The 41,373-nt window shown below is 59.1% G+C and carries 43 protein-coding genes; 28 read left to right on the forward strand and 15 right to left on the reverse strand.

Annotation, left to right across the window (positions count from 1 at the left end; genetic code table 11):
* The 4 genes from napA to KBF66_RS08970 all read left to right on the forward strand — a co-directional run.
* On the forward strand, window positions 1–1,811 hold a 1,811-nt coding region (gene napA / locus KBF66_RS08955), incomplete at its 5' end, for a nitrate reductase catalytic subunit NapA (protein WP_296655291.1).
* Window positions 1,812–1,837: 26 nt separating this feature from the next.
* Complete coding sequence (gene napG, locus KBF66_RS08960; RefSeq protein ID WP_296655292.1) at window positions 1,838–2,665, forward strand: ferredoxin-type protein NapG; 828 nt, start codon at window positions 1,838–1,840, stop codon at window positions 2,663–2,665.
* Window positions 2,662–3,525: a quinol dehydrogenase ferredoxin subunit NapH gene (gene napH, locus KBF66_RS08965; protein WP_296655294.1), complete on the forward strand. Its 864-nt coding sequence runs from the start codon at window positions 2,662–2,664 to the stop codon at window positions 3,523–3,525. The genes napG and napH overlap by 4 nt, the downstream gene beginning before the upstream one ends.
* A 37-nt stretch (window positions 3,526–3,562) precedes the next feature.
* Window positions 3,563–4,021, forward strand: a complete 459-nt coding sequence (locus KBF66_RS08970; protein ID WP_296655297.1) for a nitrate reductase cytochrome c-type subunit — start codon at window positions 3,563–3,565, stop codon at window positions 4,019–4,021.
* Window positions 4,022–4,124: 103 nt separating this feature from the next.
* On the opposite strand, the gene KBF66_RS08975 is transcribed toward KBF66_RS08970, so the two are convergent.
* From KBF66_RS08975 to KBF66_RS09020, 10 genes are all read right to left on the reverse strand, one after another.
* A complete protein-coding gene (locus KBF66_RS08975) occupies window positions 4,125–4,718 on the reverse strand; it encodes a NapC/NirT family cytochrome c (RefSeq protein ID WP_296655299.1) in 594 nt (197 codons plus the stop codon).
* Between the two features lie 11 nt (window positions 4,719–4,729).
* Window positions 4,730–5,098 carry a c-type cytochrome gene (locus KBF66_RS08980; RefSeq protein ID WP_296655301.1) on the reverse strand — a complete coding sequence of 123 codons (369 nt, stop codon included), beginning with the start codon at window positions 5,096–5,098 and terminating at the stop codon, window positions 4,730–4,732.
* A gap of 151 nt (window positions 5,099–5,249) precedes the next feature.
* On the reverse strand, window positions 5,250–5,870 hold the full coding sequence (locus tag KBF66_RS08985) for a c-type cytochrome (protein WP_296655305.1): 621 nt from the start codon (window positions 5,868–5,870) through the stop codon (window positions 5,250–5,252).
* 83 nt (window positions 5,871–5,953) lie between these two features.
* Window positions 5,954–8,266, reverse strand: coding sequence for a TonB-dependent hemoglobin/transferrin/lactoferrin family receptor (locus KBF66_RS08990; protein ID WP_296655307.1), 2,313 nt, complete (start codon window positions 8,264–8,266; stop codon window positions 5,954–5,956).
* Window positions 8,267–8,284: 18 nt separating this feature from the next.
* Window positions 8,285–8,989: a Crp/Fnr family transcriptional regulator gene (locus KBF66_RS08995; protein WP_296655309.1), complete on the reverse strand. Its 705-nt coding sequence runs from the start codon at window positions 8,987–8,989 to the stop codon at window positions 8,285–8,287.
* A gap of 58 nt (window positions 8,990–9,047) precedes the next feature.
* Window positions 9,048–10,874 (reverse strand): VWA domain-containing protein, encoded by a 1,827-nt coding sequence (locus tag KBF66_RS09000; RefSeq protein WP_296655311.1) that lies wholly within the window; start codon window positions 10,872–10,874, stop codon window positions 9,048–9,050.
* Complete coding sequence (locus KBF66_RS09005) at window positions 10,874–11,872, reverse strand: 4Fe-4S binding protein (protein WP_296655313.1); 999 nt, start codon at window positions 11,870–11,872, stop codon at window positions 10,874–10,876. Before KBF66_RS09005 ends, KBF66_RS09000 begins: the two co-directional genes overlap by 1 nt.
* The gene (locus tag KBF66_RS09010; RefSeq protein ID WP_296655316.1) at window positions 11,862–12,650 is read right to left on the reverse strand and encodes a CbbQ/NirQ/NorQ/GpvN family protein; all 789 of its coding nucleotides are present in this window, start codon (window positions 12,648–12,650) and stop codon (window positions 11,862–11,864) included. Before KBF66_RS09010 ends, KBF66_RS09005 begins: the two co-directional genes overlap by 11 nt.
* A 17-nt stretch (window positions 12,651–12,667) precedes the next feature.
* Window positions 12,668–14,104 (reverse strand): cbb3-type cytochrome c oxidase subunit I, encoded by a 1,437-nt coding sequence (locus KBF66_RS09015; protein ID WP_296655318.1) that lies wholly within the window; start codon window positions 14,102–14,104, stop codon window positions 12,668–12,670.
* A gap of 31 nt (window positions 14,105–14,135) precedes the next feature.
* Window positions 14,136–14,573, reverse strand: a complete 438-nt coding sequence (locus tag KBF66_RS09020) for a cytochrome c (RefSeq protein ID WP_296655321.1) — start codon at window positions 14,571–14,573, stop codon at window positions 14,136–14,138.
* 369 nt (window positions 14,574–14,942) lie between these two features.
* Here KBF66_RS09020 and KBF66_RS09025 point away from each other — a divergent pair, with 369 nt between their 5' ends.
* From KBF66_RS09025 to KBF66_RS09035, 3 genes are read left to right on the forward strand one after another with little or no spacing between them, the layout of a single operon-like run.
* Window positions 14,943–16,148, forward strand: a complete 1,206-nt coding sequence (locus tag KBF66_RS09025; RefSeq protein ID WP_296655324.1) for an NnrS family protein — start codon at window positions 14,943–14,945, stop codon at window positions 16,146–16,148.
* A 4-nt stretch (window positions 16,149–16,152) separates the two neighbouring features.
* The gene (locus KBF66_RS09030) at window positions 16,153–16,746 is read left to right on the forward strand and encodes a cytochrome c oxidase subunit 3 family protein (protein ID WP_296655326.1); all 594 of its coding nucleotides are present in this window, start codon (window positions 16,153–16,155) and stop codon (window positions 16,744–16,746) included.
* Window positions 16,747–16,756: 10 nt separating this feature from the next.
* Window positions 16,757–17,026 carry a cytochrome C oxidase subunit IV family protein gene (locus tag KBF66_RS09035; RefSeq protein WP_296655328.1) on the forward strand — a complete coding sequence of 90 codons (270 nt, stop codon included), beginning with the start codon at window positions 16,757–16,759 and terminating at the stop codon, window positions 17,024–17,026.
* 113 nt (window positions 17,027–17,139) lie between these two features.
* Here the strand turns inward: KBF66_RS09035 and KBF66_RS09040 are convergent, their stop codons facing one another.
* The 3 genes from KBF66_RS09040 to fliE form a co-directional block, all read right to left on the reverse strand.
* Window positions 17,140–19,053 (reverse strand): EAL domain-containing protein, encoded by a 1,914-nt coding sequence (locus KBF66_RS09040; RefSeq protein ID WP_296655330.1) that lies wholly within the window; start codon window positions 19,051–19,053, stop codon window positions 17,140–17,142.
* Window positions 19,054–19,097: 44 nt separating this feature from the next.
* On the reverse strand, window positions 19,098–19,775 hold the full coding sequence (locus KBF66_RS09045) for a transglutaminase-like cysteine peptidase (RefSeq protein ID WP_365732535.1): 678 nt from the start codon (window positions 19,773–19,775) through the stop codon (window positions 19,098–19,100).
* A 236-nt stretch (window positions 19,776–20,011) separates the two neighbouring features.
* Entirely contained in the window at window positions 20,012–20,326 is a 315-nt protein-coding gene (gene fliE, locus KBF66_RS09050) for a flagellar hook-basal body complex protein FliE (protein WP_296655335.1), read from the reverse strand.
* A 168-nt stretch (window positions 20,327–20,494) separates the two neighbouring features.
* On the opposite strand from fliE, the gene fliF reads away from it, so the two are divergent.
* The 13 genes from fliF to fliR all read left to right on the forward strand — a co-directional run bounded on the left by fliF (window position 20,495) and on the right by fliR (window position 31,700).
* Complete coding sequence (gene fliF / locus KBF66_RS09055; RefSeq protein ID WP_296655338.1) at window positions 20,495–22,192, forward strand: flagellar basal-body MS-ring/collar protein FliF; 1,698 nt, start codon at window positions 20,495–20,497, stop codon at window positions 22,190–22,192.
* 47 nt (window positions 22,193–22,239) lie between these two features.
* Entirely contained in the window at window positions 22,240–23,238 is a 999-nt protein-coding gene (gene fliG, locus KBF66_RS09060; protein ID WP_296655341.1) for a flagellar motor switch protein FliG, read from the forward strand.
* A 2-nt stretch (window positions 23,239–23,240) separates the two neighbouring features.
* Complete coding sequence (locus KBF66_RS09065; protein WP_296655343.1) at window positions 23,241–23,936, forward strand: flagellar assembly protein FliH; 696 nt, start codon at window positions 23,241–23,243, stop codon at window positions 23,934–23,936.
* A complete protein-coding gene (fliI, locus tag KBF66_RS09070; RefSeq protein WP_296655346.1) occupies window positions 23,923–25,341 on the forward strand; it encodes a flagellar protein export ATPase FliI in 1,419 nt (472 codons plus the stop codon). The genes KBF66_RS09065 and fliI overlap by 14 nt, the downstream gene beginning before the upstream one ends.
* A 24-nt stretch (window positions 25,342–25,365) precedes the next feature.
* Window positions 25,366–25,830 carry a flagellar export protein FliJ gene (gene fliJ / locus KBF66_RS09075; protein ID WP_296655348.1) on the forward strand — a complete coding sequence of 155 codons (465 nt, stop codon included), beginning with the start codon at window positions 25,366–25,368 and terminating at the stop codon, window positions 25,828–25,830.
* Entirely contained in the window at window positions 25,827–27,431 is a 1,605-nt protein-coding gene (locus KBF66_RS09080) for a flagellar hook-length control protein FliK (RefSeq protein ID WP_296655350.1), read from the forward strand. Before fliJ ends, KBF66_RS09080 begins: the two co-directional genes overlap by 4 nt.
* A 111-nt stretch (window positions 27,432–27,542) precedes the next feature.
* Window positions 27,543–28,136, forward strand: a complete 594-nt coding sequence (locus KBF66_RS09085; RefSeq protein WP_296655353.1) for a flagellar basal body-associated FliL family protein — start codon at window positions 27,543–27,545, stop codon at window positions 28,134–28,136.
* 18 nt (window positions 28,137–28,154) lie between these two features.
* Window positions 28,155–29,159 (forward strand): flagellar motor switch protein FliM, encoded by a 1,005-nt coding sequence (fliM, locus tag KBF66_RS09090; protein ID WP_296655355.1) that lies wholly within the window; start codon window positions 28,155–28,157, stop codon window positions 29,157–29,159.
* A complete protein-coding gene (gene fliN, locus KBF66_RS09095) occupies window positions 29,149–29,583 on the forward strand; it encodes a flagellar motor switch protein FliN (RefSeq protein WP_296655357.1) in 435 nt (144 codons plus the stop codon). Before fliM ends, fliN begins: the two co-directional genes overlap by 11 nt.
* A 6-nt stretch (window positions 29,584–29,589) precedes the next feature.
* Window positions 29,590–29,895 carry a flagellar biosynthetic protein FliO gene (locus KBF66_RS09100; RefSeq protein ID WP_296655387.1) on the forward strand — a complete coding sequence of 102 codons (306 nt, stop codon included), beginning with the start codon at window positions 29,590–29,592 and terminating at the stop codon, window positions 29,893–29,895.
* Window positions 29,892–30,641, forward strand: coding sequence for a flagellar type III secretion system pore protein FliP (fliP, locus tag KBF66_RS09105; protein ID WP_296655362.1), 750 nt, complete (start codon window positions 29,892–29,894; stop codon window positions 30,639–30,641). Before KBF66_RS09100 ends, fliP begins: the two co-directional genes overlap by 4 nt.
* Before the next feature lie 9 nt (window positions 30,642–30,650).
* Entirely contained in the window at window positions 30,651–30,920 is a 270-nt protein-coding gene (fliQ, locus tag KBF66_RS09110; protein ID WP_296655365.1) for a flagellar biosynthesis protein FliQ, read from the forward strand.
* A gap of 12 nt (window positions 30,921–30,932) precedes the next feature.
* Window positions 30,933–31,700, forward strand: a complete 768-nt coding sequence (fliR, locus tag KBF66_RS09115; RefSeq protein ID WP_296655367.1) for a flagellar biosynthetic protein FliR — start codon at window positions 30,933–30,935, stop codon at window positions 31,698–31,700.
* 5 nt (window positions 31,701–31,705) lie between these two features.
* On the opposite strand, the gene KBF66_RS09120 is transcribed toward fliR, so the two are convergent.
* Both KBF66_RS09120 and KBF66_RS09125 read right to left on the reverse strand, forming a co-directional pair.
* Entirely contained in the window at window positions 31,706–32,335 is a 630-nt protein-coding gene (locus KBF66_RS09120; RefSeq protein ID WP_296655369.1) for a response regulator transcription factor, read from the reverse strand.
* A complete protein-coding gene (locus KBF66_RS09125; protein ID WP_296655371.1) occupies window positions 32,313–33,446 on the reverse strand; it encodes a histidine kinase in 1,134 nt (377 codons plus the stop codon). Before KBF66_RS09125 ends, KBF66_RS09120 begins: the two co-directional genes overlap by 23 nt.
* Before the next feature lie 73 nt (window positions 33,447–33,519).
* Between KBF66_RS09125 and KBF66_RS09130 the strand changes: the two genes are divergently transcribed.
* The 8 genes from KBF66_RS09130 to KBF66_RS09165 form a co-directional block, all read left to right on the forward strand.
* A complete protein-coding gene (locus KBF66_RS09130; protein ID WP_296655391.1) occupies window positions 33,520–33,960 on the forward strand; it encodes a hypothetical protein in 441 nt (146 codons plus the stop codon).
* 37 nt (window positions 33,961–33,997) lie between these two features.
* Window positions 33,998–34,360 (forward strand): response regulator, encoded by a 363-nt coding sequence (locus tag KBF66_RS09135; protein ID WP_296655373.1) that lies wholly within the window; start codon window positions 33,998–34,000, stop codon window positions 34,358–34,360.
* Between the two features lie 46 nt (window positions 34,361–34,406).
* Window positions 34,407–36,581 carry a chemotaxis protein CheW gene (locus KBF66_RS09140; protein WP_296655376.1) on the forward strand — a complete coding sequence of 725 codons (2,175 nt, stop codon included), beginning with the start codon at window positions 34,407–34,409 and terminating at the stop codon, window positions 36,579–36,581.
* 35 nt (window positions 36,582–36,616) lie between these two features.
* Window positions 36,617–37,096 carry a chemotaxis protein CheW gene (locus tag KBF66_RS09145; RefSeq protein WP_296655381.1) on the forward strand — a complete coding sequence of 160 codons (480 nt, stop codon included), beginning with the start codon at window positions 36,617–36,619 and terminating at the stop codon, window positions 37,094–37,096.
* A 17-nt stretch (window positions 37,097–37,113) separates the two neighbouring features.
* On the forward strand, window positions 37,114–37,977 hold the full coding sequence (locus KBF66_RS09150; RefSeq protein WP_296655383.1) for a CheR family methyltransferase: 864 nt from the start codon (window positions 37,114–37,116) through the stop codon (window positions 37,975–37,977).
* Window positions 37,978–38,037: 60 nt separating this feature from the next.
* Window positions 38,038–38,712 carry a chemoreceptor glutamine deamidase CheD gene (gene cheD, locus KBF66_RS09155; protein WP_296655394.1) on the forward strand — a complete coding sequence of 225 codons (675 nt, stop codon included), beginning with the start codon at window positions 38,038–38,040 and terminating at the stop codon, window positions 38,710–38,712.
* Between the two features lie 11 nt (window positions 38,713–38,723).
* A complete protein-coding gene (locus tag KBF66_RS09160) occupies window positions 38,724–39,791 on the forward strand; it encodes a chemotaxis response regulator protein-glutamate methylesterase (RefSeq protein WP_296655384.1) in 1,068 nt (355 codons plus the stop codon).
* A gap of 116 nt (window positions 39,792–39,907) precedes the next feature.
* Window positions 39,908–41,373: SulP family inorganic anion transporter (locus KBF66_RS09165; protein WP_296655398.1), on the forward strand; the 1,466-nt coding region annotated here is incomplete at its 3' end.

A 41,373-nucleotide genomic window follows, 5' to 3' on the forward strand; every position in this document is an offset into this window, starting at 1 on the left:
TCAAACTCAATGTGTTGTCGACGTTCAGTCATCGCTCCTGTGAGTTGGCCGACAGCGAGCTGATTTTTAAGCCACAAAGCGACCTGGCGATCCTCAATTACATCTGCAACTACATCATTCAGAGCGGTGCGGTCAATCAGGAGTTCGTGAAGAAGAACGTGGCATTTCGCAAAGGTGTCACCGATATTGGCTACGGTCTGCGACCCAAGCACCCGCTGGAGCTGGTGGCGGGTAACAACGGCTACCCTGGTGCTGACGGCAAGCCCAAGGGCGACCCAAATGCTTCGTCACCGATGACGTTTGATGAGTTTGCCAAGTTTGTTAGCGAATACACGCTGGACAAGGCGCATGAGATCTCCGGTGTGCCGAAAGACAAACTTGAAGCCCTGGCGAAAACCTACGCTGACCCCAAAACCAAGGTGGTGTCGTACTGGACCATGGGTTTTAACCAGCACACGCGCGGCACCTGGGTCAACAACATGATCTACAACGTGCATCTTTTGGTGGGCAAAATTTCAGAGCCCGGCAACGGCCCGTTCTCGTTGACCGGCCAGCCGTCGGCCTGCGGCACGGCACGGGAGGTTGGCACCTTCTCCCACCGGCTTCCCGCCGACATGGTGGTGGTCAACCCGGCGCACCGCGCCGCAGCAGAAAAGGTTTGGCAACTGCCTGCGGGTACCGTGCCGGACTGGGTTGGTTTGCACGCTGTGGCGCAAAGCCGTGCGCTCAAAGACGGGCTGTTGAATTTTTACTGGACCAGCACCACCAACAATATGCAGGCTGGCCCCAACATTAACGAAGAGACCTGGCCCGGTTTCCGTAACCCGGCCAATTTCATCGTGGTGTCGGACGCTTATCCGTCGGTCACGGCCATGGCAGCCGACCTGATTTTGCCGTCGGCGATGTGGGCCGAAAAAGAAGGCGCTTTTGGCAATGCCGAGCGGCGCACCCAGTTCTGGCGACAGCAGGTGCGCGCTCCGGGCAAAGCCAAGTCGGACGTTTGGCAGTACGTGGAGTTTGCCAAACGCTTCAAGATGGAAGAGGTCTGGCCCGCGGAACTGTTGGAAAAAGCGCCGCAATACAAGGGAAAAACCTTGTATGACGTGCTGTTTGCCAACGGCCGGGTGAATAAATTCCCACTTGCCGAAACTCAAAAAGGCTTTGACAACGATGAGGCAAAAGACTTTGGCTACTACCTGCAAAAAGGTTTGTTTGAGGAATATGCCGAGTTTGGCCGGGGCCATGCGCATGACCTGGCCTCGTTTGAGACCTACCACAATGCCCGCGGCCTGCGCTGGCCGGTGGTGGACAACAAGGAAACCCTGTGGCGTTTCCGCGAGGGCTATGACCCCTATGTAAAAAAAGGCGAAGGTGTGCGTTTTTATGGTCGCCCCGATGGCAAGGCCTGGATTTTTGCATTGCCCTGGCAACCCGCTGCCGAGCAGCCCGACGCCGACTACGACCTGTGGCTGTGTACCGGCCGCGTGATTGAGCACTGGCACACCGGCACCATGACACGCCGTGTACCCGAGTTGTACCGTGCCATGCCCGATGCCTGGCTCTACATGAACGCGGAGGACGCCAAGAAGCGTGGCCTGCAGCGCGGTGACAGCATCAAGGTCGCGACGCGCCGCGGTGAAGTCACAACCAAGGTGGAAACCCGTGGGCGCAACAAAATGCCACCGGGGCTGGTGTACATGGCCTTCTTTGATGAAAACCGCCTGGTCAACAAACTCACGCTCGACGCCACCTGCCCGATCTCCAAAGAGACGGATTTCAAGAAATGCGCGTGCAAGGTCGTCAAAGTCTGAGCAATTGACCTACAGCCCCAGCGCACATGAAAACGGCTGACCCCGCCGCCCGGCGCCAGTTCATCTTCGACACCGCCAAAATGGCGTGTGGCGTTGGTGCATTTGGCCTTGGTTTGGGGTATGTGGGCAAACAGGCGATGGCGTTACCTGCCGGTGCCATTCGTCCACCCGGTGCCGGACCCGAGGAGGACTTTCTGGGGGCGTGTATCCGTTGTGGACTGTGTGTGCGTGACTGTCCTTATGACATTCTGAAGCTCGCCATGCCACAGCAGCCAGTGGCCACCGGTACGCCGTTTTTTGTCGCGCGCACCAAACCGTGCGAGATGTGTGAAGACATTCCGTGCGTCAAGGCGTGCCCGACCGGTGCGCTGGATCATGGTCTGATCGACATTCAAAAGGCCAAAATGGGCTTGGCGGTGCTGGTTGACCACGAGACCTGCCTGAACTTTTTGGGGCTGCGTTGCGACGTGTGTTACCGGGTTTGCCCGGTGATTGATAAGGCCATCACGCTGGATTTGCAGCACAACGAGCGCACTGGCAAGCACACCATGTTTCTGCCCACCGTGCATTCGGATGCTTGCACCGGCTGTGGCAAATGTGAGGCGTCTTGCGTTCTGGAGGTGTCGGCCATCAAGGTCTATCCCGTCAAGCTGGCCAAAGGTGAACTTAGCGCGCATTACCGTCTTGGCTGGGAAGAAAAGCGCAAAGCCGGTGGCACCTCGCTGGTTGAAAACCGCAATCTGGTGGACTTGCCCGACCGCCTGCCTGAAGGTGTCAAGCTGCCAGGCCACTGGGACCCCGGCACCACCGCGCCCATGTCCAACACGCCCTTGCCCACCGAGGCACCGCGATGAGCCACGCCAATTTCAAGCTGGCGCAAGAAGCGATTGAGGCCAAAGGTTGGTGGCAGTCCCACCGCTATTTGGTGCTGCGGCGCATGTCGCAGCTCACGATTTTGCTCTTGTTTTTGGTGGGGCCCTGGTTTGGCTGGTGGCTTGTCAAGGGCAATCTGAACTACAGCCTGAGCTTGGACGTGTTGCCGCTGGCTGACCCGCTGGTGCTTTTGCAGTCACTCTTGGCGCGCCATGTGCCAGAGCGCAATGCCATCATTGGCGTGCTTATTGTGCTGGCCTTTTATGGGCTGGTCGGTGGGCGGGTGTATTGCTCGTGGGTGTGCCCGGTCAACCTGGTCACGGATGCGGCCAGTGCGCTGCGCAGGCGTTGGGACATCCGTGGCGGCGGCGATCTGCCACGCGAGGCGAGGTACTGGTTATTGGGGTTGATTTTGCTGCTCGCAGCGACAACCGGCACCATCGTCTGGGAGCTGGTCAACCCGGTGTCGATGTTGCCGCGCGGGCTGATGTTTGGCATGGGTGCCGGGTGGCTGCTGATTGGCGGAATTTTCCTGTTTGACTTGTTTGTGGTGAAACGTGGCTGGTGCAGCCATGTCTGCCCGGTGGGGGCTTTCTACAGCGTGATTGGGCGCATCAGCGTGCTGCGGGTGACTGCATCCAAACGGGAAGCCTGTCACGATTGCCTGGACTGCTTTACCGTGTGCCCCGAGCAGCATGTGATCAAGCTGCCACTGAAGGGCGCCAAAAAAGGCGCCAGCCCCATTATTTTGTCGAGCAACTGTACCAATTGCGGGCGTTGTATCGACGTGTGTTCCAAAGACGTGTTCTCCTGGACCACGCGCTTTGGCTCTCAACCCTGATTTCACCGTCCTTTTTTCTTTGCGGAGACCCGACACCATGAGCAAAACCTTCAAAGTGACCTTGGCCGCCATCGCTGCCATCACCCTGGTCGCCTGTGCCAGCACGGCGGTGCAGGTCAACAGCCTGCGCGGCAAAAGTGTCAGCAATGCCGATGACAACACGCTGCAGGTCAAAGAATATGTGGGCAAGCGCCCGGGTCAAACGCCGTTGATCGTGCGCAACTTTGAGGCCCAGCCACCGCTGATTCCTCACACCATAGAAAACTACGAGATCAGTGCGACGGAGAACGCCTGCTGGGACTGCCATAACAGCGATGACTTCAAGGGCAAGAAGATGCCGATGGTTGGCAAGAGCCACCTCATCGGCCCGGTGGTTGCGGATGTCACGCCCAAACTGAACATGCAGCGCTGGCAATGCGACTCCTGCCATGTTCCGCAAGTGGACGCCCAGCCGCTGGTCGACAACGTGTTTCAGGGAAACATCAGCCGGAAATAGGTTGAATACTATATAAAAGAGAGCTGCTAGCGCTTATAGATAAAGCGCTGCCAGCTCTTTTCGCGAAAAATTGTCTGATCAGTGGCGCGACGGCTTTGCGCCATCAGGGTTTGGTGGTTTTGGTGCCAAACAGTTCACGCGGACCGGGGCCTTCGGGCTCACGGTGCGCAATGCCGAAATGGCAGTCGATACAGGTTTCACCTTCAACCAGCGCCTTTTTATGCCGCGCCTGAGCCTTGGGTGTTTGCAGGCTAAGGCTCATCTTGTCTGACTTGTGGCAGTTGCGGCACTCATGCGAGTCGGTTTCTTTCATGCGTTGCCAGACATGGGTGGCCAGTTCATAACGCTTGGCAGCGAACTTCTCGGGCGTATTGATGCTGCCCGTAATGAAGTGGTGGTACAGCTCGCCCGTGGCCTGAAACTTTCGGATCAACAAGGCCACAGGTTCACGCGGCACATGGCAGTCGGTGCAAATGGCCCGCACGCCGGTGCGATTGGTGTCGTGGATGGTGCCTTTGTATTCGGCGTAAACGTTGTTCTTCATCTCGTGGCAACTGATGCAGAACTCCTCGGTGCTGGTATAAGCCAGCGCCGCAGCGCCACCCACAAACAGCGTGGCTGACGCCACAAAACCGGCCACCGACAAGCCCAACACCAGCTTCCAGCGCTGGCGCAATTTGCCCAACAGTCCAGACATAGCGACGGCGCTTAGCGTGTCAGGATGTATTGCGCCAGGTTCTTGATGGCGGCGTCGTCTTTGGCCTTGACTTTGGTGTGCTCTTCCTTGACACCATCGATTTCAATCATGGGTGCCGTGGTCAGATGGGTTACCAGTTTGGCTTCGCCATCGGCCTTGCCTTTGTATTTGGCAGCGGTCTTCTTGAAAGACGGGCCGTCTTTTTGTTTGTCGACCGAGTGGCACTTGTTGCACTTGTTGGCAAGCACCAGTGCCTCGGCAGCGGCCACGTCGACGGTTTGGGCTTGTACGCATAGGGCGGAGCCAGCCACGCCTAGGCTGAGCAGCACTTTTAAAAGACGGGGAGTTTGGCCGTGGCCAGTCAGATCGGTTCGCATCATGGATCGCTCAAAGGAAGTTAATAAACAGCTACGACGATGCTACTGCGGGGGCCTCGGATGGCGTTTTTGAATTCTTGAACTGGATTAACATTTTTTCAAAAATAGATGCGCGAGCCGGCCCGCTGCCCCGGCAGCGCTGGGGGAGGAAGCGCTATTGCAAGCTGCCCAGATAGACCGACACGGCACGGGTTTCGAGTTCGGTGAGCTTGGAGGCGACGCTGTGCATGATGGCGTTGTCGTTGGTTCGTGCCCGATTGCCAAACTCTTTGAGCTGTGTCTCCAGGTAGGCAGGGTGTTGCCCGGCGATGCGCGGCAACTGCTGGGTGCCGTAACCGCTCGCGCCGTGGCAGGTGGTGCACGCAGGAACCCCAGAAAACGTATTTCCAACGGTAAAAATATACTTGCCCACCGCCGCCAGGTCGGCATCGCCGGCCCGGCGTGAGGCGGGTTTGCGACTGGCAAACCAGGCCGCCAGGCCGACAAAGTCTTCATCCTGAAGGTCTTTGACCATGCCATTCATGGTGTCACTCTTGCGCCGGCCCTCGCGAAAGTCCTTGAGCTGCTTGGCCAGGTAATCCGGATGTTGTGCTGCCAGACGCGGATAAACAGCGCTGGCGCTTTCTCCCTCGCGACCGTGACAAAAGGCGCATCGGGTGTCGATCAGTTCCGTCACGCGTGCGCTGGGGATGGGGGCGGTCTGGGCCAGCGCAGCGCCCGCGAGTACCAAGGTTGGCATGCCCAGCAAATGTTTGAATGAGATTCGCAATGCCATCTTGTAAGCTCCTGGTTAGGCTTGATTGCTGCGTTTCATATAGCTTGTTGCACTTATGAATAAAGGGCTAGAGCCGCATTTGACTAAAAATCCATGACCCACGACAAGCTCAGATGCCGTCCAGGCTGGGTGTAGGCGTCAATTGCCGGCAGCTGTGGTGCGGCAGGGTTAGCGGCCAGGCCTTGTACGTCTGACCAGTTCCAGTATTTCTGGTCAGTCAGGTTGCTGATGCCAAAGCTGAGACGCATGTTTTTGCGAAAGCGCCATTGGCCATGCAGGTCCAGGGTTGTAGCAGAAGGCGTCAAAAACTGCCGCTGCGTCGTGGATTTGGGAATGAATGGGCTCTCAAGCTCGCCGGCCCCTTTGGCTGCCTGGTGGGTGAGGTCCAGTGCCAGCTGCCAGTCGGCGGCCTCGTATTTGAGGCCCAACGTCAGCTTGGCTGGGTCAATGCTGCTCAGGGGCCGTTCTGTAGTGTCGTTGCTGCCACGGGTTTTGCCGTAGCTGAAGGGCATGCTCAGCTTGCCACCGGCCACCACGCCCCACTGGTAGCTGCCTCGCACCTCAAAGCCGTAGATGGTGGCTTTATCGATGTTGACAGTTTGAAACAGTGTGGGGTTGGTGGCACTGGCTGCCAGTCCGTTAGCGGTGCCAAAGTTTTTCTTTTCCTGGATCAGGTTGGTGTACTTGCCAGAAAACACCGCGATGTCCAGGGTCAGGCGGCTCAGGCGCGTGCGCAAGCCCAGCTCGATGTTGCGGCTTTCCTCGGATTTCAGGTCAGGGTTGGGCAGCAGTTTGACGTTGAAGGCTTCCAGAGCGCTGTTGACCTGCTGGCCCTCGGGGGCCCGAAAGCCGCTGGCATAGTTGCCATACACCGACCACTGCGGTGTGACGCGGTACATCACACCGAGCTTGGGCGAAACCTGAGTGCCTGAAAGCGACTTGCCTGTTGTGGGTGACAGATTGGGGTAATAGCCGTCCTGGCTGAGCACGTCGATAGCGAATTGGTCCACCCGCACGCCAGGGGTGATGCTCCAGCGCTCATGCAGCAGTTCGGATTGCAGGTACACGGCTTGCGTCGTGTCGCGGGTTTCGGGGAAAAAGCGTTTGGTCTTGTATGCCGCCAGCGGGGCGGGGTCGCTGCCACTGGCCAGGCTGGTTACATCGGTTTGGGCGTAGTCAAACCCGTAGCGCAGCACCTGCGACCATTGGTCTGACAAATGCCAGGTCTTCTCAGCTTGCACCGTGGCTTGCCGGGTGCGCTCGTCATAGCTGACCTGGCGCGCCCGAACGCCCTGGTCGTAGCGCAGCGTTTGCCCGGTTTGCTGCTGGTTGGCGTCTTGCCAGCTCAGGCTGGTTTGCAGTTTGTCGGCCCAGGCGCTGGCCAGCGCGTAGCTGGCACTCCAGCTCAGCCGGTCGCGCTGGGCTTCGGTATTGGCGGACTCGTCCACGACCAACGCGGCCTGTTGGGCTGCGGTGCCGCTGTAGGGCGGCTTGGCGCGGCTGGACAGCAGGTTGACATCGGTGGCTTTTTCAATATGCGCCAGTGTCAGCACATGCTTCTGACCAGGGCTGGGGTGCATCACCAGCTTGCCGAGAAATGCGTGCGACTGGTCGGCTTGCGGGTTGGGCGTGGTGCGGTCCACATGGGCCGCGTCATTGCTGCCCATGTTGTCCAGACCTTCGGCATGGCGGGTGGTGGCGGTGATGGACCACTCGGCGGATTCGCCCGCGCGCCGCGCCAGTGTGGCGCCCGCGCTGATGCCGTGGTCATCTGTGTTGGCACCCAGCCAGACCCGGCCAGCGTTGTCTTTTACAGCGTTGCCGGTTTGCAGGTAGTCCAGCGGCTCCAGGGTGATGAAGTTGACCAACCCGGCCAGGCCATCCGAGCCGTACAGTGCCGAGGTGGGGCCACGAACAATTTCAATGCGTTTTAGCAGTCCCAGCTCGACGGCATCGCGGCCAAAGGCGTTGTTACCGGTGCTGTAGCTGCGTGGCAGGCGCACGCCATCCTCCAGCATCAGCACCCGGTTGCCGCCCAGACCCCGAATGGTGAAGCCGGCGTTGCCGTCCTGCCCGGCGGTGTTGGGTAGGCCGGACACCACAAAGCGGGCCGGGGCGCGTTTGACCGAGATATTGGGCAGGTTTTTGGCGACATCGCGGATGTCGGTCATCTGGCCGCTTTCCATGTCGCTTTGCTTGATCACGTCCATCGACACCGTCAGGTCATCAGCCAGTTGCTCGGCCCGGTTGGCGCTGATCACCACCTGCTGCAGCGTGACAAATGGCGCTGGCGAAGGGGGCGGGGTTTGTGCGATGGCTGCACTGGCGCTGGAGAAGGCCAGGCTGATCAGCAGCGACAAGCGGCAGGGTGGGCGCAAACGCGGTGAGGAATGCATTGGAAATTCTCGTAGGCCTCAATTCGAGCCGTAGTTGGTCAGGCGGACCACATCAAGGATGCGGATCTCGCGTTTGTCAATGGCAATCAGGCCATCGGCCTCCAGTTCGTGTAGCACCCGAGAAAAGTACTCAGGTGTCAGAGAAAGGCGAGAGGCGATCGTCGCCTTGCTAACCGGGAGGGAGACGGTGATTGCGGTACCTGAGGTGTGATCACCGTCTTCGACGTCACGAAGCAGGTAACCGATCAGACGTTGCGCGCCACTTTGTAGGGCATAACCCTCGACGTCTTGCACCAACCCATGCAAGCGGCGCGAGATGCCGGCCAGCATCCGCAAGGCAAATCGGGGGTCCTGCTCAATTTCGCTGAAAACCGCCTGTTTGCTGATGCACATGAGCATGGTGTCACCCAGTGCCTGCACATTCAGGATGTAGGGTTTTTCCAGGAACATCATGGCCTCGGCAAAACTGTGGCCCGGGCCAACAATTTCAATGACCTTCTCTTGCCCTGATGGCGAGCTAATGGACAACTTGACCTGGCCGACGATCACCACAAAGAACGATTCGCACGGGTCGCCCATGCGGGCCACCATGTCGCCACGAGAAAAACGGCAAAGGCGGCAACCCTTGGCCAGGCGCGCGCGCTCATCGTCGGAGAGCACGCTAAACAGCGGCACGACTTGCAGGTAGCGGCGCATCTCGGATTGGTCGAGTTCAGTTTTCATTTGAGTTAGCTTCCGTGTTGGGTTATTGGCGTTGACGGGCAGGAGAGCGCCGGGCAAGTCAACGTTTTGAGAGCTGCGTCCAGGCTTGTGTCAGCCGGCTCACCAGGTCTTGTGGGCGACGCACCATCGCGTAGCCTTGCTGCCCGAACAACATGGGCAGATAGTCGTGTGCAGTGTCGTCGATTGTGATGCAAAAGGGTGTGAGACCGGCGTCTCGCGCCTCGGTCACGGCATGGCGCGTATCTTCCAAACCGTAGCGGCCCTCGTAGATGTCCAGGTCATTGGGTTTGCCGTCGGTCAGCAGCATCAACAAGCGGCGGTGTTCCGGGCGTGCCGACAGTTGTCGCGTGGCGTACCGAATGGCCGTTCCCATGCGGGTGTAGTAGCCGGGTTTGATGGCACCGACCCGACTGCGGCAGGCATCATTCCACGGTTCGTCAAATGGCTTGAGGTGCTGCAGGCGCACATGGCTGCGCCGCACCGAGCTGAACCCCCAGACCGCAAACGGGTCATCCACCGCGTGCAGCGCTTCGCCAAAAACAAACAGCGCGTCGCGGATCACATCAATCACTTTGGCCTGTGGTGTGGCGTAGGCATCGGTGGAGAGTGATAAATCGGCCAGCAGCAGGGTCGCCAGGCTGCGCTCGGAGCTGCTTCGCCGGGTGTAAATCGGCGGGGTGTCGGTGCGCAGGCTACTGGTGCTGTGTTGGTCGGTGTTAAAACGGACCCAGGCATCCAGGTCGATGTCGTCGCCACTGTCTTGGCCATGCAGTGGGCGTGGTGCGTCGCGCAGGGTCTCGAGCTTGCGGCGCACCCGCTTGGCGGTGAGTCTCAAGGCGGGTGAGGGCACAAACGGTGCGGCATCGCGGGTTTGCATCACCTGCACGCGGCAGTGACCGGGCAGCAGGCGGGACTTGCGGTAATCCCATTCGGGCAGCGCCAGGCCCGGCCCCAGAGGCTGGTCGTCGGCGCTGCTGCTGGGCAGGTCGAGGTCAAACTTGACGCGGCTGGCCAGGGTTTGGCCGTCGGGGGCCACTGCCAGGCGGTCCATGTCGTTGGCCACGTTCAGGGCGTTGGCATCGGGCTCGTCGTCGGTGCTGCGGTTGGCGCTGACCATGTCGCTCCAGGTCATGATCGATTCACCACGCGAGGGCAGCACCATGGCAGTGCGGTCGTTTTTCTCAGGGGCTGTTTGGGTGCGGCGGCGCTGCCGGTCGGTGACGGCAATGGGCTGCGGTGCGGCATCTTGCTGCGCTGCTTGTGGCGGGGTGTGCCCGGGTTGGGTTGGGCCAGTTGCTAACCAAAGCCACACCGCAGCGGCGTCTTTTGGGTTCAGATCAGACGGTTGGGGCACCTGGTCGCCAAGCGCGGCGCGCACCGCCAGCTCGGCGTGGCGGGCGGGTCCTTTCAGGCTGGCCGGGTCGGGCCGCTGTGCCAGATGGGCTTGCAGCAAGCCTTGGTAGCGGGGCTGGAAGCCTGCAAAGGTACTCAGCGTCTGCTGCGTGGCTCGCTGGTTGTCGGCCAGCCAATCGCCAGTCGATTCAAAGTGCGCCGAAAGCAGCGCCAGCCACAGGTATAAATCGCGGTTGAGCTGCGTCTGGTCAAACACCGCCAGCGTGGCGGGTAGCGCCAGCACATCGGGCTCCAGCTGCGCAGTGTCAGCATGGGTGTGCAAGCCGCCCAGTTTGTGGAGCCAGTGGCCGCTGCTGCCCACACGCTGTGCACTGGCCGTTGCCAACCGCAGGGCGGCGGCTCCACCGGCAGCGCGAAACACAATGCCGATCGACTTTTCCACGTCTTTGAGCTGCATCGCCGCGTGCGCATGGGTGGTGCGTGCCATGCGGCTTAGCGCCTGATGCCACCACAGGCCAACGGTCTCTTCCATCAGCGTGCCTCGTCCTTCAGCTCCTGCGCACGCTGGCGCAAGGTTTCGCGCAGGGCTTGCTCACCGACTTGCCATTGCAGCGTGGGCGTGCGCTGCTGTGTGGTTTGCGATGTGTCGCAGGCGCTCAGGCATTGCCCGCACTGCACGCACGAGAACATCATGCGTTTGATGTTGCGCGGCTTCAGGCGCATCGGGCAGGCGCTGTCGCAAGCTGAGCCGCGCGGCACGTCACAGGTTTTGCAATCCCGCGCACGCTGGCGATCAAACGCCACCACCATGCCCCTGGGGTTAGCCATCCAGGCCAGGCTTTGAAACAGGCCGACAGCGCAGCCAAAGCGGCAAAACAGGTGGCGGGCAAAGGCAAATTCGGCCGCAAAAATCAGCCCGCCAATGCCAATGAAGCGGGCCTGGTTGGCGGTGAGCGTGCCGTGCAGCAAGCCACCCCAGATGGTGGCGGGTGGCAGCAGGTAGGTGAGCAGGGTGACAGACCACAAAAAACCCATCAACACGCAAGACAAGCCAAAAATGGGCCACCAGCGCGCGTTAGGCTGGGTATTGGCCCTTGCAACGGGGCTTTTGTCCCACAGGCTGAGCTTGCCGCAGGCGCGGTGCAGCAGGTTGTTGAGGCTTTCGACCACCGAGAAATGTGGACACAACCAACCGCAGTACAAACGGCCATAGCGGTAGGCCACGGTCAAAAAAATCACCACCAAGGCAATGCCGGGCAGAAACGCACGCAGCACGATTTGCAGCGCTGTGGTGGTGGCGTCAATCTCGCCCGTGATGAAGGCATCAATCCCCAAGCTCCAGCGCATGCCGAAAAACCATAGCTGGGTCTCAGTCAGATCAAACCGCAGCAGGTTGAGCGCTGGCGCCAGCAGGAACAGCGCAAAGAAGCCGCCCTGCGTCCAACGCCGCTGGGATTGCAGCTTGTTCTGGCTCGCGTCGCTGGGGGTGGGGCGGGCCAAAATTGCGCTTGGGCAAATTTCAGGCGGCATGGCCAAACAGGGCACTCGCCACTTCGCCCAGGGCGTTGGCGGTGTCAGGGTCGTCGGTGAGCGCGTCAATCACGGCCGCCTGACACGCAGTGTGCATCGTCAGGCCCGAGGCTATCAGCCGTCCGGCCGACACCAGCAGCCGGGTGCTGGCGGTTTCTTCCAGGTCGTGGTCGGTCAGGCGACGCAGCGCGGTGGCCAATTGCACCAGCTGGGCCGACTGATCGCCGGTCAGGCCGGTTTCGTTTTGCACAATGCTGCGTTCAACCTCAGGCGTCGGGTAACTCATGCCCAGCGACACAAAACGCTGGCGCGTGCTGGGTTTCAGGCCTTTGAGCAAGTTCTGGTAACCCGGGTTGTACGAGATCACCAACATGAACTCAGGGGGAGCGGCCAGCTCTTCGCCGGTGCGCTCGATGGGCAAAATGCGCCGGTCATCGGCCAGCGGGTGCAACACCACGGTGGTGTCCTTGCGCGCCTCCACAATTTCGTCAAGGTAACAAATGGCACCGCTACGCACCGCGCGGGCCAGCGGGCCATCTGACCAGACGGTGCTGCCATTGCCAATCAAAAAGCGCCCCACCAGATCAGCGGCGCTTAAGTCATCATGGCACGATACGGTGATCAAGGGGCGGCCAAGTCGGGCCGCCATGTGCTCTACAAAGCGGGTCTTGCCGCAGCCGGTTGGCCCCTTGATGAGCAAGGGCAACTGCTGGCGCCAGGCATGCTCAAACAAGGCACATTCGTGCGCTTGCTCGGCATAAAAGGGCAGTGTTGCCATAGTGCTCGCTTGCGGCATCAGGTGGCGCGCAGCGGCATCATGCCGGGTTTGACAGCCGCTTCGTCTTCAGCGCTGCCAGGTGCAGCAAAAAAACTGTACAGATAAGTCAACAAACCCAGCAGGAAGCCGACACCACCGACCACGCGCAGCCAGTAGAAGAAGCGCAGCTGGTCTTGTGCCTGCATGAAGGGCATGGCAGTGCCATCAGTGGGCATGCGTTGCAGCCAGACTTGCAAGATGCCAGCGCCCGTCAGGGCCAGCACCATCAGGCCCATGCTCACCGTCATGATCCAGAACGACCACATCTCGATGCTTTGGGCACGGCGGCTATTGGCCTCACGACCCCGCAAGGTTGGCATGGCGTAGCTGATCATGGCAATCACCACCATCACATAAGCACCGTAGAACGCCAGGTGACCGTGCGCTGCGGTAATTTGCGTGCCGTGGGTGTAGTAGTTGATGGGTGACAGCGTGTGCATGAAGCCCCACAAGCCAGCACCCAAAAAGCCCACCACAGAACAACCGACTGCCCACAGTAAGGCGGCCTGGTTGACGTGGTCGCGGCGGCGGCGCTGCACCATGTTGAAGGCAAACACCGTCATCATGAAGAACGGAATGGGTTCCATGGCCGAGAAAATGCTGCCAATCCACTGCCAGTAGCCCGGCATGCCGATAAAGAAGAAGTGGTGGCCGGTGCCCAAGATGCCGGTAATCAAGGCCATGGCAATGATCACGTACAGCCATTTGTCAATCACTTCGCGGTCAACACCGGTGGTTTTGACCAGCACAAACGCCAGCAGCGAGCCCAGAATCAGTTCCCATACGCCTTCTACCCACAGGTGCACCACAAACCACCAGTACATCTTGTCGCGCACCAGGTTGTGCGGGTTGACAAAGCTGAACAGGAACATCAGCGCCAGACCCCACAAGCCCATCAGCAGCACCAGCGAAATGCTGGTTTTGCGGCCTTTGAGCACGGTCATGCTGATGTTGAACAAAAAGCCCAGTGCCACCACCACAATGCCGAGTTTGGTGGGCAGTGGCTGCTCCAGAAACTCTCGGCCCATGGTTTGCAGCAGGTTATTGCCGGTCAGCTCTGCCAGCTTGGCATAGGGCACGGCCAGATAACCCACAATGGTCAGCGCACCAGCCGCCAGGAAGACCCAGAACAGGATCATCGCCAGTTTGGGGCTGTACAGCTCGGTCTCAGACTCCTCCGGGATAAGGTAATACGCCGAGCCCATGAAGCCAAACAGCAGCCAGACGATCAGCAGGTTGGTGTGAACCATGCGCGCCTGGTTGAACGGAATGTACGGAAAGGCCAGGTCGCCGATCACATATTGCAGCCCCAGCGTGATGCCGAAGATGATTTGCGCGGTAAACAGTGCCAGGGCGGCGATGAAGTAATACTTTGCCACCCCTTGTGACTGGTATTTGAGAGTTGTAGCTTGCATGAGAGGTTCCTAAATTGTTCGGGGTGGGCGATCAGCCTTCAATATTGGGGGGCCACTTTTCGGTGTTGACGTTGCCGGTCCAGCGCAAAAATTCCACCAGGTCATTGAGTTGCGTCTCTGTAAAGTTGAACTGCGGCATCTGGCGGCGACCCGGAATGTGCGTGGGCTGCGAGGCAATCCAGGCCTTGATGAAGTCCGGGCCACGGCGTTTGTAGACGTTGCCCAGCTCGGGCGCAAAGTAGGCACCTTCGCCCAGAAGTGTGTGGCAACCAATGCAGTTGCGGGTTTCCCACAGGTTTTTGCCGCTGATGACGGCCGGTGTGATGGCCTCTGCGTTGGAGCGGAACGGAATTTTGCGTTCGCTGTCAAAAATCAGGCCGATAAATATGAGGACAAAAAAGACCGACCCGCCATAAAACATATTGCGGGCCATTTGCTTGGTGAAGCCACTGGCTTTGGGCTGATTCATTGTGTTGAACTCCTGAAATGGGGTGCAGGGAGGTTAGAGGCGCTGGACAAAAATTTCCTTGAACCATTTCAAGAATTGGTGTGATCACAGCGAAATTTCATGGGCTCACCAAGCTTGGCATCAAGAAAATGAACAAAAATAGACTATGGCGCATATCCAAGTTGAGTTTGTTGCTACGAAATTGGAATAAATGTCCCATGTGTTTTGAACGAACCGCCGGTGGGCGTCGCCTGCTTGATCCAGTTCAAGGACAGCGGTCCGAGCCACTAGGACAATGGGACAGGTCCGACACGAGCCGGTGCACCAAGCCCGCACGGGCCCTGCAACCGGGGGTGTGTCTTTATCAAAAATGAATACCCGCTTGTTGTCATGAAACCAGTTGAACTGCCGATTTTTCAGGGGACCAAGGCGCCGCCCTCCCCGCCAACAGGCTGGCCCTTTTTGCGCCTGGGTTTCAGACCGTTTTATCTGGCGGGTGCCTTGACGGCTGCTGCGCTGGTGCCGCTATGGCTGTTGGTATTTCTTGGCGGCATACCATTTACGCCAGCGGTACCGGGTTTGTTGTGGCATGCGCACGAAATGCTGTTTGGTTTTGCTGCCGCCATCATCATCGGATTTCTGATGACCGCAGGCAAGAACTGGACCGGTTTGCAAACCCCGCGTGGCCCGGCATTGGGAGCGTTGGCCTTGCTTTGGCTGGCAGCTCGTGTGGCGGGTCTGGCGTCATCATCTTCTGTCTACGCCATGCTGGACGTGCTGCTGCTCCCCGTGGTCGCGTTGGTATTTGCCGTGCTGTTGCTGCGTGCAGAAAACTATCGCAACCTGCCGCTGGCGCTGATTTTGTTGCTGCTCGGTGCCAGCAACCTTTGTTTTCACCTGGCGCTGGGTGGCTGGATCAACCTCGACCCGATGCGCGCCCTGTATGCGGCCTTGGCGCTGATCACCCTGATCGAATGTGTGATCGCGGGGCGCGTAATTCCGGGTTTTACCATGGCCGGTTGCCCGGGTGTTCGATTGGTGAGTTCGCCCGGGCTGGAGCGGGTGGTGCTCGGGCTGACGTCGGTGGCCTTGTTGTTGTGGGTGATCTGGCCTGGCGCGGCTTGGACCGCACCGGTGCTGGCGGTGCTTAGCGCGGCGCACTTCCGGCGGATGTGGCAGTGGCGCACCCGGCGCATCTTTGGGCAGCCCACTGTGTGGGTGTTGCACGCTGCCTATTCGTGGCTTCCCTTGGCGTTTCTTTTGTTGGCAGGCGCTCAAATGGGCTGGGTAACAGCGTCGGCCGGCGTGCATGCCCTGGGTTTGGGGGCGACCGGTGGCCTGATCATCGGCATGATCACCCGTACCGCACGCGGGCACACCGGCCGCACCTTGGGTGCGAGTCGAACCGAGACGCTGGCGTACGCGCTCGTGTTGCTTGCGGCAATGGTGCGGGTGCTGGCAGCACTGCTGTCGCCGCAGTTCTATGCAGGGCTGCTGGTGCTGGCGGCCACCGCATGGAGTCTGGCGTTTGCACTGTACCTGTGGCAGTTCACCCCCTGGCTGTTTCAGACGCGGCGCGATGGCAAGGACGGTTAGTGCCATGTGGCCAACGATAACCCATGCTCAACTGCGGGAAGAGCCACCGCGGCTGGCCGGCGACCTGGCCGTCTGGTTGATCATCCTGGCTGAGATGCTGGCGTTTGCCATCTTCTTCTTGTCCTATGTATTCGCGCGTGCGGCTGACGTGGCGGGCTTCAACGCCTCGCAAGCGACACTGGATCTGAACTTTGGCGGCATCAACACTGCTTTGCTGATCACCGGTAGCTGGTGTGTGGTCCGGGCCACTGAGGCGGTCAAGCAGGATGCGGCGCGGCGCGGTGCGGTATGGTTGGCTGCTGTGTTGATGTGTGGCAGCGCCTTTGTGGTGATCAAGCTGCTGGAGTATGGGGCCAAAGCACAGGCGGGGGTGGACCTGTCCACCAACACCTTTTACATGTTCTACTTTTTACTCACCGGTTTTCACTTCTTTCATGTGCTGGCCGCGATGGTATTTCTGGCGCTCTTGCTGTCTGCAACGTGGCGTGGCCGCTACGGCAGCCATGACTACCATGCGCTGGAGACAGGGGCAGCGTTCTGGCACATGGTTGACTTGCTGTGGATTGTGCTGTTTCCACTCATTTACGTCATGCGTTAGCGGAGCTGGAATGCCGAGGCTATCGATCAATCAGCTATGGCTGTTACTGCTGCTGGCCACTGCCGTCACCTACTGGCTGGGCGAGTCCGGACGGGTCGGTGCTGCCAACACCTGGCCAGTGGCGAGCATCTTTGCCTTGTCGTTTATGAAGGGTTTCTGGGTGATCAACGATTTTATGGCCTTGCGTCATGCGCCGCCGCTGTGGCGCCGCCTGTTGATCGGGTGGTTGCTGCTGATGATTGGTGTCATCGTCGGTGTCTATGCGCTGGCAGCCAACTGAACCGGTGTCGCTCGATCATCCGGTTCTGAGGCTCAGACTCACCCCAAACGCGGTGCTGTGCATGGGCTGGCTCGCTCCCAGCTGCGAGCCACTCAAGCTCGAGCAGGCTGGCGTTACCCGATGCCTGGCCCGGTGGCACCATCGAAGCCGAGCGACGCCAGCAGTGGCAAATCTTGCCGGTCCTGCACGCCAAGCGCAATGACGGTGATCCCAATCGAGTGGGCCACCTTGCACAAGCCCTTGAGAAACTCCTGATTGCCCGGGTTGTCGGCCAGCCCGCGTACATAACTCGGGTGTACCTTGATGTAGTCCAACCCCAGGTCAGCGAGCTTCTCGGCGTCGGCGAAACGTTGTCCAAAGTACTCGATGCCGACCCGACAGCCCAGCAGCTTGAGGCTTCGCGCCAGATCACAGAAAGCCTCGAACTGCCTGAATACACCGTACTCTGGTACTTCAAACAGCAGGCGCTTGCAGACCTGTGGGTAGGCCTTGAGCAGCAAGGTCAGCTCATTTCTGAAGTGGAAGTTGGCAATGGTTTCTGCCGACAGGTTGACTGCGGTGTCGCCCTGGCAGCTTCGCAGATGCTCAATGGCCAGTTTCACCACACCCAGGTCAATGGGTGCCGTCAGGTTGAGCTGGGCTGCCATCGGCATGAAGTCGCCGGCGCAAATCAAGGTGCCCTCGGCATCGGTGCGCAGGCGGATCACACCCTCGCTGTGCAGTGCATGGGCACCGTCGCCAGAGACGATCGGAAAGAAGGTCAGAGCCAGCCGTCCGCCGCGAACAGCCTCGGTGAGCAAGGTGCGCCACTGATCGGCAGGTACGGCAACCTTGGTGGCTCCGTCTTCCACGGCATGCCATTCATTGGGGCCTTTGTTGCCCGCCAACGCCAGCGACTCATCTGCGCCGGCCAATACGGTGCCCATGTTCTGGTCGTGGTGATATTGCACAGCACCGACATGGAACAAATCGGGCACCTGGTCGCGCCACCTCGGGAGTACATTGTCAGTGAGCCTGCTGAAGATGTCTTTGGCCGCGTCAGTGGCCGACGCGAAGGAAGGGCAGACGACTGCAAACTCGGCGCCCTTCACGCGCCCGGCGCGCTGACCAATGTGCCCGCTGCCACTGTTGTAGAGTTCCGTGCCCACGTCTTTCAGCAACGCGTCGGCCCCCTGGCGGCCCAAGCGTGTGTTGAGCTCATTCAGATCAAGCAGGCGCACCAGCACCAGTGAGCCGTTGGAGCCGAACTGTTCACCGTGGATCGCCTCGCGCAAGTGCGACAGGAAGTACTCGCGGCTGGACAAGCCCGTGACCGCATCGCGGTTGACTTTCTTGCGCAAAGTGTCGAGCCGGATGGCTTCTTCGTTGAACATCGCCTTGAGACGGCCCACCATATCGTTCATGGCGATCACCACACTCTTGAGTTCCGGGGTACGCGGCACCTGGATGGTGATAAAGCGCCTCTCTGCAATGGCGTGAGCCTGCCTCACCACATCAGAGAGTGGCCGGGTGATGACACGGATCAGCTGGGTGCCCACCACACCAATGACGATGCTGCCCAGCACAAACCACAGCAGCAGATCAAGCGTGCCGTCCCACAGGCTCTTGTAGGCATAGCTGTCCTGGCTGGCCAGCGACAACGTGCCGTACTGGATCCAGCCATCCTGAATCAGGGCTTGTCCAGGCTCGGCATGGATCGGGATCATGTTGATGAACCAGCCAGGCGCTCCCTGCGATACCTGGGGGGCAATGCGCTCAATGCGCAATTTGCCGTCCGGTCCGTTGATGCGTATGAAGCGGTAGTGACCGGCGTCAAACTGCGCCGACACCAGCAGCTCAACGGTCACCTCGTCTTTGGGCAACTGGGTCAGTGACAAGGCCAACGCGGTCGCGTTGTCGATATTCTTGACCTGTAGTTGCTGCTCCAGATAGTGTCGGGCCGACAACACACTCACGACGATGCTGACCCCAAAAGCCAGGGTCATGACCAAAGTAATGGCAATCCAGAGTTGTTTGATGAGTGACATGGTGAATGGGGTTGAAGTGTTGGGTTCGGATGGCAAAACCGGGCTCAGAAGCCGTCCTGGCGCATGCGCTCAAGCACATCGCGCCAGCGTGACAGTCGCGCCGTGGGGTCAGAGCTTGAAACTGTAGCGCCACCTGCCCACAGTCCGTCGGCGTTGAAACTGAAGACGGGTGCCAGGTCCGGGCGCTGAGATGCTTTGCGCACGCTGGTGATCAGGTTGTCCAGGATCAGCGGCTCCTCGGTCGGTTGCGGGTAATACCCCATCACCATGTGAGCCACCACGGCACCCCCCGCATTGGCGCGCACGTAGATGAGTCGCAAATTCTGCTTGTTGACACCCATCATTTGCAGGGTCATGTACTTGGCAATGGCAAAGTCCTCACAGTCACCGGCCGCCCTGCCAACCATCTCCAGGGGTGTGGCCCAGTAATCTTCCTGCTGCCAGATGGCCATGTCAGAGTCGTACAACACGCGGCGGTTAAAGAAGGTGTTCACCTTGTTGAGTTTGTCGACATCGGGCAAGTCCCGACTTTCGTCCATCATTTTGCGCCATGCCGCTATTGTTTCAGAAGCTCTCGCGCCATATCTTTGTTGGGCTAGAGACTGAATTTTGTCAAAATCAACGGCGGCAAGGACACCGGCCAGCACAACGACCTGCAGGCCTGACAAGACCCGCTGCAACACCCGACGGGTCGAAAGCTGCCATTTCCGAATGTCAACCATCGCGGCCTATCCGTCGCCCTTCGGTGCCGCCGGCATTGCGCCACTTCCTTCCTTCAGCATGGGAGCGATTTCAGGACGCAGGTCATGATCGCTCGAACATTCGCTTCAGTAACGGACGGCAAGGTCATCGGATCACACCTCAGGTGGCTTTTGGGTCCACCCGATCATATCCAAATGGCCACAAAAGCCACGCTGAACGGGTGAGTTGGTCAGACCAGACCCCGAGGCACCAGGGCTTAGACCTGCATGTTCATGATGTCGGTGTAGGCTTGCACCATGCGATTGCGCACATGCAGCGTTGCCTGAAAACCGATTTGCGCCTTCTGGATCGCCACCATGGTCTCTTCCAGGCTGACCTTGGGGTTTTCGAGCTGCACTTCGCGCTGCAGTCGCGCCGAGTCGTTCTGCGCTGCACTGACGGTTGTCAGCGCACTTTTTAACGCCCCGGCAAATCCCCCTGACTCAGCCGCGCCCACGCCACGCGCCAAACCTGCATTGAGGTTGGGTCGTACCGCAACCGGCATCGTCGTGGGATTGAGTCTGAGGTTCATGAATGTGGCCCCCAAAAAAAGGGATGAACGGATGCTAGCAAGGCGGGTGGCAAAACTTGAATTTGAAGTAGTGGGTAAAACCCTGCCTTATTAACCTAATGTTTTTGACCCCCCGTCAAATAATCTTCCATATTCAAGTGTCCTGAGCACCCGCCCTGGAAGTCCACCATGTCCGCCGCTACTGCCGTTTCTGCCATTCCTCTCAATCCGACTTTTGGTCAGCGTCTGGCCAATATGGACCGGGCGCAACGTATGCGCCTTGGCGTGGGAATTGTGCTGTTTATTGCGGTGGGCATCATCGGGCTGGTGATGGGGCGCCAGGCCGAGTGGCGAGTGCTGTATGCCGATCTGGCGGACAAGGACGGCGGTGCCATTGTGGCGCAACTGACCCAGATGAATGTGCCCTATCAGTATGCAGCGGGCGGTGGTGCCATCCTGGTGCCGGCCAATCAGGTTTACGACACCCGGCTGAAACTGGCGTCACAGGGTTTGCCCAAGGGGTCGGTCACCGGTTTTGAACTGATGGATACGGCCAACCGGTTTGGCATGACGCAATTTCAGGAGCGTCTGACGTTTCAGCGCGGTCTGGAAGGCGAGCTGACCCGCTCCATCCAGGCGCTGGGTTCGGTGCAAAGCGCCCGTGTTCACCTGGCGCTACCCAACCAGAACGGTTTTTTTCGTGATCAGCAAAAACCTTCGGCGTCCGTGCTGCTCAGTCTGAACGGAGGGCGCACGCTCGATCGCAGCCAACTGGCTGGCATCATTCACCTGGTGTCCTCCAGCGTGCCAGAAATGGATCCCAAAGCGGTCAGTGTGCTCGACGATACGGGCAAACTGCTATCTGCTCCAGCCGACGGCGAGGCTGGCGTGAATGGCGGTGATGCGCAGCAATTGCAGCATGTGCAGCAGATCGAGCAGCTCTACAGCGGCCGCATCATGGACATTCTGGAACCTGTAGTGGGGCGACAAAATGTGCGGGCCCAGGTGACAGCCGAGCTCGATTTTTCGCAGACCGAGTCAACGTCGGAGCTTTTCAAGCCGAATCAGACCCCGGATGCCACCGCTATTCGCAGCCAACAGCTGATGGAAAGTGGTGCCGGTGCCGGTAACGGCGCGCTGGCGACGGGTGTGCCCGGTGCAACCACCAATCAGCCGCCAGGCCAGTCCGGGGCTGCCATCAATGGGACACCGCAGGCTTTGGCGGCAGCAGGCGCGGCTTCAGGTGCCGGCAACGGTCGACGCGAGTCCATCATCAATTACGAGGTTGACAAAACCGTACGGGTGGTGCGGGGCAGCACCGGCATGATCAAGCGCATCAGTGCGGCGGTAGTGTTGAACCACAAGACCACCACCGACGCCAAAGGCAAGGTGACCACGGCTGCCATGAGTGATGCTGAGCTGGAAAAGATGACAGCGCTGGTGCGCGAGACCATTGGTTTCAGCAAGGATCGGGGTGACTCGGTGAACGTGGTCACCGCGCCGTTCACGGTTGAAAAGCCTGTTGTTGTCGAACTGCCGATCTGGCAGCGGCCCGAAGTGCTGGACCTGGCCCGCAGCCTGGCGTGGCCGTTGGGCACCTTGCTGTTTGGGGCGCTGGTGTTGATGGGGGCTGTCCGTCCGGCGCTCAAGGTTCTCGCTGAAACCCCAGCGGTACACCATGCCGCACAGCCTGCAACGCTGGACGCGCTGGAGTCCGATCAGCCTGATCGCCCACTGTTGACCGGCCCATCGGTTGTCAACGCGCTGCCTGCCGAGCCTGACCCGGGCGAGATTTCGCTCGAAGAGGCGCGAAAATTGACCCGTGACAACCCGGCGGCAGTTGCTAACATCGTCAAAACCTGGATCAACGGAGAGGCTCCTGCGTAACGCGGTGGCACCGGCGATGGTCCGGGCACTGAACGGGAAACCACAACATGGCGCAAACTGACGGATTGGAAGACGCTGCCATACTGATGATGTCTCTGGGTGAAGCCGAGGCCTCAGAGGTATTCAAGCATTTGTCACCCAAAGAGGTGCAAAAGCTCGGGGAAGCCATTGCCAAAACCAAGACCATCACGCGTGAGCGGGTCTACGAAGTGGTTGACAAGTTCACCGGCGTGGCCGCCGCGCAGAGTTTGCTGGTGTCCAACTCGGGTGACTATGTTCGCTCGGTGCTGAAACGTGCGCTGGGTGACGACAAGGCGGCTTTGTTGATCGACCGGATCCTGCAAGGCGGTGACGTGTCGGGAATTGAGAGTCTGAAGTGGATGGAGCCCTCGAGCGTCGCCGAGTTGTTGCGCAACGAGCATCCGCAGATCGTGGCCGCCATTTTGGTGCACCTCGACTTTGATCAGGCCGCTGACATCCTGAAGTTCTTCAATGAGCGCCAGCGCAACGAGGTGATGCTGCGGGTGGCGACGATGGAGGGGATTCAGCCCTCTGCCCTGAAAGATCTCAACGAGGTGTTGTTCAAGGTGCTCGCCGGTGGTGACAAGATGCGCAAGTCGTCTTTGGGTGGTGTCAAGGCGGCGGCCGAGATGATCAATTTGATGGGCACGGCGATCGAAGGCACCGTGATCGAGTCGATTCGCAACCATGACCCGGATCTGGCGCAGAAGATCATGGACAAGATGTTTGTGTTTGACGACGTCATCAAACTCGATGACAAGTCGATCCAGACGGTGCTCAAGGAAATCTCGTCCGACGTGTTGATCGTCGCCCTCAAGGGTGCACAACCCGAGCTGAAGGAAAAGTTTCTCTCCAACATGTCGTCACGCGCGGCCGAGTCGCTGCGCGAGGACCTGGAGTCGCGGGGGCCGATGCGACTGTCCGAAGTCGAGGCCCAGCAAAAAGAGATTCTTAAGACCGTGCGGCGTCTGGCCGACGAAGGCACCATTGTCATTGGCGGCGGTGCTGAGGATGCCATGGTGTAACCATGCGCAACTACGACCGGTTCATTCCAGGCGAAGAGATCGACGCTGTCAAACGATGGAACTTTGGCGCAATCGACACCGCGGCCCAGTTGTTGGCAGCACAGGCCAAAGCGCGAGAGGACCAGGAGGGTGCTGCACAACTTGCCTCGACACGGGAGCAAGGGTTTGCAGAGGGTTATACCCAGGGTATCGAGCAAGGTCGTCGTCAGGCACAAGCCGATCTGGAGTTGCAAATGCAGGAATTCCTGGCGACTCAAGCCAGGGATGCGGCCGCGCGCTTTCAACGCTTGTTTGAGTCGGCGCAAAGCGAATTGATGGAGGCTGAGCAGGCCATGGCCCAGGGCGTGCTTGAACTGGCGAGCGAACTGGCGCGGCAGGTTTTGCACCAGGAGCTGACGGTCAATACGCAAGTGCTCATGCCGGTTCTGCGCGAGGCGCTGGAGCTGCTGGGCGCAGATTGCAAAACCGCCGTGGTCAAACTCAATCCGGCAGACCTGATCGAACTCGGTGAACAGATTCACGCCGATTTTGCAGGTCTGACGCTGACTTTGCGGGCCGATGCGACGGTGCAGCAAGGTGGATGTGTGCTGGAGTCTGCCGGTACCGTGATTGATGCCAGCCTGCCCAAACGCTGGCAGCAAGCCGTCGGACGCCTGGGAATGAGCAGTGCATGGAGAGAGTCACATGAGCCAGGCTGAACTTGCACCACGGTGGCAAGCTTTTCTGTCGGATGCGCAGAAGCGCGTGCGCACCGGCAATAACCTGGCCGTGCGTGGCACCTTGACCCGACTGACCGGGTTGGTGTTGGAGGCGGTGGGCATTCGCGTGCCCGTGGGCTCGCAATGCCTGGTCACCATGAAAGCACAGGCGCCGGTTCTGGCTGAGGTGGTGGGCTTTTCAAACGACCGGGCTTTTTTGATGCCTGCAGGTGACGTCCATGGTCTGTCAAGTGGTGCCAGGGTCGAGCCTGCCCCTGCCTACGTCGCTTTACCACGTCTGGGGGAGCGGCGTCAAAAGGACCGGATTTTTGGTGAAGGGGTGTTGCGTCTGCCGCTGGGTGACGGCCTGCTGGGTCGCGTGGTGGACGCGCAGGGTGCACCGATGGACTACCTCGGACCGATCCAGGAAGTGTCTTCGGTGCCGATGGATCGCAAACCCATCAATGCCATGGACCGCGCGCCGGTGCGTGAGTCACTGGACACCGGCATTCGCGCGATCAACGCCCTGCTGACGGTGGGACGCGGCCAGCGCCTGGGATTGTTTGCCGGCTCTGGTGTAGGCAAGAGCGTTTTGTTGGGCATGATGGCGCGTTACACCCGGGCCGATGTGATTGTGGTGGGGCTCATTGGTGAGCGCGGCCGCGAAGTCAAAGAGTTCATTGAGGACATTCTGGGACCAGAAGGTCGTGCCCGCTCGGTGGTGGTGGCAGCGCCAGGCGACGCGCCGCCGCTGTTGCGTATGCAAGGGGCGGCCTACGCCACCGCGATTGCCGAGAGTTTTCGTGACAAAGGCAAACATGTGCTGCTGCTGATGGATTCACTGACCCGTTACGCCATGGCGCAGCGCGAGATTGCGCTGGCCATTGGTGAACCACCGGCGACCAAGGGGTATCCGCCGTCCTGCTTTTCCAAGTTGCCACAATTGGTGGAACGCAGCGGCAATGGGCTCAACGGAGTGGGTTCGATCACGGCGTTCTACACGGTGTTGACCGAGGGTGACGATCAGCAGGATCCGATCGCCGACGCGGCGCGGGCCATTCTGGATGGGCACATCGTGTTGTCGCGGGCTTTGGCAGAGGCGGGTCATTTTCCGGCCATTGATGTGGAGCAGTCGGCTTCGCGCGTCATGCACAACGTGGTGAGCACCGAGCATTTTGAATTGGCAAGAAGTTTCAAGGCGGTGTATTCACGTTACGAAAAAGGGCGTGACCTGGTGCAGATCGGGGCTTATGTGCCTGGTTCGGACCGCGAGATGGATGAAGCGATTGCCTTGCATGAGCCCATGGCGCAGTTTTTGCAGCAGGACATGCAGCAGGCGTTCTACATGGATGGCAGTTTGCAGGCGATGCGCGCAGCACTTGCCGCCGCCAAGCCAACCCGTTAAGTTGATCCCAACGAGACTCACACCATGTCCGCCTTCAGAGCCCTTGTTCTTGCGATTGACCTGGCCGCGACGCAGCGCGATCAGGCGCTCAAACAATTGCAAGCCACGCAGCGAGCGCACGGATTCGCTCAAGGTCAGATGCAGCAGTTGCAGCAGTACGCGCAAGAGACCGATCAACGCTGGATGCAAAGTGCGCAGCGCAGCACTACCCCCGAGTTGCTGCACCATCAGTATCAGTTCATGGGGCGCCTGAGTCAGGCGATTGTTTTGCAGCAGGATGCGCTGGCCAACTCTGCTCGCCGGGTGGAGGCAGCGCAACAGACGGTGGTTCAGGCAGAGTTGCGCCTGGCCGCCTTCAAACAGGTTTTGAAGCAACGCGAACTGGAACATGGCAAGCTGATGCAGCGCCGGGAACAGAAACAGATGGATGAATTTGCGGCCCAGCAGACGCAGCGTCGTCTCAGGGCCAACCTGGAGAATCAGACATGAGCATCGAATCAGGCAGTACCACCCTCAACCACAAGGCAGTGGCAGGCGCAGACAGCCGGTTTGGCAAACGGCCTGGCCGTGCGGACGCATCTGGCGCTGACGGTGCGGGGGGGTTCTCCATGATGATGGGGTTGCTGTCTGCGGTGGATGGGTCAACGGACGGTGACTCAGGTGGCACCACGCTGGCCTCTGCCGGCGAGGTGCCGGTGCCAGCGCAGATGGCACCTGTCTGGCCCATGGTCAATCCCCAGGTTTACGAAGGAAATCAACCTCCAGCGCTTTACCATCAAGTATTTGATGCTATGAAGTTTATGTCAGATGAAGGTGCTGGAAGTTTGCTTGTGGGGGCTGCAGCGAATCAAACCACCCCGGCCGGGGGGATGGCCATCACCCCGGCATTCACAACACCGCTGCCGCCGTCGAATAGTCCGATTGCCGCCAGCGATATACCGCCGCAGTTTGCCCAACCAGTGCAGCTTGCCCAACCAGTGCAGCTTGCCCAACCAGTGCAGCTTGCCCAACCAGTGCAGCTTGCCCAACCAGTGCAGCTTGCCCAACCAGTGCAGCTTGCCCAACCAGTGCAGCTTGCCCAGCCAGTGCAGCTCGCCCAGCCAGTGCAGCTCGCCCAATCAGTGCAGCTTGACGTACTGGTGACGACCCAGGCGGGTGGGGCTGCGTCGCTGGCAGTCGCACCAGCTTCTGCCGAGGCCGTGATCGTGGCAGCGCAGGCTGGGGTGGCGACAGAGTCGGTCCGGCCGCAAACGGCTCGGGCGGCAATGACCGTTGCCACGGCATGGGTGGCGGCTGATTCCCAGGCTCAAGTTACTGGCTCCGGGACAGCTGGCACTCTGGAACTTCAGGCCGGTGTACCCGCAGCAGGTGTGGCAACGTCGACCGATGTGCGTCATGCAACGCACCCCGCAGGGGTCAGATCGGTTTCAATGCTGAACCCCAACCAGGCGACTGAAACCAGGGAGTCGCGTGTCGCGCTGACCGTGCCGCAGCTCCAGGTCGCCGCCGATGTGAACCCATCCCTGGTTGCCGGGGTGGTGGGTGATGGCATGGTGCGTGCTTGGGACAGATCGGGCAGCAAGCTCGCGGGTGGTCGTTCGGGCACCGGTTTTGATGTCGCGATGGGCGCCACGGCCGGGGTGAGTGCACGAGCGGATGCACCTTACCAGATCGAAGCGTCTGCGGCCGCGGTGCCAGACACGGCCATTGCCGAAACCGTCAGCTACTGGGTGACGCACGGTGTGCAAAATGCTGAATTGACGCTCGAAGGACTGGGCGAGGAAGTGGTCGAGGTCAGCATTTCTTTGCAGGGTGATCAGGCTTTGGTCGATTTCCGAACCGATCAACCCGACATTCGCCGGGCGCTGGAGGCCGCCAATGCGCAGCTGCGTGAGCTTTTATCAAGCCAGGGTTTGCAACTGGCAGGTATGACCATTGGTTCGTCTGGCCGTCGGGACGCTCCAGATGACGGGCGTCAGTCCAGGCAGCAGGCCAAGCTGGTGGCAAACCAGGCGGAGCCGGTCGTTGGCGGGGTGGTCAGCCGCAACGCAAATCTGTCGGTTGGACGTTCGTTGGACGTCTTTGTCTGACGGTAGACTCGGTAAGCGGACTGACGCGGTGTTTTTCCGTGGCTGATTCAACGGCTGATCGCGCTGGAATGCTCAATAATGCCCTCAGATTAACTTACCCAAGGAAAGACCGTGGCCACCAAACCTGAAGAGGCCGAAGCTGCTGCCAAACCCGCGCCAAAAAGCAAGAAGATGTTGATCATCATTGTGGCTGCTGTATTGCTGGTGGTTCTGGCGGGCGGCGGTGCCTTCCTGTATATCAGCAAACAACGAGCCGCAGCGGCTGCAGCTGCGGAAGAGGGTGGTGATCATGCGGCGGCCACGACTCCGGCCGCCGACGATCACGGCAAAGCCAAGGCGCCACCGGTGTACTTGCCCATGGACAACATGGTGCTCAACCTGGCCGATCCGGGCGGGGAGCGGGTGGCGCAGGTGGGTATCACGCTGGAGGTGCGTGACGCTGCTGCTGCCGACTCGGTCAAAGCCTATATGCCCACCATCCGTAGCGGGGTGCTGATGCTGCTGTCGCAGCGTACCGCTGATGAGCTGCTTTCCGCCGAGGGCAAGCAAAAGCTCATTGAAGACATTCTTCGCGAGACGTCGGTGCCGTTTGGCGGTGGCGCCGAAGAGGAGGAGGCCACGGCGGACAAGAAGAAGGCCAAGAAAAAAGTCGTCAAGCAGTTCCCGGTGCTAGGGGTACTGTTTTCGAGCCTGATCGTTCAGTGAGCGTCTGATCCGATTGCCATGAGCGAGTCTTTCTTATCCCAGGAAGAGGTTGATGCCCTGCTTGAGGGTGTCACGGGTGAGAGTCAAAAACTGACCGAAGAAGTTGCCGAGAGTGGTGAGGTACGTGCTTACAACATCTCCAGTCAGGAGCGCATCGTTCGTGGCCGTATGCCGACGATGGAGATCGTCAATGAACGATTTGCGCGTAATTTGCGGGTCGGGTTATTCAATTTCATCCGTCGCAGCCCTGAGATTTCGGTTGGACCGGTGACGGTTCAGCGCTACAGCGCTTTCCTGCGGGAACTGGCTGTGCCAACCAACTTCAACATCGTGGCGATCCGGCCACTGCGCGGCAGCGGCTTGGTGGTGTGTGAGCCGGCACTGGTGTTTGGTGTCATCGAGTCCCTCTACGGCGGCATTGGCAAGTTCCAGACCCGCATCGAAGGGCGTGATTTTTCGGCCACCGAGCAGCGTGTGATCAATCGCATGGTGGATGTGATCACCGATGAGTACAAGAAAGCCTGGGTGGGCATCTATCCGCTGGAGCTGGATTACCAGCGCTCCGAGATGCAGCCCCAGTTTGCCAACATTGCAACACCCAGCGAGATCGTGGTGTCCACCTCGTTTCAGCTGGAAATTGGCGAAATCACCGGCGCTATCCACTTTTGTTTCCCTTATGCCACACTGGAGCCGATTCGTGATGTGTTGTACTCGTCCACCCAAGGCGACTCCATCGAGGTGGATCGGCGATGGGTGAACGTGCTGACCCAGGAAATTCAGGCGGCTGAAGTGGTTCTGGTGGCCGAGCTGGCCCATGCCGACGCCACCATTGAACAATTGCTGGCGATGAAACCAGGTGACTTCATTGAACTCGACCGGCAGCCGCGTGTTCAGGCCACGGTCGACGGTGTGCCCATATTTGAGTGCCAGTACGGTACACATAATGCCAAATATGCATTGAAAATCGAGCGATGCCTGCGTGGCAATGACCTCAACTGGAAAGGTGAACGACATGGCAAATGACGACAAGCCCGCCGAAGACGATGGCTTGGCCGACTGGGCTGAGGCCTTGTTGGAGCAAAAAAGTGCAGAGCCCGCCGGTGGGGTGGAGCCTGGTGGTGTGCTGACTGGTGATACGAACCGATCATTTGCGTCGGGCGGTGGTGCGAGTGATGCTCAGATCAATGACATCAACCGGGTGCTGGATATCCCCGTGCTGTTGTCGGTGGAACTGGGGCGCACCAAGGTCCCGATCAAACACATTCTCCAGCTCGGGCAGGGTTCGGTGGTTGAGCTTGACGCCCTTGCGGGTGAACCCATGGATGTTCTAGTGAACGGGTATCTGATTGCGCAAGGTGAAGTGGTTGTGGTGAATGACAAGTTCGGTATTCGCCTGACCGATGTGGTGACTCCTTCTGAGCGCCTGCGCCGGGTCAGCAAGGGCTGAGTGGATATGTCGCAAACCTGGTGGGTGATTGGTTTTTTTGTTCTGTTTTTGGCGCTGATCCCGGTTGGGCTCAAGTGGCTGCAGCGTCGCTTGGGGGTGGTGGCTGGCCAGGGTGGAACCCCCATCCGCATTGTCTCTGCCGTCGGGGTGGGACCCCATCAGCGGGTGGTCACCGTTGAGGTAGGGCCAGAAGGTTCCCGTACCTGGCTGACGCTGGGGGTGACAGGGCAGTCCATCACCTGTTTGCATACGGCCCCTGTGCCTTTGATCCAGCCTTCGAGTCCGTCTCTGGTGCCGGTTGAACCTTTATGAGTTGGGGCAACTTCCGGCGATGGGGCAGCGCTGGTGTGTTGCTGGCACCGGTGGTGGTGTTGGCGCAGGGCAACGCGCAGTTGCCGCTGTTGATGGGCACGGGTGCCTCGGGCATGAGCTTTTCAGTCCCGGTTCAGACCCTGCTTTTTTTCACCGCCTTGTCGTTTCTGCCGGCGATCTTGTTGATGATGACCGGCTTTACCCGCATTGTGATCGTCCTGTCCTTGTTGCGGCAGGCGCTAGGTACCCAATCGGTGCCACCCAATCAGGTCATTGTGGGCCTGTCCCTGTTTTTGACGCTGTTTGTCATGGGGCCAACGCTGGACCGGGTGTATGAAGACGCCTATGTCCCGTACAACAACAATAGCTTGCCGTTCGAGCAGGCCTTGCAGCGGGCCGAGGCTCCCATGCGGGCCTTCATGAGCAAGCAAACCAGGCAGTCCGATCTGGCCCTTTTTGTGAAACTGGCCAAACTGGACATCGCCACCACAGCCGACAGCGCGCCCATGCGGGTGCTGATTCCGGCGTTTGTCACGAGTGAGCTCAAGTCGGCCTTTCAGATTGGTTTCATGATCTTCATCCCGTTTCTGGTGATTGATATTGTGGTCGCCAGTGTCTTGATGTCGCTGGGCATGATGATGTTGTCCCCGGTGCTGGTGGCCTTGCCTTTCAAGTTGATGATCTTTGTGCTCGCCGATGGCTGGAACCTGTTGATGGGTTCGTTGGCCGCCAGTTTTTTCACCTGAGGAGAACGCATGAATTCGCAATTGGTTTTGACGATCGGCCAGGACGCGCTGTGGATGATGCTGATGATTTCGACACCCGTTTTGGGCACGGTGCTGGTCGTCGGCCTGGTGGTGAGTTTGTTCCAGGCAGTGACCCAGATCAATGAGGCGACGCTGGCGTTTGTGCCCAAACTGATTGCCGCCATGGCGGTGTTCGCATTGGCCGGGCCGTGGATGCTGGCCACCCTGGTTGAATATGTCCGTCGAACCATCGAGGCCATTCCTGCCTCGGTCATGTAAATTGGTGGCACGGTGATTACCTTCACCGAAGCACAGTTGGTGACCTGGTTGTCACCCGTGATCTGGCCCTTTTTACGTGTGCTGGCGCTGTTCACCGCAGCCCCGGTGTTTTCTTCGCGGGCATTTCCCATTCGCGCGCGCATCGGGCTGGCGCTGTTCGTGGCGGTGGCAGCCCAGCCTTTCCTGGGTACACAACCGACCATCAGCATCACCGGCGCGGACGCCTTGGGCGCAGTTTTTCAGCAGGTGGCGGTTGGTCTGGCGATCGGGTTTGTGGTTCGGGTGGTTTTTGCTGCGGTTGAGTTGGGTGGCGAGGTGATCGGATTCCAGATGGGTCTGAGTTTTGCATCGTTCTTTGATCCATCCATGAACACACAGTCGAGCGCAGTGGCGCGGTTTTTTGGCCAAATGGCCACTTTCATGTTTATCGTGATGAACGGGCATTTGTTGTTGTTGATGGCGGTCATCAAGAGTTTCAGCGCGTTTCCGGTTGACCAGAACTTTCTGGAGGCGCTCAAGAGCATGAAGATTCTTGAGCTGGGGGTCGACCTGTTCGCCAGTGGTTTGTGGATCGCACTGCCCTTGGTGGGGATGTTGATGTTCGCCAATATGGCCTTGGGCATTGTTTCGCGGGTGGCCCCCCAGATGAACATCTATGCGATTGGTTTCCCGATCACCCTGACAGTCGGCCTGGTCGGTATGGCGGTGACCCTGCCGATGCTGGACGAACCGTTTCTCGCCTTGATGACACGTGCCATCGATATTTTTTCTGTCAATTGACTCCGCTATACCAGACCGTTGCGAATGGCGTACACGGTCAGCTCCGAATTGTTGGTCAGCTTGAGCTTCTCAAGCACCCGGGAACGGTAGACACTCACGGTTTTGGGGCTGAGCATCAGCTCTTGGGCGATGTCAGACAGGCGTTTGCCAGACGCAATCTTGAGCAGGGTCTGCAGCTCCCGTTCTGACAAGCTGGCATGCAGACTGGTGCTTTCCGGGGCGCTGAGGTTGTCGACCAGCATTTGAGCCACACCGGCGGTGACGTACTTGCGCCCCTGCGCCACGGTGCGGACGGCGGTGATGAGGTCGGCAGGGTCACCCGCCTTGTTCAGGTAGCCCTGAGCGCCAGCCTTGAGACATCGTATGGCGTACTGGTCTTCAGGGTACATCGACACCATCAGGACCTTGATCGGGGAGTCACTCTCATGCAGGCTGGCCAGCACTTCGAGTCCGCCGCGCCCGGGTAAGTTGATATCGAGCAACAACACATCGCAGGGATGGGTGCGGATGGCTTCGCGTACCTCGGCGTAGCTGCCCGTCTCCGCAGTGACCTGAATATCGACCGCTTCAGCCAAGGTGTCACGAATGCCGCGGCGGATCATGGCATGGTCGTCACACAAAATTACTTTGATCATCGGGTGAGTGCTCCTGTAGTGGGTCTGCGGCGTCGGTCAAGGGAATGGTGAGCGTGATGGCCAGGCCAGCTCCAAAGCGGGAACTGACATCGAGCCAGCCACCCACGGTTTTGGCGCGCTCTTTCAGGCCCCGAATGCCAAAACTCTGCGCTTTTGCCAGGTCAAGGGCGGATGCACCTTTGCCATTGTCAGCCACTTCCAGGGTCAGTACCTGATCGTCACTGGAGACATCCACCTTCACTTTGCTGCATTGGGCATGTTTGGAGATATTGGTCAACGCCTCCTGTGCGGTGCGATAGGCCACCAGTTGGACAGCCTTGCTCAGATGATCGAGGTTGACCGGTGAATTCAAACTGGCTTCCAGGCGGGTCCGGCGCATGAAATCCTCCACCAGCCAGCTGAGCGCAGCCGCCAGCCCTTGGTCAAGAATCGCGGGGCGCAGATTTCGCATGATGCGCTGGCTGGCTTGTATGGCATGCTGCAGCATCGAGGTGGCTGAGGTCACGTGCGATTGGGTTTCTGCGTCCGGGTTATGCCGGGCGATCCACGATAGATCGAAGCGGATCGCGGCCAGTGACCCTCCGATGTCGTCATGAATCTCTCGAGCAATGGCCGCGCGCTCCTGTTCAATCGTGTCTTGCAGGTGTTCGGCCAGACGGGCCAATCGGTTCTCCGAGAGCAACAGTTCGTGGTCGGCTTGCTCCTTGGACAGAATCACCTTGTGCATTTCGATGGCACGTTGCACCACGTGCCGGAGTTTGCCCAGATCTGATTTGGGCAGGTAGTCGGCAATCCCCGCTTTGATGGCTTCAACGGCAGCGGTCTCGCCAATCGCACCGGAAAGCAGCACAAATGGTACGCGCACCCCGCTTTTTTGCATCAGTGTCCAGGCGTCCAGTGCGGTGAACCCGGCGAGTCGGTAGTCCGCAAGAATCAACTGGAAAGTCTGGCCGTTGAGCGCGTCAGCGAAGCCATCCAGCGTTTCAACGCGCTGCAGATGCAGTGTTTCATGCAGCTTGCCCAGCTCGCGCTTGACGAGCCAGTGGTCCTGCTCAGAGTCCTCAAGGTGCAAAATGCACAAACGAGCTGGTGTTTCCTGTCGGTCTGTCATGATTGGCGCTATGATTGTTTGCAGTACCAAAGTGCTTTGCTTTGCGATGAATTTAGCTGAGAGTGGAACCCAAATGCCTCCTGAGCCGACATTTTCAACGCCAACGGTCAAGTTGCCTGTCATGTTAGTCGCAGAAGTTCAGGATTCACTGCTGGTTGTTGTGCATGACTTGAATCGGTTGGACGGTCTGCTGGTCCATGCCATGGAAAAATTGATGCAACGTTTCGAGACGGCGAGTAAGAACCTCGCTTCCCCGGCGCTCGCGGATCTGGAGGACCTGCAAAGCGTGCGTCGTGCGCTGCACTCGGCCGTCACGGAATTGCAGTTTCAGGACATGGCATCACAATTGATCGTGCACACCTCCAAAGTTCTGCAAGGATGTGCCTACCGTCTGGCTGCTGACGCGATGGGTCAGGATGACGGTGAGGCTGTGCCGTTTGTCGAAGATGTTCCGGATCGGCCAAACCCGGTGACGCAGGATGAAATGCAGGCCGGATCGGTTGAGTTGTTTTGATGTTTAGGTCGGTATTTGAAATTGTCGGAGCTTGTTCATGCCAGTAATACTCACGGTTGATGATTCTCCGTCGATGCGCAAGATGGTGTCATTCACGCTGGTTGGCGCTGGCTATCAGGTTGTGGAGGCTGTGGATGGCGTCGATGCCATCGAAAAAGCGCAAACCCAGAATTTTGATTTGGTGCTGACCGATCAGAATATGCCCCGGCTTGACGGGTTGGGTTTGACACGCCGCTTGCGTGAAAGTCCTCAGTTCAAGGCGGTCCCGATCCTGATGTTGACCACTGAATCCAGCGATTTGATGAAGCAGGCGGGGCGGGCTGCAGGCGCTACGGGATGGCTCGTCAAACCCTTTGATCCGGAACGGTTGATAGAAGTCATCAAGAAAGTTATCAAGTAAGACACATTTGGACGTTTGAACGCCCGATAGCAAGCAGGAGATTTATATGGCTGAAGTACATCATGAGACGGGTGGCTCTGGGGCAGATTTTGATTTAAGTCAGTTTTATCAGATCTTCTTTGAAGAGGCTGGCGAAAACCTGGACTTGATGGAGCAGATGCTGCTCAACTTGAATTTGCAGACCGCAGACGACGAAGAGCTCAACGGGATTTTTCGTTGTGCACACTCGGTCAAGGGCGGTGCGGCCACCTTCGGTTTTTCGGATGTCGCCGAGTTGACCCACCAGATGGAGTCGTTGCTTGACCGCTTGCGCCGTCACGAACTGCAACCCACTTCGGTGATGGTGGATGTGTTGCTGGAGTCCGCCGACGCCTCTCGCAGCCTGTTGGCCCGGCACCAGGCCGGCGGCGAAGGCACGGCGTTGCCGACGGCTGATCTGGTACAGCGGATTCGCGCCATTGTCGCGGGGGAAGCCGTTGCAGCGGTTGCCAAGGCACCCGCGCAGCCCGCCACGCCAGCGGTGGTCGCACCGCCCGCTGCGGCAGTGGTTCCTGTCGCACCGTCTGGCCCTGTTGAAAAGTCGGTTTCCAGCGGTCCCAGGCGACTCAACATCACGATCAGCAAGGTGGTGCATGCTGAAGAGGGCAACGCCATTCAGGAGCTTTTTCGGGATATTCCGGGTTTGGGGCAGATCAAGAGTTTGCCGTGCAATGATGCCAGCAGGCGGGAGTTTTTTGTCGAGACGACCTCGACCAACGAGGATCTGTTGGATCTGTTTGCCTTTCATGTGTCACGTGAGCAGGTGTTGATCCAGGAAGAGGCAGATGAAGTGCCGGCTTTGCCGGCTGCCACGCCTGCACCGGTGCCAGCGGCTGCGGCTGCACCATCAGGGGCTGAGGCGGCGGCAGGGTTCGGTTTTTTTGATGGCGCACCGGGCGCTCCGGGGACCCGGGCAGCACCTGAGGCGCCTGTGGTGGCCGCCATGGTCGCGGAGACCGCAAGCGCTGTGGCGCGGGCCGGGGCGAAGCCCGCTGCGGCCGCCTCAGCCGCACAGCCTGAGGCCGCCACCATCCGGGTGGCGATCAGCAAGGTGGATCAACTGATCAACCTGGTGGGTGAACTGGTGATCACGCAGGCCATGCTGGCACAGAACAGCCGTGGACTTGACCCGGCGGTGTACCAGCAATTGCTCACCGGCCTGACTGATCTTGACCGCAACACGCGGGACCTGCAAGAGTCTGTGATGTCGATCCGGATGATTCCAATGTCCATCGTGTTCAGCCGCTTCCCGCGCATGCTGCGCGACCTTGCCAGCAAGCTGGGTAAAAAGGTCGACTTCCAGACCCAGGGCGAAGCCACTGAGCTTGACAAAGGGTTGGTGGAGAAAATCACCGATCCCCTGACCCATCTGGTACGCAACAGTTGTGATCACGGGATCGAGATGCCCGGGGACCGTTTGCGCGCGGGCAAGCCTGAAATGGGCACGATTACCCTGTCTGCAGCCCATCAAGGTGGATCGATCGTGATTGAGGTGCGTGATGATGGCAAAGGCATGTCAAGAGAAAAGATTCTGTCGAAGGCGCGTGAACGAGGTCTGGACGTATCGGACCAAATGACCGATGCTGAGGTGTGGCAGCTGATCTTTGCCCCCGGATTTTCAACTGCCGAGGTGGTCACTGACGTCTCCGGGCGTGGCGTTGGCATGGACGTCGTCAAGCGCAACATCACTTCGCTGAACGGCACGGTGGATATCGAGTCCACTGAAGGTTACGGAATGAAAGTGTCGGTGCGCTTGCCGCTCACGCTGGCCATCATGGATGGCATGTCAGTCGGGGTCGGCAACGAGGTGTACATCCTGCCATTGTCCTCGGTGGTCGAGTCGTTCCAGGTGAAGCCGGATGCGGTAAGTACCGTTGGTCAAGGGGCGCAACTGGTCAAGGTTCGCGACGAGTACATGCCGGTCATTGAGCTCGAGAAAGTTTTCCAGGTGCCGCGCTATGGCTCCGAGAAGGTCAGCGACATCATGGTGGTCATAGAGGCCGAGGGCAGCCGGGTGGTGCTGCTGGTCGATGAACTGCTGGGTCAACAACAAGTCGTCGTCAAGAATCTGGAATCCAATTACCGGAAGGTGTCCAACGTGTCCGGGGCCACGATTCTGGGGGATGGCAAGGTGGCACTCATTCTTGACACTGGCGCACTGGTGCGCCGGTCACGGCACTGAGGCCACCCGATCAGGACAATGGAAAGGCAATAGGCATGGAAAAGAGCAATGACGCCGCGAGCGCAACCAATCGTGAATATCTGACCTTCCGACTCGATCGTGAAGAATATGGGATCGATATCCTGAAAGTTCAGGAGATCCGAGGTTATGAATCGCCCACCCGGATTGCCAACGCCCCGTCTTTCATCAAAGGGGTCATCAATTTGCGGGGCACGATTGTGCCCATTGTGGATATGCGGCTGAAGTTCAATTGCGCCAAGGCCGAATATGACAGCTTTACCGTGGTGATCATCCTGAATCTGCGTCAACGTATCGTCGGCATCGTGGTTGATTCGGTCAGTGACGTGATGGGCCTGATGCCGGAAAACTATCAGACCGCTCCCGAGGTTGACAGTGTCATCGACTCGGATGCGGTGCTTGGACTAGGTTCGGTGGGTGAACGCATGCTGATTCTTCTGGATATTGAAAAGTTGATGTCTGGGGATGACATGGGTCTGGTCAGCGATGCTGGCTGACCGTCTGCAAGGATGCAATGTCAGTCACTCAAGCAGCCAGACTCCAGCAGAACGGCGATGTTTCCGACATGCGCGGTCGGGAGTTTGCGTGGTCAGACACCGATTTTGTACGGGTACAGGATCTGATTTATCGCCGTGCCGGCATCAGTTTGCATGATGGCAAGCACGCCATGGTGTACAGCCGGCTGTCCCGGCGTCTGCGCGAAACCGGTCACAACAGTTTCAGTGATTACCTGAACTGGCTGGAGGCGTCGGAAAGCGCTGAATGGCAAGAATTCATCAACGCGCTGACGACTAACCTGACCTCGTTTTTTCGGGAACAGCATCATTTTGGGCTCCTGCGCGATTTTTTGCTGTCGCAATCGACCGGGAAAGACTGGCGAATCTGGTGTGCGGCATCCTCCACGGGCGAAGAGCCCTATTCCATACTGATGACATCCTTGCAGGCTTTGGGGCAACGCGCGGATCTGTCGATTGTGGCGAGCGACATTGACTCCAAGGTGCTTGCAACGGCGGCCCAGGGGGTCTACCGCCTGGATGATCTCAAGAATGTTGTCGATTCGCAGTTGCAGCTTTTTTTTCAGCGAGGCAAAGCGGGCAATCAGGGCATGGTCCGGATCAAGCCGGAGTACAAGAAGTTCATCGAATTCATGGTGATCAACCTGATCCGTGACGATTGGCCTTTTCGCAAATTGTTTGACGTGGTGTTCTGTCGAAACGTCATGATCTACTTTGACAACCCGACCCAGCGTCGTGTGCTCGAGCGCATTCATCGCGTCATGTCTCCAGGCGGATTGTTGTTTGTTGGCCATGCGGAAAATTTCACGGAGTCACGTGATCTATTTGTACTGAAAGGCAAGACCGTGTATGAGCGGCGATAAGGTCGAGATGTCTTTGTCTGCCGGATCGTGGTTGCAGGTCGGCCCTGGAGCGACCCGGTGATGGATACGGCGGCCAATGGCGCTGTTGATCGCGCTGTACGACCGGCCAGCACTGTGTTGTCGCGTCTGGATCGCTTCAAGGCTGCTCCTCGCAGTCCCGGTGAAGCCAGTTTTTTCTTTCGCGATCAGCAGTTTCAGTACGACTCCGTCAAGGTATTGCCAGGTGAGTATTTTGTGTCGCTGGACGACATGATGATCACCACGGTGTTGGGCTCGTGTATCGCTGCTTGTATCTGGGATTCAAGAGCTCGTGCCGGCGGCATGAATCATTTCATGCTACCCGAGGGAGATGCCAGCGATGGCGGCGGCCGCTATGGCTCTTATGCCATGGAACTGTTGATCAATCAGCTGCTCAAGACCGGCGCACGGCGCGAGTTCATGCAAGCCAAGGTGTTTGGTGGCGCACAGGTCATGGCCGGGTTCACGTCGATGAATGTCGGTGAGCGCAATACCCAGTTTGTTCTGGACTATCTGGCAACTGAAAAAATTCCGGTGGTTTCACAGGACGTATTGGACATTCACCCTCGAAAAGTCTGCTTTTTCCCGGTCACAGGCAAAGCGCTGGTCAAACGCTTGGCACATGCGCATCCAGAGAACCTGGTTGTTGAAGAACGCAAGGGCAGCGTACTTGCGGTTGTGAAATCGACCTCGGGTGGTTCTGTGGACCTGTTTTGAAGGTAGGGGCTGTGAACAAGATTCGGGTTTTGGTGGTGGATGACTCTGCGCTGGTGCGCAGTCTGCTCAAGGAAATCATCAATCGCCAATCCGATATGGAGTGCATTGGGACTGCTTGCGACCCGCTGGTGGCGCGGGGCATGATCCGCGAACTCAACCCCGATGTCGTGACGCTGGATGTCGAAATGCCGCGCATGGATGGGCTGGATTTTCTGGAACGCTTGATGCGTTTGCGTCCAACACCCGTGGTCATGGTGTCCACGCTGACCGAACGTGGCGCTGCCGTGACCATGCGGGCGCTGGAATTGGGGGCAGTAGATTTTTTGCCCAAACCGCGATTTGACCTGGCGGGCGGCATGAATCTGCTGGCCAGCCAGTTTGTCGAGAAGTTGCGTATTGCGAGCAAGGCCCACATCAAGCGCCGGGTTGTCGCGCTGCATGAGGGTGTGGGCAGCGCGCAGGCCACCGAATCACCCTTGCGCGCCAGCGCCAGCGGTTTCGCCCCTGCCTGTGTGGTGTTCATTGGAGCCTCCACCGGTGGCACCGAGGCCATTCGGGAAATTCTGGTGCGTTTGCCGGAGGCTTTTCCGCCCGTGCTCATCACCCAGCATATGCCTCCTGGCTTTACGGCAAGTTTTGCGGCTCGTCTGCATGACCTGTGTGCATTGAGTGTCAAAGAGGCGGCCGACGGTGACCGTATCCAGCCTGGGCATGTCTATATCGCGCCGGGGGGGTATCACCTTCGACTGCGTCGCAGTGCCCAAGGTCTCGTTGCGTCGGTGGAAGACGGCGAACTGGTGAACCGGCATCGACCGTCGGTAGAGGTTCTGTTTCGCTCCGCTGCCAGTTTGGTTGGTGCCAACGCCATTGGGGTGATGCTGACCGGAATGGGCGACGATGGTGCTGCCGCCATGCGCGAGATGCGCGAGGCGGGTAGCTACAACTTCGTTCAGGACGAAGCCTCGTGTGTGGTTTTTGGGATGCCCCGCGAGGCCATTTTGCATGATGCAGCCGATGAAGTGCTGCCCCTTGCCGAGATTGCGGGTGCATTGATCAAGAAAACCGCGCGTGTCCGTTGATCCGGGGTGGTTCTCAAGGCACTGAAGATTTCATGAATGATGTGACACCTTCACCGCTTCTGCCGGAGCCCGGGGGTACGGTGCGCATCGTACGCTCCACTCCCGTGGTCGGCTGGATGCGGTGGCTGCCGGGCGTGAACGTGCTGAGCCAGTATCAGATGGAATGGCTGCGCCATGACTTTGTGGCGGGTCTGGTTCTGACCACGGTGCTGGTTCCCGTCGGTATTGCCTATGCAGTCGCGTCGGGTTTGCCCGCTGTTTCTGGCCTCTATGCGACGATTTTCGGATTGCTGGCTTATGCCCTGTTCGGACCCAGTCGGGTGCTGGTGCTCGGACCCGACTCATCGCTGGCGGCACTCATTCTGGGTGTTGTGTTGCCCCTTTCGGCAGGTGTGCCGCAACGCGCCATGGCTTTGGCCGGGATGATGGCGGTTGTCTGTGGTGTCCTGTGCATTATCGCCGGGGGGGCTCGTTTGGGTTTCGTGACCGAACTGCTGTCCAAACCCATCCGTTATGGATACATGAATGGCATCGCGCTGACCGTATTGGTCAGCCAACTGCCAGCACTGCTGGGTGTCCGGGTACAGGGTGACGGGTTGTTGGAAAAAAATCAGGCGCTGCTGGATGCAATCAGTGACGGCAGGACCAACCTGATGGCCTTGTCCCTCGGCTTGGGCACCTTGGCCGTGATGATGTGGCTCAGGCGCTACAAACAGCTCCCCGGGATTCTGATGGCCGTGATGGGTGCCACGGTGATTGTTTCTGTGTTCGATCTTGCCACTCTGGCCAAGGTGCAGGTCCTTGGCGAGCTGCCGCCAGGGCTGCCTGCACCCGTCCTTCCCTGGATTACTGTCCACGATATTGGGCCGGTGTTCCTGGGAGGATTGGCGATCGCGCTGGTGTCTTTTGCCGACACCAGTGTCTTGTCGCGCGCGTATGCTGCGCGTGCACGGACCTCGGTCGACCCGAATCAGGAGATGATAGGGCTGGGCGTGGCGAACCTGGTTGCGGGCCTCTTTCAGGGTTTTCCCGTGAGTGCAAGTGCATCGCGGACACCAGTGGCCGAAGCGGCTGGTGCGAGAACTCAATTGGCTGGTATGGTCGGCGCGGTGGCGGTGGCGAGCCTTCTGTTGATCACACCTGATTTGCTCAAGAACCTGCCGCTCGCTGCACTGTCTGCCGTCGTGATCGCATCGGCGCTGGCGCTGATCGAGGTCAAAGATTTGCGCCGGATTTACCGTATCCAGCGCTGGGAGTTCTGGCTGTCCATCGGTTGCACTGCGGGTGTTGCGGTTTTAGGCGCTATCGAAGGCATTGGACTGGCCATCGTGATTGCGGTCATCGAGTTTTTGTGGGACGGGTGGCGGCCGCATTTCGCGGTATTGGGGCGGGTCGAGGGTGTCAAGGGGTACCACGACATCACGCGCTATCCGGATGCGCGCAGGATACCCGGTTTGGTGTTGTTCCGCTGGGATGCACCACTGTTTTTCGCCAATGCCGAGTTGTTTCGCGATCATGTGCTGGATGCTGTTGCAGACTCCGCAAGTCCGGTGCGCTGGTTGGTGGTGAGTGCAGAGCCGGT

The sequence above is a fragment of the Rhodoferax sp. genome (assembly GCF_018063565.1).
Classification (GTDB): Bacteria; Pseudomonadota; Gammaproteobacteria; order Burkholderiales; family Burkholderiaceae_C; genus Rhodoferax.

Excerpts from the sequence above, each read along its gene's own strand:
- napH (WP_296655294.1), top strand. The coding sequence starts at position 2,662 with ATGAGCCACGCCAATTTCAAGCTGGCGCAAGAAGCGATTGAGGCCAAA.
- KBF66_RS09130 (WP_296655391.1), top strand. The coding sequence starts at position 33,520 with ATGCCTCCTGAGCCGACATTTTCAACGCCAACGGTCAAGTTGCCTGTC.
- KBF66_RS09020 (WP_296655321.1), bottom strand. The coding sequence starts at position 14,573 with ATGAATCAGCCCAAAGCCAGTGGCTTCACCAAGCAAATGGCCCGCAAT.
- KBF66_RS09135 (WP_296655373.1), top strand. The coding sequence starts at position 33,998 with ATGCCAGTAATACTCACGGTTGATGATTCTCCGTCGATGCGCAAGATG.
- fliP (WP_296655362.1), top strand. The coding sequence starts at position 29,892 with ATGAGTTGGGGCAACTTCCGGCGATGGGGCAGCGCTGGTGTGTTGCTG.
- KBF66_RS09015 (WP_296655318.1), bottom strand. The coding sequence starts at position 14,104 with ATGCAAGCTACAACTCTCAAATACCAGTCACAAGGGGTGGCAAAGTAT.
- KBF66_RS08970 (WP_296655297.1), top strand. The coding sequence starts at position 3,563 with ATGAGCAAAACCTTCAAAGTGACCTTGGCCGCCATCGCTGCCATCACC.
- KBF66_RS09035 (WP_296655328.1), top strand. The coding sequence starts at position 16,757 with ATGCCGAGGCTATCGATCAATCAGCTATGGCTGTTACTGCTGCTGGCC.
- KBF66_RS09145 (WP_296655381.1), top strand. The coding sequence starts at position 36,617 with ATGGAAAAGAGCAATGACGCCGCGAGCGCAACCAATCGTGAATATCTG.
- fliJ (WP_296655348.1), top strand. The coding sequence starts at position 25,366 with ATGTCCGCCTTCAGAGCCCTTGTTCTTGCGATTGACCTGGCCGCGACG.
- fliF (WP_296655338.1), top strand. The coding sequence starts at position 20,495 with ATGTCCGCCGCTACTGCCGTTTCTGCCATTCCTCTCAATCCGACTTTT.
- fliN (WP_296655357.1), top strand. The coding sequence starts at position 29,149 with ATGGCAAATGACGACAAGCCCGCCGAAGACGATGGCTTGGCCGACTGG.
- KBF66_RS09125 (WP_296655371.1), bottom strand. The coding sequence starts at position 33,446 with ATGACAGACCGACAGGAAACACCAGCTCGTTTGTGCATTTTGCACCTT.
- fliI (WP_296655346.1), top strand. The coding sequence starts at position 23,923 with ATGAGCCAGGCTGAACTTGCACCACGGTGGCAAGCTTTTCTGTCGGAT.
- fliM (WP_296655355.1), top strand. The coding sequence starts at position 28,155 with ATGAGCGAGTCTTTCTTATCCCAGGAAGAGGTTGATGCCCTGCTTGAG.
- napG (WP_296655292.1), top strand. The coding sequence starts at position 1,838 with ATGAAAACGGCTGACCCCGCCGCCCGGCGCCAGTTCATCTTCGACACC.
- KBF66_RS09150 (WP_296655383.1), top strand. The coding sequence starts at position 37,114 with ATGTCAGTCACTCAAGCAGCCAGACTCCAGCAGAACGGCGATGTTTCC.
- KBF66_RS09030 (WP_296655326.1), top strand. The coding sequence starts at position 16,153 with ATGTGGCCAACGATAACCCATGCTCAACTGCGGGAAGAGCCACCGCGG.
- KBF66_RS08975 (WP_296655299.1), bottom strand. The coding sequence starts at position 4,718 with ATGTCTGGACTGTTGGGCAAATTGCGCCAGCGCTGGAAGCTGGTGTTG.
- KBF66_RS08995 (WP_296655309.1), bottom strand. The coding sequence starts at position 8,989 with ATGAAAACTGAACTCGACCAATCCGAGATGCGCCGCTACCTGCAAGTC.
- KBF66_RS09065 (WP_296655343.1), top strand. The coding sequence starts at position 23,241 with ATGCGCAACTACGACCGGTTCATTCCAGGCGAAGAGATCGACGCTGTC.
- KBF66_RS09080 (WP_296655350.1), top strand. The coding sequence starts at position 25,827 with ATGAGCATCGAATCAGGCAGTACCACCCTCAACCACAAGGCAGTGGCA.
- KBF66_RS09100 (WP_296655387.1), top strand. The coding sequence starts at position 29,590 with ATGTCGCAAACCTGGTGGGTGATTGGTTTTTTTGTTCTGTTTTTGGCG.
- KBF66_RS08990 (WP_296655307.1), bottom strand. The coding sequence starts at position 8,266 with ATGCATTCCTCACCGCGTTTGCGCCCACCCTGCCGCTTGTCGCTGCTG.
- KBF66_RS09045 (WP_365732535.1), bottom strand. The coding sequence starts at position 19,775 with ATGGTTGACATTCGGAAATGGCAGCTTTCGACCCGTCGGGTGTTGCAG.
- KBF66_RS09005 (WP_296655313.1), bottom strand. The coding sequence starts at position 11,872 with ATGCCGCCTGAAATTTGCCCAAGCGCAATTTTGGCCCGCCCCACCCCC.
- fliQ (WP_296655365.1), top strand. The coding sequence starts at position 30,651 with ATGAATTCGCAATTGGTTTTGACGATCGGCCAGGACGCGCTGTGGATG.
- fliG (WP_296655341.1), top strand. The coding sequence starts at position 22,240 with ATGGCGCAAACTGACGGATTGGAAGACGCTGCCATACTGATGATGTCT.
- KBF66_RS09040 (WP_296655330.1), bottom strand. The coding sequence starts at position 19,053 with ATGTCACTCATCAAACAACTCTGGATTGCCATTACTTTGGTCATGACC.
- cheD (WP_296655394.1), top strand. The coding sequence starts at position 38,038 with ATGGATACGGCGGCCAATGGCGCTGTTGATCGCGCTGTACGACCGGCC.
- fliE (WP_296655335.1), bottom strand. The coding sequence starts at position 20,326 with ATGAACCTCAGACTCAATCCCACGACGATGCCGGTTGCGGTACGACCC.
- KBF66_RS09010 (WP_296655316.1), bottom strand. The coding sequence starts at position 12,650 with ATGGCAACACTGCCCTTTTATGCCGAGCAAGCGCACGAATGTGCCTTG.
- KBF66_RS09000 (WP_296655311.1), bottom strand. The coding sequence starts at position 10,874 with ATGGAAGAGACCGTTGGCCTGTGGTGGCATCAGGCGCTAAGCCGCATG.
- KBF66_RS09120 (WP_296655369.1), bottom strand. The coding sequence starts at position 32,335 with ATGATCAAAGTAATTTTGTGTGACGACCATGCCATGATCCGCCGCGGC.
- KBF66_RS08980 (WP_296655301.1), bottom strand. The coding sequence starts at position 5,098 with ATGATGCGAACCGATCTGACTGGCCACGGCCAAACTCCCCGTCTTTTA.
- KBF66_RS09140 (WP_296655376.1), top strand. The coding sequence starts at position 34,407 with ATGGCTGAAGTACATCATGAGACGGGTGGCTCTGGGGCAGATTTTGAT.
- KBF66_RS08985 (WP_296655305.1), bottom strand. The coding sequence starts at position 5,870 with ATGGCATTGCGAATCTCATTCAAACATTTGCTGGGCATGCCAACCTTG.
- KBF66_RS09025 (WP_296655324.1), top strand. The coding sequence starts at position 14,943 with ATGAAACCAGTTGAACTGCCGATTTTTCAGGGGACCAAGGCGCCGCCC.